The organism is Paenibacillus sp. EKM212P (assembly GCF_011066115.1).
Classification (GTDB): domain Bacteria; phylum Bacillota; class Bacilli; order Paenibacillales; family Paenibacillaceae; genus Paenibacillus; species Paenibacillus polymyxa_B.
This window is the reverse complement of sequence record NZ_JAAMNR010000009.1, coordinates 1-57671: the sequence shown is the minus strand read 5'-3', so window position 1 is coordinate 57671 and position 57671 is coordinate 1. Positions and strand designations below refer to the sequence as shown.

The following is a 57671-nucleotide window of genomic DNA, read 5'->3' as shown; positions in this document are numbered from 1 at the left end:
GCAGCTATGCGATCTATGAACGACAAGGCGACAATGCATATATAAGCAACTTTACGATTAGCGCGAGCCCTACCGTTGATGGCACATCTGTCACAGACGGTATTGATGTTCTTGGCTACGGATTAGGAAAGAATTTCCCACATGGTATCTTCGTTGCACAAGATGACGAAAATCTTCAAAACGGCAAAAAGTTAAATCAGAACTTTAAAATGGTGCCTTGGGAGCGAATCGCTACGGGAGCCCCTACCCCGCTAACGATAGACGATGGCACCAACCCGCGTGAATTGGTAAACAGAAGCACGAAGTAATGCCCCTCGGGGAAATCAACTCAACATTCCGACTCTATTCATAGAAAAAAAGAGGTGTTCCAAAAGCCATAAACCGGCTACTTGGGACACCCCTTTTTGTTTTTAAGCGAGAAAAGGTTTAAGATCCAGCACCAGCACATTTACCGAGTTGGCCGGTAAGTCTAAGAGGACAGAATCCGTCTGAAGCGTGATTTGCTGTTCGGTAGGCACTACCTTCTCATCATTCTTCTTGTTCACGTTAGGTACATGAACAAGCGAGGAATCGCCGGTTAGTGTAACCAGCTTAGCGATGGACTCAACACTCAAATCTTGTAGATTCAGCTGTATTACCTTATCCACGTTGTCGGCATTCACCAGCTTCACGTATACATGCTCAGCATCTTGGGTTACCGAGTTAAACACGTCTCTGTTGTAAGCCTCCAGTTTGTAGTCCAGCACCTTGCTGGTTGTCTCGCCGTCGGTGTATGAGCAAATCAGATTACTGCCCGTTTCACCGCCGTAGTTCACTGTTATGGTGTAGTCCGTGTTGTCAGCCAACTCTTCATAGCTAGCTGCTCTCAAGTTACCTGCCGCTGTACTGGAAGAGTAGTCACCCAATGTGTAGCCTTCTATGCCCTGCTTGTAAACCTTCACGCCGGTAGCCTTGCCGCCATAGCCGATCGCGTATTCGACAACGTCCTTTTTCTCCGCAGCAATATCCGTGAGACCCGCACCCACATAAAAACCGTCCGTGCCGGAAATGCGGGAGGCGACCACCTCTACCTTGTAATTGCTCCAGCTGTCGTTCAAGATGTACAGACCATTCAGACCGCTATCCTGAGCTTTGAGGACAAGCCCCTTGCCTTCCTCCACTGAAGAGCCCACGGAACCGGGAATGACCTGCCAGGCCGAATTCAATTCCTGGGTAAAGTCTTGATCCAGCAGCATACTGCCGTCCTGGTTGGAAGTAACGGTCACACGTTTAATGATAACTTCGGCGTTGCCTGTCGCGATTTCAATTCCACCCTGAGGAATGAGATCCGTTGGCTTGCCGTTTTTGTAAGTAGAGAAAGAAGTGCTCAATACTTTATTCCCCAAATATTTAGCATACATTTGCTGTACATAGTAGTTCGGCGTAAACCACACTGTTTCGTCATCGAACCAGATGCAGTCTGGCGTCCATCTGTAAGTTCCATCTGTCAGCACCTTGTTAAACAGCGGTGCATACGCAGCCAACCGAACGACATCGGCATTATTTTCGAAGCCCGTCATCACCGCTGCCTCTGCTACAGCACCTGCCAATGTATTTTTATCCGTTGAGGCGTATTCCCCGACAAAAACCTTTGATGTCGCTTTCCAATTGATACTACCGTCCGCGTTATAAGCTCTGTAGTAGTAGTTATAGCGGTCGACGTTATTCAGCAGGTACTCGTTAGAACGATAGTAGTGCTCGTCTGCAATGGTATCCATATAGTCCTTTTGCTTCTCATACCAGGTTACAGTCTCCTCCGTCACCTGGTTACCATCTGCAAAAGCAACCTTAGCCGAACCGGTCATATTACCGCTTAAGAACTTCCAGCCCTGTTGATATGCATCGTCGTCTGCTTGAGCGCCAACCGTGGAGATGATGTGTAGCTCATAACCTGGATAGTTTTTCTCCATGTACTCATCAATCGATGTCTTGAACACTTCAAAGTTGGCAAAAAACTCTGTACCCCAGTTCTCGTTACCTACACCCAAATAACGCAGATCGAACGGAGCTTCATGGCCCATTTTTTTACGCATAGCAGCCCATTCATTATGTTCAAAATCCACACTGATCGCAAAGTCGATCAGATCCGTAAAGTTCTTGATATAGTATTCTCTTAATGCGCCTCCAGCCGGATGAGCGTAATCGGAGCGGGCTTGGCAGAGCACGCCGCAGGCCATAACCGGAAGCGGAGCTGCATTCAGGTCTTCTGCCAACTGGAAATATTCCATATAACCAAGACCCATGGTCATCATATAGCCCCATACATTAAAGTTTTCCTTGCGCAGCTCGATATCCCCAATCGATTCCTTCCAATCGTATACGTTTTCCCATATAAATGAACCCTCGGAAATACAACCACCTGGAAACCGCAAAAACTTCGGATGCATGCCAACCAGTGCGTTCACCAAATCTTTTCTCAGTCGGTAGTTAGGATTACCCTGGAAGTTAGCATGTGCCGATGGGGATTGCTCTTCCTCTCCTGCGCCCCATACATCTTGTGGGAATAAAGAAACCATATCAACCGAAATGTCCCCTTTAAATGTAAGCGCTAGCTGCCCGAGAACCGTAGCTGAGCCTGTCAGTACAAGCTTGGAATCGATGCCGTACTTCTTCCACGTGTTGTCGCCTTCCACCTGTATCGTAACCGAATCACTAATAGCCTTTTCATTTGAGTCTTGCAGTTGCAGTGTGATCGTGCCCGCTGAATCGGCCTTCGCCCAGATGGTAAGCTCATATTTGGCACCCTCTTGGATGGACATGGCACAATTCTGGTTAGAGTCGGAAAAGCCCTTGTTCCGAATCGTTGCACCATCCGCTACCGTCACATAATAAGAGTTCACTTCTTTGTCTTTTGCGCCTAAAAACTCATTTAATCCACCGCTATGTTGTGGAGTCATCTTATCCGTATCACCAGACCAAGCGAACAACGGGTTGCGGTTCCGTCCGGTAGAGCAGCCGCATTCACCGGAAGCATGGGAATACGTATCGAACTCGAAAGATTCAAAGGAGCGATTCTGAACGAGTTCTGCATAAATCCCGCCATCTGCTGCGTTATTGATATCTTCATAGAACAAGCCGTACATCACTTCACTGACATCCACTACTTCCTTATTTCCATGAATGGTCAGCGTGTACGGAGGTAGCTGTTCAGGAAGAACGGATACCTCAAAGCTCTCTTTAATCTGGCTTAAGCCCTTCGTCAATAAGGCTGTGACGGTAACCCCTTGTGCGGAGGTAATCGCCTGAATCTGGCCATTGTCAGAGAGTATACTAGGTTGGCTGGATTTCCAGGTTACTTCTACTCTTCCGCCCATCAGAACGGTTGGCAGAGTTATGTCCTTGGTTACAATCGTCGTCGGAAAGGACAAATATTTATCTCTGGCAAGCTTCACGATCTCTTCATCTGTCAACGAATCGCACATGACCTCAATGACTTCATCTGCCGACAAGCCTGCTTTATAAATTCGAAAGTCTGAAACGGAGCCCGCAAAGTCTACATCCGCTGCATGCTGGGAGCGACCGATAAAATTGTTGCTGTAGTTGGACGAGTCTGTAAACGTTTCGAACCATTTACGCAGCTTGGCATAGTTGCCGCTGGAAGTTTGACTGATGGAACCGTCCGCTACTACCTCACCATTGACATATACCACCGGACCCGCACTGCTTAATGTGCCGCCTTCCGTGCCGATCACAGACAGGGCTATGTGCATCCACTCATCCCTGACAAAACCTCTTCCCGGGTCTACGGACAAATCTGCCTCGGTGAAAAGGGTTCCGCGCAGATTCCGTGTCATGAACATATAGGGCCCTGTATGGGCCTTACCAAAGTCAAAGACACGTTCCCACATATCTGTGAATCTGCCGAAGTTGACCCAAGCAGTAACCGTCACACCGGTGTTATCGCTTACATCTTTGAATAGATCGGAAGGAAGCTGGATATACGATGTACCGTTGGGGCCTCCCTCAAGCGTCAAAGCTGCTCTACCGGTAGCATGGGAAATCGTAGGTGTTACTGTGCCTGAAGCAACCCCATCGTTACCTTGCCCTGAGCTATCTTTGCCGACGTTCTCTGCATCATCAAACTTGTAACGTGCAATGATTTGATCTTGGAATTTGGTCATCTTCGTTGCTCCTATACCTATAGTTTATTAATGTAATAACTAATTAGTTAATATAAATATATACTATATAGCTATAGTACCTTATCCTGAGTGCTTTTTTCAATCCAATAAATCGGATTTATGAAGAAAATACTTGAATAAACTACATAAAAAAGCAGCCATCACAGAAGATACTCTGCGATAACTGCTTTTTGGCTTACAAGATTACTTGGCCTAGTCGGGACTTTTCTGAAATAAAGAAGTTTGGCCGTAGCTATGTTATCCGTTCAATTTTTGTCCACAATTCGGACAGAAGTTAGCTCCTTCGTTTTTTGTACCGCAATTCGGACAAAAATTGGGCTTATTACCGTCTCCAGATGGAGAGGGGGCAGCAGGTGTAGGCTGAGTCTCAGCCGAAGGCTTTGGGTTCGGGTTCAAATTTTTCATCATTTCATTTGCTATATTCATCCCCATCATCATACTCGCCATATCTGAGGCAGCACCACCGCCTTTTACATTACCCGATGCAATCCCGTCCGTCATCGTCACTTGTTGGTACTTTTGCAGATTACCGATCATTTCATGAGAAGCTGTCTTCGTGATCATATCTTGGATTTCTTGAGGATAATTGAAGCTCATCACATGAAAGCCAGTAATCGTCATACCATTGTCCATCACTTGCATATCCAGATCTTCTTGAATACCTTTTGAAATGTCAGAGGCATTCGCCTGCAGATTGAACATGTCCTTTCCTTCTCTGCTGATCCACTTCATCAATAACTGATCCAATACTGAAGTAATGCGTATTTTCACATCCTCAACGAGATAACTGTCCTTCACTCCAGCAATTTTATCGATGAGCGTAACATAATCGTTCACTTTAAAATTAAATGTGCCATTGGCACGGATCGGCATACCGCCTGGCAGCTGGGGGGTCGGGATCAGCACTGGATTCTGCGTCCCCCATTTGACCGTAAACTCCTTCGTATTAACGAATAAGACCTCTACCCTCATGCCACTGTTAAAACCAAATTTAAACCCTTTTAAGGTGGATAGAAATGGAATAATGTCAGAGTCCATGTTATATGACCCTTCATTCTCAAAAATACCCTCTATTTTGCCGTTATTTACAAAAATCGCGTCTTGACCGGAGCGGATGATTAATTTACTGCCTTTTTTAATTTCATGATTACTCCACTTCCAGAAAATCATATCATCTCTAAATTCTTCCCACTCTACAACATTTGCAAATTGATTTCTGAAGAATCCCATACTGTATCCATCCTTTCCGTTCAGGATTTTGCAAAATTCGATTCCAGTCGCTCCAAAGTGCAATATATAGACGAACTAGACCATTTCGATCTATATATTGTTCATTGAAAGTCGCTTATTGGATTTTTACAAAATCCTCAGTTAAAATGATCCTCTGCTGCCGCTATGCGAATGACCGCCGCTGGTAGTTCCGCCACCACCGCCTGAGCTGCTGCTACTGCTGCTCTTTTCAATCTTCCGTTTTGTTGTCGTTGTGTGAAGATACTGATCTCGATGCTCCAGAACTCCTGAGGCGTTCGCATCCTCGTAGGTCTGCCGATTTACCGTAACCCGACCGCCAGAATTGGAAACCATCTTACCCACGATCAACGCTGCCAATCCCAGCGCCACCGCCAAATGAAGCCATCCTTTAAAAAATATACTGTCTGGATTCACCCCTGGACGGATGGCCAAATATTTGTGCGCGCTTAGAATATACTTTTGAAATGCCAGCCCATAGTTGCCGTTGGTCAGATCCGGGCTAATCTCATGGCGTATTTTAGTAAGCCTGTCATCATCCAGATACCGTTCTGCCTTATAAAATCCGGCCAAGTATACCTCTCTATTTCTCATATCCATCGTTAAAATGACCGCGTTCCCATGAGATCTGTCATACCCAGGGCCATGGTCATCATAAAAGTCCTGCGTCATTTTCATAACATCCATATTGTCGAGATTGAGAGTAGTATAAATAATAATGTCCGTTTCTCTTTCCGCTCCGTATTGATTAGCCATAGCGTTCAACACATCATACTCTTCTTGATTGAGCAGACCCGCTTCATCATAAATCAATGGCTTCATTTCTGTCGTTGCTGGTTCGCCCTTCATTTCCATAGGAACTGCCAGAAAAACAGCAAAGAATAACAAGACGGCTATAATGGCTCTATGCTTTTTCAATAGAATTCCCCTCCCATCATCAGCCAAGTGATTAACCTTAATGAGAAGAGAGTAATGCCGAAAATGCCTGCAAACCAAGCCGTCACTTTGAACTTGCTAATCGGAGGCTTACCGACTACCTTGCCCGTCTGTCCGTTCATAGCAAACGTATGCTCCAATTGATTGTAGTCATAGTGTATGACCCATACCGGGAGCAGAACATAATCCGCCTGTTTTAATATAGTATCAATTTGCTTTTCCGTATAACTCACGGACGTATACTCTGACACCGTAGAATGAATATAAGCATCAATATATTCCTTCACTTTTTCTTTAACTCGCGGGAAGAGCTCTTCTTCGTTATAACTGTACTTCTCCGCAATATAACCTGCTAGATATGGCGTTTTAAAGGGTTTTAGCTGATCGTATGGAAAAGGCTCCAATTTATCCATCAGCTCGTCGTTCATTTTCTCTGCAGCATCAATCGGAACCTTTACATAATTCAAACGGATTTTCCGGTGTACATCAAAATGCTTCGTTTCCGTATATTCGTAGTCTCCGCTCGTATAGGTTCTCACTTGGGTACCTTCACCTTGAACCTCAATTTTATTATGTAATTCATATAACCAGAAGGGCACATACATCCCGGTTATTCCCTTGATTCGGTCTGCTATCATGAACCGATTCGGCGTCAGACGGCCGTTCTTACACCATTTTTTGAAAGCATCTATGGCCTCTTCCTTACTGATTGAAAAAGGAATAACCTGCGCCGGAGCCAGCTTCCCGGTCAGTCGGTCTCCAAGAACCACGGCAGAACCACAAAAGCTGCACACCGTTGCACTCGTCTCCACTTCGGTCATAATCACTGCTCCGCAGTTATTACAATGATACTCATGGGCCTCATCTTCTGAAAAAATACGATTTATCAGAGGATCAGGAATAGATTCAATATTGTCCTCTCTTCCGCAACTATGACAGGATAACATCCCTGTCTCACCGTCAAAGACCATGCCGCTGCCGCAGTTGGGGCATTTGTATTCGATAACCGGCATCTGCTCACCTCTTCATGTAGATACTGTTATGATTCCTTATAAAGCATCCAGGTCGTCCTTCGTTCCTGCCCGAAGCTCGGCTATAGCCATCGCTTCATCATACGCTCTGTTCACCTGCTCTTCCATGACCTCAAAAGCAGAATTCTTGCTGCCCATAGAGTTCAAGGCTTGCTGTGCTTTGGCAACCGCCATCTCCCCTTTAAGTTCAGCGTGCCGCGCTTCTAGTTGCCCCATATCGGACACCAACTTCTCCTGCATTTGTTTCATATTTACGGCGTTTGTCGAAGCTAAATCATAGGACGTTTGTAATTGTTCCAATTTTTCTGCCTGTAAACCTTTTCTCTCCAAAAACTTTCGAGCTTCCTCTTCATTACCAGCTTCCACAGACTTACTGGCATAATGCTGGAGCTTTTTGATTTCGGTTTTGCATTCATCCAGTGCTCTTTTTGCCCTTCTCTCATCAGCCAACACTGAGGCCGTCTCCGCTTTCACCTTGCCTAGATCACTGTTCAAATTCCGCATATAATCGTCAATGGTTGTCTCCGGGTCTCCCACCTTATCCACTAAGGCGTTAATATTCATTTTCATAATATCCCTAAACCTCGACAAAATCCCCATGATGACCTCCTTCGAAAGAACTACATTCCACCATATCATACATCAAATCCGGTAAAAAATGTTCATCATAGCTCTATATACTGGCCCACTGATCACTTTCAGATGTGTGTTCGTTTTATTATAAAAGCAAAGGGTCCAAAAACCCGCGACAGATTTTTGAACCCTTCTATTTATTGTTCCTGATTATAGTTCTTCATAGGACTTGGGGTCCTGCCCCCATATCCGTCCATCCTCACTGCTAAATGCCGAAATCACGTTCATTTCCTCTGGAGACAACTCAAAATCAAAAATATCCAGATTCTCCGTTTGGTGTTTTAAAGAAGAGGCCTTAGGGATTGGGATTGCTCCAAGTTGGATATGCCAACGTAAAATCGCTTGTGTAGTCGTTTTATCATGAGCAGCAGCAATTTTCGCAATCTCTTCATTCTCCAGCATGCTGTGACCACGCCCCAAGGGGCTCCACGATTCGGTCACAATGCCCTGTTCAGCATCTTTCGCACGCTGGTGCTCCTGATTAAATAATGGATGCAATTCAACTTGATTTAAGCTCGGCGTAACACCTGTTTCCCGAATTAAACGTTCATTATGCTCGGGCAAGAAATTGCAGACCCCAATGGAACGGATATAGCCCCTTTTCTTCGCCTCAATTAACGCCTGCCAGGCTTCAACATATCGATCAATTCGGGGATTCGGCCAATGGATCAGATAAAGATCATAATAGTCCAGGCCTCCTCTATATAATGACTCTTCGATCGTTACAATGGCTTCTTGGTAAGCATGTCGGCGACCCGGTAGTTTGGAGCAAATCAACAATTCTTCTCTGGGCACAGAGCTCTGCTGGACCGCTTTCCCAACAGCACCCTCATTTTCATAGTTGAACGCTGTGTCGATCAGACGGTAACCTGCATCAATCGCGCCGGTAATCGTCTTTACTCCATCTGCACCCTTCAATCCAGCAGTCCCAAATCCAATGACGGGCACTTTAGTCCCATCATTCAATACCTTCTCCGGAATTTGTTGGTTCATAATTACAGCCTCCTTTACTATTCTCATATACCATAACACCTCTTCAAAACTCCGGCAAAATATAGCAATCCATTCCGTTCCCTATATATGTATATACCCACTAGCTCGTAACTTCCCTACCAAGTTCTCTGTGTGCTAAATCAAAAAGCGCCTGATCCCCATTGAAATCATACTTGAAGTCAAGGGGTCAGGCACTTGTATACCACTACCAAGTCATATAATCCACTTCATGCTGAATTGCTTGGTTGTCCAACACAAAGTTGAAGTGTCTGTATTTTTATTTCAAACCTTTCCATACCCAGTTCTCTACCTCTGGCAAGTCAATGCCTTCTTCGCGGATGAATTGATGATGTTTCTTAATCGTAGCATCCATTTCATCCACAATGTTGGTGTACTTCCCAGCGTCAGGTAAGTTAAGAACGGCTTCCTTCACTAAGTCAAAACGATCCATTTGATTCAATACACGCATATCAAATGGTGTCGTAATATCGCCATTCTCACGGTAACCATGTACATGCAAGTTATGATTGTGACGATCAAAGAACAGATCTTTGATCAGACCTTCGTAACCATGGAAAGCGAAAACAACGGGCTTGTCTTTTGTGAAAAAATGATCAAACTCGGCGTCGGATAATCCACGTGGGTCTAGTTTTTGACTTCTCAGTTTCAGCAAATCTACCACGTTGATGTACCGAATCTTCAAGTCAGGCAGTTTTTCATGCAAAATGGAAATCGCAGCTAAACTTTCAATCGTTGGCTCTGTACCAGCAGAAGCAATGACAAGGTCAGGTTCTCCACCTTGATCTGTACTTGCCCAGTCGATGATCTTCAACCCTTTATCCACCAATTCTTTCGCTTCATCAGCAGTAAACCATTGTGGACGTGGGTGTTTAGACGAAACAATCAAATTGATCTTTTGACGGTCGTTTAAAATGGTGTCGAAAACAGCCAACAATGAATTGGCATCCGCTGGCAGATACTCCCGAATAAATTCTGGTTTTTTATCAGCCAAATGACCTAACAAACCTGGATCTTGGTGTGTATACCCATTATGATCCTGTTGGAACACCGTTGAAGTTGCTACGACATTCAGTGATGGGATATCTGCACGCCATCCTTGATCCGTTGCTTTACGCAGCCACTTAAAGTGCTGGGTGATCATCGAGTCAACCACACGCAGGAAGGCTTCGTAACTTGCAAAGAAACCATGGCGACCTGTTAATACATAACCTTCCAGCAATCCTTCAGCTTGGTGTTCGGATAATTGAGAATCAATTACGCGGCCATAGGATGATAAAAATTCATCATTAGGTTCAATAATTTGGTCCATCCATTGGCGTTTGGTTACTTCAAAAACAGGAGCCAAGCGATTAGACATCGTTTCATCCGGTCCGAAGATTCTGAAATTACGATTTTCTTCATTTAAAAGAACCACATCTTTAACGTATTTCCCTAAAACCGACATATCTTGCGCAATCACTTTACCAGGTACGGAATTATCCAGCGTATAGTTACGGAAATCCGGTAATTTCAAGTCTTTAATGAGGTTACCCGCATTCGCAACAGGGTTCATTCCCATGCGTTTATCGCCTGTAGGCAAAATTTCAGCAAGCTCAGGGTTTAAACGACCGTTTTCGTCGAACAATTCCTCTGGTCTATAGCTATTCAGCCATTCTAACAAAGCAGGTGCGTGCTGCATATTTTTTTGATCAACCGGAATTGGAACCTGATGGGCACGGAATGAATTTTCATTCGGCACGTTGTCCCATTCCTTCGGACCCGTCCAGCCTTTAGGTGAACGGAATACAATCATCGGCCAAGCCGGACGAGTAAGGTCATTATTTTCACGCGCATTCTTTTGAATAGCTTCAATCTTCTCGATAGCCGTATCCAACACTTTCGCCATTTCTGGATGCATGTGATCCGGATTTTCACCTTCAACAAAGAACGGCTCCCAACCCAAACCTTTAAAGTATGAGGTCAATTCTTCTTTTGATTGACGAGACATAATCGTTGGGTTACTAATCTTAAAGCCATTCAAGTGCAAGATTGGTAGCACTGCACCATCTGTGATGGGGTTGATAAATCGGTTAGAAAACCACGAAGCGGCTAATGGGCCTGTTTCAGCTTCACCATCACCAATAACAACAGCTGAAATCAGATCAGGATTATCCAGAATGGCACCTACACCATGAGAAAGGGAGTAACCTAATTCTCCACCTTCATGGATAGATCCAGGTGTTTCAGGGGCAGCATGTGAAGCAATACCGCCAGGGAAAGAGAATTGTTTGAACAATTTCTTCATACCTGAGATATCTTGTGTAATTTGCGGATAGATTTCAGTGTAGCTTCCATCCAGATAAGAATTTGAAACCATAACCTGGCCGCCGTGACCAGGACCTTCAATGTAAAGCATGCTCAAATCATATTTATTAATAACACGATTTAGATGTGCATAAATAAAGTTTTGTCCTGGAATTGTGCCCCAGTGTCCAATAGGCTTAACCTTCACATCTGAATCTTTTAAAGGCTCTCTCAACAAAGGATTATCTTTTAAATAAAGCTGACCTACCGAAATGTAGTTCGTTGCACGCCAATATGCATCAAGTTTTTCTAAATATGTTTTAGATGAATAATCTGCTAACACGGGTGATAATGACATGGTGTCCACTCCCTAAGTAGTTTTGTTTGTAATTTATTTCCGGAAATTTCATCTACAAATCCATCATAACGCTACGCCAATTTAATTCAACCTTTTTCACAAGTGATACGGTCCAATTTTGTGAAATTTTGAACATACTATGAAATATAAATTAAAAAGACAGTAAAAAAGCTCTTACATTAAAATATATAGAAGTATAAACCAATAAAATTTTTAATAAACGAGGCAATCGCAGGCTTCAATCCTTTTTTCAAAACCATAAAAAAAAGACCGGAGAATTCTCCAGTCTTATCATTAGTGAACCGATACAAAGGTATTAAATTTTAAATATTTGTAATGAAATCGCATATGAGAAAACTCAAATGGCGTACCGTTATCTAAAAAGAACACACCTTCCATAATACCTACAGGCTCATTTTCATTTAAATGTAGCAGCTTTTGATCATTCTCTTGAGACGGTTCTGCAAAAATGGATAAAAAAGATTTGGTGACAGCCAAGTTCCGCGAGTCTTCCAAATAATTAAAAATGGATCCCTCGATAATGGTCTGATTTAAATTCTGGACGATTTTAATGGGGATATAGCCTGTTTCAATCATAAAAGGATCATCATCAAATAGACGTAAGCGGACAATTTTGTAAACAAAATCATGAGTCTCCAAGAACAAATCACGCTGTAACTCTTCTGTTGGCGGAATGACCTCAAAACTTAATACTTTGATTTTTGGCTTTTTACCATGCATTTGAAAATTATCAGTGACCCCTAGATTAGAGCCTTCGTAGTTAAAGATAGATTCATTTCTTATGTATAATGGATTAATAAATGTCCCGGAACCTTGTTTTTTGAAAATAATTCCGACATTCTCCATTTTAGTCAGAGCACGTTTAATTGAACTACGACTAACCTGGTAAGTCTCACTAAGACTACGTTCATCTGGCAATCTCATATCTGCAAACTTTCCCGCAAAGATTTTCATCTTAAGATCGTCAATAATTTGCTTATAGACAAATTGTGTCATATAGTACTCCTCTTTCAGGTCTTCTATAACTCTATATAGTTTACCATAACTTGCCCATTTCATCTCATGTTTGTTTCTGTATACTGAGTGGACTTTCAGCGGATAGGAAGCGCCCTCGCTTTTACTTTACATCTCTATGCATAATACCAGGATTACACATACATAACACCACTGAACGTACCTGCAAAACAGCAGAAGATACAGAACCCCCACCTTAATATCGGTAATAAGACCAAGCCTGTTTCGAACCTGGAGGGATGTTTGACTAGACCAGGCTAAAATCCTTGAATACATTGTTATTATTTATCTTGTTCAAGCGTTTTCTAATAAGAATGGTGGGGGGGAGATCATATTGGCTATCCGCTACAGCGTCATCATTCCAACCTATAATCGAGCCCAGCAATTGTTGCTCACACTCGCTTCATTTGAGACACAAACCTATCCAAAGCAACTATTCGAAGTCATTGTAGCTGATGACGGTTCTACAGACGGAACGAAAGAAATGGTCGAAGGCTTCAAAGCATCCTATCCTCTTATCTATGTGTCACATCAGGAACAACGCGGTCGATCTGCCGTTCGAAATTTGGGACTGCACCGTGCAAAAGGGCTGTACATCATCTTCTGCGACGCTGACTTTGTAGTATTACCGGAATTCATTAGGATCGTGAGCCGTTATCACCGTAAATATCCCAAGTCCGTGCTTTCAGGCATTCCTCACTCGTGGGACGATGCCTTTACCCATTATTACCCTGACTTTTCTCCTGAAGAAAAAGAACAATGTCGCAACATACTTACGCAGTCCAACTTATGGAATGCTGACTATGAAGCAGCGAACGAAATTACTCCGATCATAACCCCAGAAGACATCCTTCACCAAACGGGTGCGTTGTCTAAAGTAGTTAGCCCCACAAGGGTTCCTCCCAATACGCAGAAACAATTTGCCTCAACAGACGTAGCCCCCTGGATGCTGCTGGTTACTCGTTGTGTAGCCATCAGACGCAGCCACTTGATTCGTATTGGAGGTTTCAATGAACGGTTTGTGCTGTATGGACTCGAAGACTGGGACCTTGGCTATAGACTACATCGCTTGAAGATTCCTTTTTATTGCATCAAAGAGGTGGTCGGATATCATCAGGAACATCCAACCTATCTTAGAGGTAACGTTTTAAATACGGAAAATTTGAGAATCATGTATGAAACCTACGGATTCAATGACTCCTCGTTAAATCTATTTGCTCTGATCCCTCCATCGGAGGATTTTGAGGCCTACAAAAATACGTTGCGGGTATTGCGCAGGGGATTCCGCTCTAAGTTAACACGCTCATCAGCACTGTTATTAAGAAGAACACTACACATTGCAGCCAAACAGTTCTACGATCAAAGCCATACTCATGCATACAAAAAATCATTACACTTGATAAAAAAGAAAGCAGAGAACCGGAAAAGTCGAGTCGCTCACGTGTTACGAGAAATGCTGGTGAAGTCTGAAAAGCTGGTGGAATAATAGTTACTCATTTACAGCGTACAAAATCGTGTGTATTGCATCCTCCTTACGGGATAAAAAAACTCCTCCATAAAGGTGCGAGCCCAACTTGGCAAGCAGCTTTATGGAGGAGGAGTCGCCATGTCCGGAGATAACGACAAGAATTGTCGTTACTAGTTTACTATTCCTCTGATAGTCCAGCATGCTTTCTGATTATTCATTACATATGAGTTTTACCAACTGCTAAGAACTCAATATTTTAATGCTATCATCGCACCAGCTAATTAAACTGCTAAACTGACTTTTACCATAGCTCATTGTGATCATCCAATATTTGTGATTATGGTCTTTATGCTCTACGTTGATAAGCCAACGTTCAAGTTCTTCAAAAATATGCAAGCTTTCCACTAGCTTTTCTTTATACTCCTGTATGTGCTTTATAATCGTTTCAGGCGAAGAATTCCCGCCAAAAAACACCCTCAACAGCAGCTCATTTTTTTTAAGCATCACCACATGCTCCATGGGCTGAGAAAGCCAGTCTGACAACGTCTGCCTTCCCTGATCGGTAATGCTGTAGAGTTTCTTGTCAGGCTTTCCTTTCTGTCGAATAACCTCGACTGCAATATCTTTTCGATCCAGTAGCTCTGCCAGGCTGGGATAGATCTGACCATAGTTCTCATTCCAAAAGTAACTAGTGCTTTGCTCCATATGTTGCTTTATATCATAACCGGTATGAGGACCCAGACTCAGAATGCCTAATACCGCAAACATTGTATTGGTTTTTCCTGACTGTCTCGCCATTATATATTGTGCCTCCTGTTACCTCTAGCAAATCTCCGTAGTATGTCATGCTTTCATTAGACTAGACATAATTATAGCCCATTTAAACTAGCTTCACATCTCTCTATATATTATTTAAATATATATTATTATAATAATTAATGTTGACAAGGGTTTATCATCGTTTTATATTAACGATATCAACAAAATACCAATGAGCTTGCCAAGCTGAAGCCTTGGATACAGATATCATAAAGAATTCCAAGACATCGCTTGGTTAAATCTTAATAAGGAGATATCAGACCATGACCATGATCAGTGTAAATTATCCCGCAGGCCGCATAACGCTTGAACAGCGCCGTCTTTTGGCAGAAGGTTTGACGGATGCAGTTCTCGTTCCAGAGGTAGGTCAATATTGTCCGCCAGCAAGAGAAGGGTTTCAGGTCCATTTCACCGAACGTCCAATAGATTACATGGCAATTGGCGGGCAATTGCTGTCGGATCAGCCAGAACGTGATGTAATTACTGTCAATGTACTAGTGATGGATGGTGACTGGCCTAACGACGTTCGCAAAAAAGTGCTTGAGAATATTCTTGGCAGTTTGACTAAAGTACTTGGTGTACCGGAACCATCCCCGACTTGGTGGGTATCCTTCCAGGTCATTGAAGAAGGCAGCTGGGGTTCTCGCGGCGGCGTGCTCTCTATTCTAGACCTGCTGGATTCAGGAGTCTTTACTGAGGAGAAAATTAAGGCTATCAAGCAAAATATTACACGGGTAACACCGGGAAATCTAACGAAAAAACACCCATAAGGGTGTTCTTCATTTGTCCAAAGTAACATCCTTCAGTTTACATAATCTTAATGGCTAGCCAAATCATACTCCAAAGCTTGAAGAGAAAGGCTATCCCTCGTACTGCCTCCCTCTCCCGGTCTCATATCAAAAATACGATCGACAAATCGATTGACATCCAGCAGCATTGCTTTTCGTTCCTCCGAGGTTACACGCGGCACCGAGTAAAGAAGCTTAATCTCAGCATCCGAAAACTTAGCGAACCCAAACAAATTATCGTTCGCCGCGTAGAGCATATCTTTCTGACGTGATATACGAATATAGTCTTCTGAAGATCCTGTTGTAAAAATCGAGTAGGCTCTCTTGCCCTCAAGCCCATATACACCATCAGAAGAGCGTATGAGTCCTGTTGTGAACACTCTATCTATATATCCTTTAATAACAGCGGGAAATCCGCCCCACCATACCGGTGAAATAATAATCAAGGCATCTGCCCACAATAAATCCTCCTGTTCTTTTACTATCTCCTCTGGCAATACGTTAGTGACCTTAGCCTCTAAATCCTTTAAGCCTACCGTCGGATTAAATGACATTTGGATTAAATCTTTTACCTTAACATTCGCCCCTCGTACGTTTAGATGAGCGATCACCTGCTCCAAAATCGCTTTGTTAAAGCTCTTAGCATAAGGGTGACCGTATAAAATATTAATGTTCATCTTCTTCGCCCCCAGAATATTTTCAGATGGCTTGTCAAAGCTTTAATGCTAATGTAATGTTAAGCCAATGGTATCGAAACAACAAGTAGGCATATTTATAGTATATACTATCAAAAATCATACTAATTGATTTCATAGGACTTTCTGGAATACAAATGATGAGGAGATGGCACAAATGAGTGAAAATCTGAATTATTTTATAGATTGCCCCTTAACAAAGGTTCAGAAAATCATTGGCGGCAAATGGAAAATAGTGATTTTATGGTTTCTGTCCCGTGGTACCCAAAGATTCGGTGAAATTAAACGCGCCTTTCCTGATATCACACAAGCGATGTTAACCAAGCAGCTAAGAGAATTAGAAGAAGACGGGTTTGTGCATCGCGAAATATTCAGAGAAATCCCTCCCCGGGTTGAATACTCGCTAACAGCTCACGGAGCAAATTTCGTCCCCATATTGCGCAGTATGTATGATTGGGGGGAGGTTCATCTGGAGCACTCGAAAAAATGAAAACCCACTATGACCAATTTTGTCAAAGTGGGTTTAATCCTGTTTCCTCTGAGGGCGAAACAGTAGCCGTTTCGTTTACTGTTGTTTCTCAGTTAATGTTCTCACTTTAATAGGATGCAGATTGGCCTCGATTTGAGCCCGCTGCGATTCATACCACTCTGGCAGCATTAATTTCTGCCCCAAAGATTCAGCAGGTTCATCGTTAGCAAATCCCGGTGGATCTGTAGCAATTTCAAATAATATGCCGCCCGCTTCTCTGAAATATATAGCATTAAAATATTGGCGGTCTATGATTGGAGTCGGCTGATAGCCATAATGCTGGACTGCGCTTCTCCATTCTTCATGTTGTTCGAAATCTTTTGCACGCCATGCAATGTGATGTACCGTGCCTGCTCCACCAAAGCCTAAACCCATTTTGGCGAGCGGAACATCCACGATGTTGCCGATTTCTCCTACGGACTGATAACGGGCATATTCGGCGTCTTCAGCGATTTTCGTAAATCCGAGTATGCTCTCCAATGCATCCATCGTTCTCTGTGGGTTGACGCTAAATAGCACGGCGCCTCCAAACCCCTTAATTGCTTTATCAGCCGAAATACCACCGTAAGACCAAGTACTATTCGCTCCCGCTTCACGTTCAACAAGCTCAAGGCGTAAGCCCTCATTATCCTCAAATTGAAGATATTTTTCAGAAAAACGGCTCTTTTTCGTAACTTGAATATCAAAGCTTTCCAAACGATGCTGCCAAAAATCAAGTGAACCTGGGGGTACCACATACGAGGTTATGCCCACCTGGCCACCTCCGATTCGTCCTTTAGGAGTTCCTGGTGCAGGAAAAAAAGTAATGATTGTTCCAGGACTTCCTGCCTCGTTGCCAAAGTACAAGTGGTAAACCTCAGGAGCATCGAAGTTAATTGTCTTCTTGACTAACCGAAGCCCCAGGACGCCGGCATAGAAGTCGACATTTTCCTGCGGATTATCAGCAAAAGCTGTAATATGATGGATACCTGTAGTTTGCAGTGACATATGAAACCCTCCTTTAATCATAGGAACCTTTATTTTTGTTGTTAATGACTTTTAATGACCTAAACATCATGTTTTATCTAAGTAATGCATCGATGGAATATGAACCTGCCCCTGTCAACGCAATACCAATTACGACTGCAATAAGAACTAGCGGATATTCATAGCCATTAGCTGTTGCCCAGATCCCGTTTTGGCCATGTACTTTGAAAATTGCCCCAAGCATAGTCACCGTAATCAACAATGCAGCCAGTGGAGTGAGTAGTCCTAAAGCAAATAGAGCTCCTCCCAGCAATTCCATCAACCCAGCAGACACTGCCATGAATACTCCGGGCTTAATGCCGATCGATTCCATCCAACTGCCAGTACCTTTTGGACCATAGCCACCAAACCAGCCAAAAAGCTTCTGTGCTCCGTGCCCCACCAATAACAATCCAACCACCAAACGTATCAGTAACAATCCACTTGCCAACATAAAAATCACCCTCCATGTTATATTTATTTAAAGATTGTTAAATTAGAGATATTAGACAAAATTAAATTCATTGTTTAACGATTTGAGCCTGTTCTTTTTTTAGTTTTTCAGGCGTAACATCATCTCCATGTGGATCATAAATCGTAGCGTTCAAGAGAATGCTTTTTACAGAACCCCGAAAGATTTGAAGGTATTCTTTGCGAAGATCCGTTTGTTCCATTTTTTCAATTTCAGTTAACCCAACTTCTTTTGCTTTTTTTGCAAGCTGATTAATTCTTTCTAAAATTGTAAGCATGTATATACCTCCCTATGCAAAATTTTCTGATTGTTTTTATCTTTAATTTATTTATCTTGATATAAAGATATAACATTTTTTTATCCGTGTCAATACTTTTTCGAAAAGAAAAGAAGATGAACGCTTGAGTTGCTTTCAAAGGTGAAAGAAAAAGCAGCCAGAACACTTAGAGATACCTTTAAGCTATAAGTTGTGTGAAGCCTCTTCAAATCAATTACTAGAGCCATAATAAAAAGCCACCAACCAGAATCACTGGCTGATGGCTTTCTTGTCTTACTCAAATGGAGGCGAGGGGAGTCGAACCCCTGTCCGAAGATAACGACACATAAGCTTCTACGGGTGTAGTGACAGTTTTGATGTCACCCTAGAAACTCCCTGTCACCGGATTCCCTTCGGGTCAGCCTGATTATCTTCTTCAGCTCACCGCAGGCGGAGATGAGACAGCGTATTCCACTATTTGTTAGCCCCTATCCCAGTCACATGGACGATGCTGGGTAGAAGCACGCACACAGTTTCTTAGGCTGCGAAAGCGTAGTTGTTTTGTTGTTTGCCGTTTAATAGGCTTTAGCGTTGATGAAGCGGACGCGTCCCCACTACCCGCTACCCATGCTCGAACTATCCCCGTCGAATCCATAAACGCCCCCTTATTATAAAAGGGCTCCACGGATAAATCCGGAAATACCGGAGCATAAGCATGCATAATATCAAAAGCTGAATTCTAAGATTCAACACTCGAACAAAGAAGCTTTAAAACTGACTACTTCGTTAGTATACCATATTACAGGTCATTACGAAACGAAATGAAGCCATTTATGCCTTATAAAATACCACCATTACAGGAACAAGTAACTTCTCCACGTAATTTGTACCATACCCAATAATACAGCAACTTATCTTGCAATTTTCTGCTTCTCACGCAAAGCGCGTTGGATATCACGTTGTGCATCGCGTTTAGCCGCAGCATCACGTTTATCATACTGCTTTTTACCTCTGCCCAATCCGAGCAAAAGCTTGGCATAACCGTTGCGAACGTAAATCTTGAGCGGCACGATCGTATAGCCTTCCTGTTTGGACAGACCAATAAGCTTGCGAATCTGCTCTTTATGCAACAGCAGCTTACGTGTACGCGTCGGATCGGTAGGATTATTACGATTACCTTGCTCAAAAGGACTGATGTGCATATTGTGAATATGAATTTCGCCATTACGGATCGTAGCAAATGCATCACTTATATTGGAGCGACCATTCCGTAGAGACTTAATTTCTGTTCCCGTAAGCACCATGCCCGCCTCGTAGGTGTCCTCAATAAAATAGTCATGGGAAGCTTTTTTGTTCTGGGCGAGCACTTTCCCGTCTGCCTTCTTACCCATGAATACCACTCCTTATGAATAACGTAATTCACTCTTGAAATTCAGGCATCAAAATCTGGCTACAAAGAGCCACCTAGAAATATATTGTAACAAATTTCAGATGGTAAAAGCAAGAAAGGTCAAGCCTTCTACATTTCTAACTGCACTTACATCACACTTAAAACAAAGCGGCTTCTATCCAATACAGCAGACAGAAACCGCCTTTATACCTAAGTCGCAGATCAGCTTCATACCCTGCAACGAAAGAAAGTTCAGCCTTCTAGCAAGCAAGTATAGCTACCTACTTCTTCTTTTTCCGCACAAAGCCCGCGGTGCTATTGCCGCCACTGCCACCCTTATTCTTCCGCTTGCGACGTGCTGCGCCTTCACCATTTGGTCTGGCATCACTACCTGGTGTAGCTGCTCCGCCGATGAAAATACCGCTGGCAGACGTCTTCTTCCGTCGCTTGCTTGCCCCGGATGCTGGCGAGTTATACCCGCCCTTGCCACTGCCAAAGCCGAAGCTGCTAGCTGATCCGGCTCCAGTTCCGTTTCCGCCGCCGCGCCCTGAGCGACCTGCGGTGCTAATACCTCCGTTACCTGCGCCAGCCTCTTTTGGCTTCCCGGTAACATCACGACTGCCTTTACGCTCTTTTCCAGTATTGTCCTTGCCGCCCTTGCGGTCACGCCCTTCTCGGCCTTTGCCTTTACCACGGCTCTCGCCACGCGCAAAGTCTCCGCCCTGTCCTGTACCGCCAGTCCGTTCACGGCGTTGCCGTTGCTTCATATCGACAAGTTCAAAGTCAATTGTGTAATCTTCCATATTCACACGCGCGACGCGAACTTTAACCTCATCCCCAATACGGAACACCTTGGAGGTGCGTTCGCCGATCAACGCCATATGCTGCTCGTCAAAATGATAATAGTCGTCCGTAAGCGCACTCAGACGCGTCAGGCCCTCCACTGTATTGTCCAGCTCAATGAACATTCCGAAGCTGGTTACACTGCTGATGATCCCCTCGAATTCCTCGCCGACCTTGTCCAGCATGTATTCAGCCTTTTTCATCTGCTCTGTATCACGCTCTGCATCCACAGCCACACGCTCACGCTCGGAAGATTGCTGCGCAATATCAGGCATACGTGCAGTCAAATATTCCTGACGTTCGGCTGTTAAAGCCCCACCATTCTCCAATACCTCACGAATGACACGGTGAATCACCAAGTCAGGGTAACGACGGATCGGCGATGTAAAATGAGAGTAATACTCCGCTGCCAAGCCAAAATGTCCTGTCGACTCCGCATCATACTTTGCCTGCTTCATCGAACGCAGCATCATCGTGCTAAGCACAGTTTGCTCCTTCGTACCCTGAATGTCCTCTAGCAACGTTTGTAGCGCACGCGGATGAATGGAATTTCCTCTACCTTTGATCTGATGCCCAAAATTAGCTGCGAAAGCCATAAAGTTTTGCAGCTTCTCTGGATCTGGGTCCTCATGAATCCGGTACAAGAAAGGTACTTTGAGCCAATGGAAATGTTCGGCTACCGTTTCATTGGCCGCCAACATAAACTCTTCAATAATTTGTTCAGCTATCGTACGATCTCTCTTTACAATATCGACAGCTTTGCCTTCATTATCCACAATCACTTTGGCTTCATCAAAATCAAAATCAACCGCGCCTCGGCGCATTCGATTAGCACGCAGCTTCAATGCTAATTCCTTCATCGTGCTGAATACATCAATGAGATCCTTGTACCGTTCCATCAGTTCAGCATCTTCCTCTTCGAGGATTTTGCGAACGTTAGTGTACGTCATCCGTTCCTTCGTTTTAATCACACTGGTGAAAATATCATGCTTTACAACCTTCATATGCTCATTGAATTCCATCTCACAGGATAAAGTCAGTCGATCCACCTGTGGATTCAAAGAACATATTCCGTTCGAAAGTCGATGTGGAAGCATAGGAATGACACGGTCAACCAAATACACGCTACAACCGCGGTTATATGCCTCCTGATCCAGTTTGGAGTTCTCACGCACATAATACCCTACGTCGGCAATATGAACGCCCAGACGGTAGTTTCCGTTCGGCAAGCGCTCTACATTGACAGCATCATCCAGGTCTTTGGCATCCTCACCATCAATGGTAACAATGATCTTATCACGCAGATCGCGCCGTCCCTGACGTACAATCTCTTCTTCCGTAATCGCGTCGGGAGCATTCTCCGCTTCCTCTGTCACTTCATCTGGAAAAGCTTCCGGAAGCTGATGCTTGCGAATAACTGACAAAATGTCGACGCCCGGATCATCCTTATGACCCAAAACCTCCAACACTTCGCCTTCCGCTGCTGCTCGTCCTTCTGGATAGCTCACAATACGCACAACGACCTTTTGACCGTTTACAGCTCCATTGAAGCTTGTTTTTGGAATGAAAATATCCCGGTTAATGCGCTTATCATCCGGCAAAACGAAACCGTATGCTTCGTGGCTCTGAAACACGCCTACTACTTGAAGCACTGCGCGCTTCACGATCCGTACAACTTCACCTTCTAGTCGACCGCCCGCAGGTCCCTTCGAGGACACTCTTACCAGTACCGTATCTCCATTCATCGCACTCTTTAAATCATTGGCATGAATATATACATCCGGGTGCTCCCGGTCCTCTGGAATCAGAAAAGCAAATCCCTTGGCATGAGCCTGCAAACGCCCACGCTGCAAATCCATTCGTTCCGGCACACCATAACGGTTTGTGCGGGTCAGCAGAATTTTCCCCTCTTCCTCCAAAGCATTCAAAAGCTTAAGAAATTCACGGAAATCTTCCGCATCCTTAATATCAAAGTGCTGCTCCAGCTCCTGGTAAGTCATGGGTTTGTATGCGGTCTCGCGCATAAAATCGAGTAGTTGTTGCTCTGTTATCATAATATTGTCCACCTCGGGTGACCTTTAATTTTCAGTAATAAATCCGCATGTCCTTGTTCCTTGTTCCTGATACAAGGCTCTTAATATACTCATACCCTAGTATACACGAATTTAATCGACGGCATCCCTGCCTGTCCAAAATCTAAAAAAAGCCCCCGTTTCCCGCGAAACGAAGGCTTAAGGTACATATTTATCTTATTTTGCAAAAAATGCAACTAAAACAGAAACGATCATGAAACCCGCACCCAAAACAGCAGTTGCGCGTTGTAAAATCAAATCCATACCGCGAGCTTTTGTCTTGCCGAACAGATGCTCAGCACCGCCAGAGATGGCACCGGACAAACCTGCGCTTTTCCCCTTTTGCAGTAAAACAACCGCAATAACAGCAATCGAGAACACAACGAGCAGCACTTTCAAAAAGATTTCCATGAAAAATCCCACCTCCTGAGCTTATACATCTGTTTTGCAAAACAACACAGCCTCTTTTATGAAAACATGTACATATCATGTTATAAATAGCCGGAAATTAACGCAAAACACTATTTTTATTCTACCACAGCTTCCAGTAGATAACAACAGCTATAGCAAGTCACTCAGCCATTAAGCCTTTGCAAAGTTATAAATTCTCATACACATCCATAATAACAAAAAAACAGACCTGCTCGCGGTGGCGAGTAGGCCTGTTTTATTCAACGAAAAAGCTTTGAGCGTTCAGACTTCATGATCATAAACCATGAGTCAAGAGACGCCATCAGCATTTTTGCGCAATATTATTTTTTCAGGTTGTAGAAAGATTTCAGGCCGTGGTATTGAGCCAGTTCACCCAGTTGATCCTCAATGCGGAGCAATTGGTTGTACTTCGCAATACGGTCAGTACGGGAAGGAGCACCTGTTTTAATTTGGCCTGCATTTGTTGCAACAGCGATATCAGCGATTGTGCTGTCTTCGGATTCACCGGAACGGTGAGAGATAACAGCTGTGTATCCTGCACGTTTAGCCAATTCGATAGCATCGAATGTTTCAGTCAGCGTACCGATTTGGTTTACTTTGATCAGGATGGAGTTACCGATGTTTTCATCGATACCTTTAGCCAGACGCTCTGTGTTTGTTACGAACAGGTCGTCACCAACCAATTGGATTTTGTTGCCCAATTTTTCAGTGAGCAATTTCCAACCTTCCCAGTCATCTTCGGAGCAACCATCTTCAATAGTGATGATTGGGTATTTATCAACCCAAGAAGCAAGCAGGTCAACGAACTCAGCAGAAGTGAAGGATTTGCCTTCGCCTTCCAAAGTGTATTTTCCATCTTTGAAGAACTCAGTGGAGGCAACGTCCATACCGAGGAATACGTCAACACCTGGTTTGTAACCAGCTTTTTCGATCGCTTCGATAATAGTGGACAGAGCTTCTTCGTTAGATTTGAAGTTAGGAGCAAAACCACCTTCATCACCAACAGCTGTGTTCAAACCTTTGGAGTTCAGTACGGATTTCAGGTTGTGGAAGATTTCTGCGCCTACACGCAGAGCTTCTTTAAATGTAGGAGCGCCTACAGGCAGAACCATGAACTCTTGTACGTCAACGTTATTGTCGGCATGAGCGCCACCGTTAACGATGTTCATCATTGGTACTGGCAATTGTTTAGCATTGAACCCGCCCAGGTAAGTGTACAGTGGCAAGCCCAGAGCTTCAGCAGCAGCGCGAGCTACAGCCATGGATACTGCCAGAATTGCGTTTGCACCCAATTTACCTTTGTTATGCGTACCATCCAATTTGATCATCAGCGTGTCGATTTCTACTTGGTTCACAGCATCCAAGCCGATTACTTCAGGAGCAATAATTTCGTTCACGTTTTTAACAGCTTGCAGAACGCCTTTACCCAGGTAACGGGATTTGTCGTTATCACGAAGCTCTACAGCTTCGTGAGCGCCTGTGGAGGCACCGGAAGGAACGATAGCACTACCGATAGCACCGGATTCCAGATATACTTCAACTTCAACCGTAGGGTTACCACGGGAGTCGAGGACTTCGCGAGCGTACACGTCAGAAATAATAGTCATTTGTACTTAATCTCCTTTGTGAATCATGATTTATTGGTCAAGCCTATACTTATTAAATCAAGCTTACTTGCGGGATGCAATCATAGATTTTCCTGTCATTTCCGCAGGTTGCGGAAGTTGCATCAAATCCAGAAGCGTTGGAGCTACGTCAGCCAGTATTCCATGCTCACGCAAAACGATATTTTCGTCAGTCAAAATGAATGGAACCGGATTAGTTGTGTGAGCTGTGAACGGACGTCCCTGCTCATCAATTTCCATATCCGCGTTACCATGGTCAGCAATGATAATAACCACGCCGCCTTTGGCTTTAACCGCATCTACAACACGTCCAACACATTCATCCGTCGTCTCTACCGCCTTAATCGTTGGCTCCAGCATACCGGAGTGTCCAACCATATCCGGATTGGCAAAGTTCAGGATAATCGCATCATGCTTGTCGGCTTCGATTTCCTTAACAGCAGCATCCGCTACTTCATACGCACTCATTTCCGGCTGCAAGTCATATGTAGCCACTTTAGGCGAGTTGATCAAAATACGAGTTTCGCCAGGAAGCTCCACATCACGTCCGCCACTGAAAAAGAAAGTAACGTGCGGATATTTTTCAGTCTCAGCAATACGCAATTGCTTTTTGTTGTTTTGAACCAACACTTCACCAAACGTGTTATCCAGGTTTTTCGGTTCGTAAGCTACAAAGCCTTCAACCGTTTCGCTGAACAATGTCAGGCAAACAAAGTGCAAATCTTTAGGCCATTTCGGGCCACGGTCAAAACCACGGAAGTCCGCGTTTGTAAATACCTGAGACAGTTGAATCGCACGGTCAGGACGGAAATTGAGGAAGATAACAGAGTCATTGCTTTCGACCAGCCCTACAGGACTTCCGTCAGCCTTCACAATAACAGTTGGCTCCACAAATTCGTCGAACACTGATTTTTCATACGATTCTTTCAATGCTTCCATTGGATCTGTGTATTGAGGGCCTTCTCCGTACACGATTGCACGGTAGGATTTCTCTACACGTTCCCAACGTTTGTCGCGGTCCATTGCATAATAGCGTCCTTGTACAGTCGCAATTTTGCCTACGCCCACTTCTTGAATTTTAGCGATCAGCTGCTGCATGAAGCTTACGCCGCTGTCAGGCATAACGTCGCGCCCATCCATGAAAGCATGAATGTACACTTCTGTTAAGCCTTCTTTTTTCGCCAAATCCAGCATAGCGAACAGATGGCTGATATGGCTATGCACGCCGCCGTCGGACAGAAGTCCGTACAGGTGAAGTTTCGTGTTGTTCTTCTTGGCATGTTGCACTGCTTTAACCAGTGTTTCATTGTCGTAGAACTCACCGTCACGAATGGACTTCGAAATACGAGTCAAGTCTTGATATACAATTCGGCCTGCGCCGATGTTCAAGTGACCTACTTCGGAGTTACCCATTTGTCCTTCAGGCAGACCCACTGCTTCGCCAGAAGCCGTCAGCGTTGTATGAGGATACTGTTGTAAATACCGGTCGTAATTCGGTTTGTTGGCCTGCGCGACCGCATTACCTTCTACGGTTTCACGCAATCCGAACCCGTCCATAATAATTAAAGCTACCGGTTTTGGTGCTGTCATCTTACTTCGCCCCCTCAACAAGCGCGATGTACGACGCCGGTTGAAGACTGGCACCGCCCACGAGCGCGCCGTCGATATCGCTTTGACCCAGGTACTCAGTAACATTTTCAGGTTTTACACTGCCACCATACTGAATACGTACAGCATTTGCTGTATTTTCATCATACAGCTCTTTAATCAGACTGCGGATATAGGAAATCACTTCATTCGCATCCTGCGAAGTGGAGGATTTGCCTGTTCCGATGGCCCAGATTGGCTCATAAGCAACAACTACTTGTGCAGCCTGATCCTTAGCCAAACCAGCAAAAGCTGCTACAGTTTGCACTTTTACAACCTCTTTGGTTTGTCCAGCTTCACGATCTTCCAGCTTTTCGCCTACACATACGATTGGAGTCAGGTCATGACGGAATGCCGCATGAACCTTTTTGTTCACCGTTTCGTCTGTTTCATTAAAATATTCACGACGCTCGGAGTGTCCGATCACAACGTAGTCTACGCCCAGATCTTTCAGCATTCCACCGCTAATTTCACCTGTAAATGCGCCATCTTCTGCAAAGTGCAGGTTTTGTGCGCCAATTTTAATAGACGTGCCTTTTACTGCATCAACCAGAGCAGGAAGATTCGTAAATGGTGCGCAAATCACGCTTTCCACTCCTGCAACCTCTGCTTTGCCTTTGATCTCTTCGATGAAAGTTTTAGCTTCTGGTACGGTTTTAAACATCTTCCAGTTACCCGCGATAATCGGTGTTCTCAATGGTTTCAACTCCTAACTATTAGGTGCCCTAAAGCTTTATTCACGCATAGTGCGTTTGATTATTTATCGTTCAGTGCAACAACACCCGGAAGTGCTTTGCCTTCCATAAATTCCAGAGATGCGCCGCCGCCAGTGGAGATATGATCCATTTTGTCAGCCAAGTGGAATTTTTCAGCCGCAGCCGCAGAATCACCGCCACCAATGATGGTGTATGCTTCTGTTGTTGCGCAAGCTTCCGCTACTTCACGAGTACCACCAGCGAAAGGTTCGATTTCAAATACACCCATTGGTCCATTCCAAACAACCAATTTAGAGTTTTTGATCACATCTGCATAGATTTTACGTGTTTTCGGTCCGATATCCACGCCTTCCCAATCTGAAGGAATGCCGTCGATATCCACAATGTTTGTGTTCGCCGTAGCGCTGAAATCGTCAGATACAACAATATCAACCGGAAGGTAGAAGTTTTTGCCGAGTTTCTTCGCTTTTTCGATAAATCCAAGAGCTACGTCCAATTTGGATTCATCCAGTAGGGATTGACCCACTTCATGACCTTGAGCTTTAAAAAATGTATAAGCCAAACCGCCGCCAATGATTACGTTATCTGCAATGTTCAGCAGGTTGTCAATCACGTCGATTTTGTCTTTTACTTTGGAACCGCCGATAATGGCTGTAAAAGGACGATCTGGGTTTGATAGAGCTTTACCGATTACAGACAATTCTTTCTCCATCAGCAGGCCGGAAACAGCCGGAAGAAGATGCGCGATACCTTCTGTGGAAGCATGAGCACGGTGTGCTGCACCAAATGCGTCATTCACGAAAACGTCGGCCAATTCAGCAAATTGCTTCGCCAATTCAGGATCATTCTTTTCTTCTCCTGCATAGAAACGTACATTTTCAAGCAACAGCACGTCGCCGTTTTGCAGTTCAGCCACTTTCGCTTTAACAGCTTCGCCTACCGATTCGTCCACTTTAACTACTGGCTTTTTCAGCAGCTCAGACAAACGTACGCCAACAGGAGTGAGACGCATGGATTCAACAACCTGACCTTTTGGACGTCCAAAGTGACTCGCCAAAATAACTTTTGCACCTTTTTCAATCAGGTAGTTAATGGTTGGCAAGGTTTCACGAATACGCTTGTCATCCGTAATTTTACCGTCCTCAACCGGAACGTTAAAATCTACACGAACAAACACCCGTTTTCCATTCAGTTCTATATCACGTACGCTCTTTTTGTTCATCTCCATATTCCTCCGCACCCTTATAATTTTACGAAACAGGAATTCAAGGCACATTTGATATATAAAGAGCGGAAACAATAACCTGTTTCCGCTCTATGTTATTGCTCAATAAGACTGTTCTTATTTAGCCAGTTTTGCGAAGTATTCCAACGTGCGGATCAATTGTGCAGTGTAGGACATTTCGTTGTCATACCAAGCTACAGTTTTCACCAGTTGTTTGTCGCCAACAGTCAGAACTTTAGTTTGAGTTGCATCAAACAAAGAACCGTAAGTGATACCTTTGATGTCGGAAGAAACGATTTGATCTTCAGTGTATCCGAAAGTATCAGCATCAGAAGCTTCTTTCATTGCTGCGTTGATTTCTTCAGCAGTTACGTTTTTCTCCAGAACTGTTACCAACTCAGTCAGGGAACCAGTTGCTACTGGAACACGTTGAGCCGCGCCATCCAGTTTACCTTTCAGTTCAGGAATTACCAGACCGATGGCTTTTGCAGCACCAGTTGTGTTAGGAATGATGTTTTCAGCTGCTGCGCGAGCACGACGGAAGTCACCTTTAGCATGTGGAGCATCCAAAGTGTTTTGGTCGCCAGTGTAAGCGTGAATTGTAGTCATCAAACCTTCGATGATACCGAATTTGTCTTGCAGTGTTTTAGCCATAGGAGCCAAGCAGTTTGTTGTGCAAGAAGCACCGGAGATTACAGTTTCAGTACCGTCCAGAATTTCATGGTTTACGTTATAAACGACAGTTTTCATGTCGCCAGTAGCTGGAGCGGAAATAACAACTTTTTTAGCGCCGCCTTTCAAATGTTTCTCAGCAGCTTCTTTAGTTGTGAAGAAACCTGTGCATTCCAGAACGATGTCTACACCCAGGTCTCCCCAAGGCAGTTCTTCAGGGTTGCGGTTAGCCAAAACTTTAACTTCTTTACCGTTTACTTTGAAGAAGCCGTCATGTACTTCTACTTCTCCTTGGAAAGTACCTTGTGTTGTATCATATTTCAACAAATGTGCCAACATTTTGGAATCTGTCAAGTCATTGATTGCTACTACTTCAATACCTTCCACATTTTGAATCCGGCGGAAAGCAAGGCGTCCAATACGTCCGAAACCGTTAATACCAACTTTAACTGTCATGAGTGAGTTCCTCCCAAAGTTCGTTTAGTTTAGTTTTATATATTCAAGACAGACCCGAAAGCCCGTCAAGACAACATTATTCGTAAATCCAATATTAATCATTTAAATAACGACTTACAATCTCAACAGCAGCGCCTTCGTCGGTGACTAGAATGTCCTCTTGCCCGAAACGCAGTACCGCATGAATAGCGGCCGCCTTGTTTTTGCCTCCAGCTACACCTAGAACCGTATCGGTACGCCTAATGTCCTCCAATCGGAGTCCAAGCGTCAGCATTCTGTGAACAACGACGCCATCTTCGTTAAAGTAATAACCAAACGATTCGGCAACGGCCCCCTCACTGCTGATCTGGGCAAAGGTTTCGGGATCAAGTTTACGTCTATGTGCCATCGCTATGGCGTTGCCTATCCCGTGAATGATGATACGACTCTCGCGAATCAGGTTCAATATATCCTGAATGTTCGTATCTTCAAGCAAGGAGTTGTAAGCATGATTGCTGAGCAAATCCGGTACATGGAGCAGACGGTATTGAGCGCCTACCTTGCGAGCCATTGTGGAAGCAATTGTGTTGGCCTGCATTTCCATGCTTTCTCCCAAACCCCCGCGTGCCGGTACAAACCACCCACCCTTAAGCGGGCCACTAGAAGGTAGTGCCAGTTGTTCCGCCACGTCAGCAATCGTCGTGCCGCCTGTTACAGCGACCACATCCTCGTCGTCCATAACACTCAGCAACGCTTTTGCTCCAGCGCGCCCCAACTCCTGCTTTGTTAACGGAGAAGCATCCGAATCCCCTGGAACGACAACCACCTTCCTCAAACCATAGGCTTGACGAATCTGGTCCTCCAATTGGGACAGGCCGAACAAGTTGTTCGCAATCGGCTCCAGCTGTTCCAGCAGATCCAGTCCTGCTTTGCTCACCTTCATGCCTACACTCTCAATCTCAATTAGCCCCTGAGCTTTAAGAAGATCGGTTTCGGCGCGCAACACGCGCTCAGTCATGTTCAGTGAAGCTGCCAGTGTTCTGCGTCCAACAACATCGGACAGCATAATCTGATGCAGGATCGTGTACCTTTTTTTCAAAACATCCATGAGGTCGGGCAGAAGCTGCTTCTGTATTTCTAATATCTTTCGCATGCTTTCCACTCCCGCACACTTCTAAGTTCTGTCTCTAATGCTCTATCTTTAATTGGTCTTAAAACGTCCCGGGATAACTTTTTAAGTCCCACGTATATCTTAACCAATATCTGCTTCACATGCAAGTCTATCTGAACCTATATTTCTCAACCATTTGTCTGAATATGCGCATTTAATAAAAGCTTGCAATTCACTGCTGTATATCATATAATCATCTTTGTTTCCAATTAGCTGTTTAATTAGTTAGTTGTTTGCATTGATTGAACTATGCGCCCGTGGTCCAACGGATATGACGTAGGCCTCCGGAGCCTGAGATCGAGGTTCGATTCCTCGCGGGCGCGCCATTTTAAATGAACGTTTAAATACTTCTACATAATGTTTTAACCAATAAGAGCGCTGAGGGCTCTTTTTTTTAATCATTAGTTTGACTTTCTTTGACTTTTTGTTTGAAATTGTTTATCATGTGGTTAATACGGTAACAGTTTATAAATAAGGGACGTGTAATCGGCATGTCCACCAAATCCACTAACGATATTTAAGGGAGGTTTTTTGACGTGAGCTATGTTCCTATGGTAGTAGAACAAAGTAACCGCGGCGAACGCGCCTATGACATTTATTCCAGACTGTTGAAGGATCGCATTATTTTGTTAGGCTCGGACGTCAATGACGTTGTAGCCAACTCTATTATTGCGCAAATGCTGTTTTTGGCTGCCGAAGATCCTGAAAAAGATATTCACTTGTATATTAACAGTCCTGGCGGTTCCATTACAGCTGGTATGGCCATTTTTGATACGATGCAATACATTAAACCTGACGTATCTACGATTTGCGTAGGTATGGCGGCTTCCATGGGCGCGTTCTTGCTAAATGCAGGCGCCAAAGGTAAACGTTTCGCTTTGCCAAACAGTGAAATTATGATTCACCAACCACTCGGTGGTGCACAAGGCCAGGCAACGGATATTGAAATCCGTGCACGCCGCATTCTGAAAATGCGTGACAAATTGAACCGCATTCTCGCAGATCGCACAGGCCAACCACTGGAGCGCATTGAAAAAGACACAGACCGTGACTACTTCATGTCCGCTGATGATGCCAAGGAATACGGTATTATTGATAAAGTGCTAACTAGCTCCTCTCCAGAAGGTGTATAAGAGAAGAAATTCGCCTCTCGATAGCTGGTAAATGAAAAAGCTGCCCCGGATGTTCTTATCCGGTAGGCAGCTTTTTTTGCTTTATTGTTTTTTAGGTTATAGACAATTGGAATTGTTTATTTCTACTATTCATTCTGCCCAGCAAAAGGCTTTCCGCCTTGAGGCAGCAATTGACCGAACGAATAGGTAAACTCCGGAATTCCATACGCGTATGGCGCATAATCATACAAATCAAACACGATTGTTACTCCACTGCTCGTCACATAAAAATTCTGATCTGCCGCCAGCTCTTTAAATTTGCCGAATCCTTCGCCAGCCTGAAGCGCATCGATTTTTTTCTTCAAATCAGCATTGAGGAACTTTTTGTAGTTCGGATTTGCCTTCAAAACGTCAGACAATTGCAGCAGTTTACCATCAGCGAGGGAGAACGTATATCCTTTACGTGCCGTCATGCCATGTGCGCCACCCGTATACGAGTAATCCTGCATAATCACACTCAGAATACCATTTTTGTTATAGGCAATCGCAAAATCATTTCCGAACTCATACGGTCTTTCTGTTGTAGCCTCTCCCTCAGCCATCATCTTTTTACCTGCTGCCAATATGCCCTCTGCATGCTTTTTAAGCACATTGTTAATGGCCTGTTGAGCCTCAGGATTCAGTTGGCTGCCGCTGATTTGCGGATACTTAATCTTGTAGGACACCTTCGCATTACTCGAAGCTGGAAGTGTTTGAGACGCAATGGTGATCGGATTTAGCTGGCTTTTACTCAGCGTTACTGTTTTCTGAGCAGCATTCCATTGAGCATCTATGCCTAGATAGTCTTTCAGCAGACTCATAGGAATGTATAGCTTCCCAGCGATCTGTTTGGCATCCATGCTACGTGTATTGATTCCATTGACGTTGACGTAGGCATCCGAGGAAGAAGCCATAATGTAAAGTTTATTGTACCCGCTACCTACGGTATATGTCGCTGTTTTCGCATCATAGCTTACTGGAATCCCCAGGCTGTCACGCAGTGCGGCCACCGGAATCATTGTACTCCCGTTCACTTGAACACCTTTAGCGGGCAACGTTTTACCATTCCATTGGATGGTGATTCCTGGTTGCTGTGTTGTCGCTTGTTTGGTCGATGCTGCCTGGATATAGGAAACGGGAACAGCTGCGACTCCTGCTAAAATCCCTGCTGCCAGCAGTGCTGAACCCCATTTTTTCGCATGCTTACTCATATTAAGTATTCCTCCTGTTATTGATCTGTATTGTCTATGTGTGATAATTACTTTTCTTATTATATCTATACCCTATTGTATGTAGTTTACAATCTGTACACTCTCCGATTTCAATATGTACACCTAATAACCCTTAGCTATGACAGACTCATTACAAAAAGGTTTCGATATACAAAAAGAGCCAGCAAGCCAGCCTCTACGCATGATGCAGGCCGCTTGTGGCTTCGTTTGATGATCTGTATTAGTTCATTTCGTACTGAGCCGACACCTGAACTTTCACTGTTACTTGTCCCGATTGGATCTCTGTCCCGCCACCTGCTACGTCCAAGAGCGATTTTGACATGGCATTTTCACGTTGTGTAAAGACTTGTGCTTCTCCGCCATCTACCGTCACACTCACAAGGGCACCTAACCCGCGTTTGGCTGCTTTAGCTACAGCACTGGCTTTAGATTGTGCGCTTCCCAATGCCTTAGTAATGGCTTCCTCTTCATAAGTCGAAGGGTCTTCCACGGAAAAACGTACATTATCCACGTTATTGGCTCCGGACTTGGTCGCCTCATCCAATAACTGACCGATTTTATCCAAATTGCGGTATTTGACGGAAAGTGTATGGTTGGCAGTGTACCCTTTGAGCTTTTGCCCTTCTTTTTCGTTATAGGTGTAGTCAGGCTGTACATAGAATTGGCTGGTCTGAATGTCATCTGCGCTGATGCTCCACTTTTCTTTCAGCAGTTGTGTAACCTTGTTCAATTTTGTAGCATTGGCTTTTTGAGCAGCCGCTGCCGTATTCCCTTCTGATTGTACACCGATAGAGAGATAAGCAATATTGGGCTTCGCCAATACTTCCCCGCTTCCAGTCACATTAATTACACCGTTTACCGTCGAAGCTGTTGACGCAGCATAGGCACGATCTGCCCCTGTCCATAATCCTCCTGCTACTCCCCCTGCCATTAATGCTCCTGCGAGAACTGCCGTGGCTACTGTTTTTGTCCAAAGTCTCATTGAATTCAACCTCTTTCTTGTAAATGTTTGTACCTTCCAGACGGAAATGACGGAAAAAGGTTGCAGCCAAGCATACATATTTCCGAAACAGAGCATGACCATGGAAATTTTAATTATTTATAACTTGAACTTAATACAGTCTCTATATTCAACAAATCCACACATAGAACAGTTAACGGAGGAGCGTTCGAAGACTTTTTTCTGGATACAAAAAAAGCCCCAAAGGGGGCTTTTCACTAAGAGCATACACCATATTACAAAGCAAATCTTTGTTTATTGATTTTCCAGCTCTACCTTACTAACCAGACTTACTAAAGCGTTTACAGCCTGTTCGGCGTCCGCACCTTCAGCACTAATATTGATTTCTGTACCTGTACTGATCGCAAGACTCATAATACCCATGATACTCTTGGCATTAACTTTTTTGTCTTCTTTTTCCACAAAAATCTCAGATGAATATTTATTCGCTTCCTGTACGAACAACGCAGCAGGTCTGGCGTGCAGTCCTGTTTTCAAGCGTACGACTACCGGATGTTTTGACATGTCAGCTTACCCCCTCATCAAATAAATCTGGACACTACTTACTCCATTTTATTTATCACATTATAACATTAACCCGGGACAGACACTAGAAAAAAAACTAAAAAAACCGGGGCTAAAAGCCCCATGGACACTCTTTTTACGGAATCAGGCCATTTTCGCCCCTAATTTTGTCAGCCATCTCATCAATTTTGCGCAGCCGATGATTTACACCCGATTTACTCACGACCCCTTTGAGCATTTCCCCTACTTCTTTCAAATTCAAATCGGGATGAGCGAGCCGAATTTCTGCCACTTCACGCAGTTTATCCGGCAAGGTCTCCAAACCAACTTCCCTCTCCAGCAACTTAATATTCTCAATTTGCCGGACAGCAGCTCCGATCGTCTTGTTCAAATTAGCCGTTTCACAATTGACAATCCGATTTACGGAATTGCGCATATCGCGCATAATGCGTACATCTTCAAATTTGAACAAGGCTTGATGCGCCCCAATGATGCTGAGCAGTTCGATGATCTTCTCGCCTTCCTTGATGTAGAGAATAAACCCTTTTTTTCGCTCAATACAGCGAGCATTTAGATGAAATTCATTCGCAAGATCAACGAGTGCCTGACAATGCTCCTCATACATCGAAGAAATTTCAAGGTGGTAAGACGATCCTTCAGGATTGTTGACAGAGCCACCTGCCATAAAGGCGCCCCGCAAATAAGCCCTCTTACAACAGTTTTTCCGAACGATATCCCGATTAATCCCGTCAGTGAATAAGAAACCTTCTGTGACGATATAAAGATCCTTTAGCAGTTGCTGCACACCATTGGGAATACGGACAATGTACACATTATTTTTTTTCAAGCGCATTTTTTTCCGTACAAGCAGTTCGATATGAAGTTGAAAATGCTTCTTGATCAAGGAGTAAATCCGCCTTGCAATCGCGGCATTTTCTGTGGACACGTCCAATATCACCCTTTTATTCGACAGTTGTACGGATCCGAGCATACGTATAAGTGCAGATAGTTCCGCTTTCTCACAGCAGGACTGGCTTTCAATCATCGTAAGCTCTTTTTTCGTTTGTGCCGCAAAGGACAAGGGACTCACCTCCTTCTTAATATCCAGTTTTGTACCAATTGGTAAATATGCTGGCTCAATTTGTCGGCATCATGCCGTAAATACGTGCGGAACAGAACTAATGTATCTGCCACCACTTTATATCCCCGGTCGGTCAGCTCGCCCATGTCTACTTGAACTGGCTTGGCTCCCTGCTCGGCATACATTTCCTGTACTTGGGGTGGAATTTCTCCGTTATTTACAATGACATAGTCGAAGAGATGATGCCCTACATGCTCAAAAATAGCTTGCAGGTGATCTCCTACCGTATAACCATCAGTTTCCCCAGGCTGGGTCATGACGTTACAGACAAATATTTTGATAGCGTCTGATTTTACTACAGCTTCAGCGAGTTTAGGTACAAGCAAATTTGGTAATATGCTGGTATATAGACTGCCGGGGCCAATCAAAATCGCATCGGCTTCATTAATGGCCTCTACAGCCTCAGGCAACGGCTCCACGTGAGTCGGTTCAAGAAAGACGCGTTTGATGCGTCCGCCCGCTTCCGGGATCTTGGACTCCCCGGTAATCACCGTGCCATCCTCCATCTCGGCGCTTAGCACAACGCCTTCCTCGGCTGCCGGTAGCACACGTCCCCGGACAGCAAATACACGGCTAAGCTCACGCACCGCCGTTACGAAATCTCCCGATATATCGGTCATCGCTGCTAAAATCAGATTACCCAGGCTATGGCCTGACAATCCTGATCCCGCACCGAAACGGTATTTCAGCATATCTGACATCACTGGTTCCACGTCAGCCAAGGCAGTCAGCACATTGCGAATATCCCCTGGAGGGGGCATCTGCAGCTCACTGCGCAAAATCCCGGAACTTCCGCCATCGTCAGCGACTGTAACAATAGCCGTAATATCTAGCGGCTTTTGCTTTAAGCCCCGCAGCATGACGGACAAGCCGGTTCCGCCGCCCATAACAACAATACGTGGGCGCTCCCGTTGTGATCCGGTCTCTTTCATGATTTCACCTCATTAATGCCGGTCCCGATCAGCATCCCGATGCGAAACAGAAACAGATTCTGTCTCGCTGGCACCCAGCATTTTTCCTAAATACTCCGATATTGCAACAGAACGATGCTTACCGCCAGTACAGCCAATGCCGATAATGACCTGGCTTTTGCCTTCTTTGCGATATTGCGGAATCAAAAAGTGTAACATATCCAGCAACTTGGTCAAGAATGCCTGAGTCTCGGGCCATTTCATGACATAATCATATACATCGCTATCCTGTCCCGTGTGGGGACGTAGTTGGTCCACATAATGGGGATTAGGCAGGAAGCGCACATCGAATATAAGATCGGCATCAATGGGAATACCATACTTGAAGCCAAAAGAAGTAATGTTCACGGAAAGCATACTACTCTCCAGATGAGAAAATCGTGAAATAATCCTCGCCTTTAAGGTTGCAGGCTTCATCACACTTGTATCAATAACCTGTGTAGCTGAGCTTTTTAGTTCTTCCAACATCTTGCGCTCCAAACGAATCCCATCCAAAGGCATGCCGTCTGGAGCCAGCGGATGACGTCTACGGCTTTCCTTATACCGCTGTACGAGAACGCCATCATTCGCATTTAAGAATAAAATTTCACAATGAATCGTAAAATGATCTTTAATATAATTCAAAGATTCCGACAAGGCAGTAAAAAATTCTCGTCCGCGTAAATCAATTACGAGTGCCACCTTGCCTATTTTACCGTTCGACTGCTCAATCAACTCGGCAAATTTGGGAATCAGTACAGGGGGCAAATTATCAACGCAGAAGAAGCCCAAGTCTTCCAGGCTCTGAACCGCAATGGTCTTCCCTGCGCCTGACATCCCCGTAATAATAATGAGCGTTGCCCACGGCGCAGCATTTTTTAGGTTGTCTGTCATATGGACTTCCCTCTCCTTTTGCTTCTTCGCTCTATGCCAGTACCCGTATTATCAATACCTGTGGATCAGGAGCGTAGCAGCAACCCTGCAGCCCCTACGATACCTGCGTCATTGCCTAACACCGCTGGTACGATATATACACCCTTTTGAAGCGGTTCAGGTGCCAGCTTGGCGTATACGCGACGCATCTCTTCAAATAAAAAGTCGCCTGCTTTAGAAACACCGCCGCCTATAATAAACAACTCTGGATTAAGCACAGCGGCAACCGCTGCCATGGATTTCCCCAAATAAAAGGCAGCCCGGTTCACGATACGCAGCGCAACCTCATCTCCAGCTTTAGCAGCATCAAATACTTCCTTGGCAGCAATTTGATCTTCCAGCGCCAGAGAGGTCCGGTCGCCACGTTCCACAGCGTCCTTGGCCATACGAATGATGCCTGTTGCGGAAGATACAGTTTCCAAGCAACCCATTTTGCCACACCCACACTGAATAGCCTCCAGATCAGGTACGACACTGATATGGCCAATTTCTCCGGCCATGCCTGAAGAACCTTGGTATATTTTACCGTTTATAATAATACCGCCACCTACTCCTGTTCCCAGGGTATAGCATACGCAGTTTTCTATGCTTTTGCCTGCACCAGCCCAAGCCTCACCCAGCGCAGCAACATTCGCATCGTTGTCTATTTTCACAGGCTTGCCAATCCGGTTCTCTAGGAGCGCACGGATCGGTACGTCACGAAAGCCAATATTAGGAGCGAGGACAATAATACCATCACGAACATTCGTAAAACCTGCAACGCCTGCACCGACACCCTTTAGTTGATCCCACTCATAAGGAGATTGCTCAACAATATGCCGCACATATTTTTCGATATTACCGATGACAACGTCTACACCTTTATCGGTTTCGGTTGGTCCCTCATATGTGTGCAAAAGCTGTCCGTTTTCATTACAAATGCCGACTTTAATCGCGGTACCGCCCAAATCGACACCTACATAGATACTTTCAGACATGTTCCAAGCCACCTTTATGTTTACTTAAAAACCTGGTATGAAATATATGCTTACAATTCCTACTTCATAATAGTAATCCTACGTTCCAACTATAATTGAAGCCCCCGTTACGGTCAAGGACACTTCCTTGTTGAAAAGTGTACGATTAGCGGAACTTTTACCTCATGCACCCATAAAAAGGAGAAAGCCTGTGCAAACGCAGCAGGCTTTCTCTTCCTGAACAAAGGATACGGCATAACAGAGGCTTCCTTCGCTCTCCCGTTAGCCTCTTTATCTACTATAGACACTCTTTTATTGATCCAGTGTTTCGCTCCAGTCGTGAACAGCACTGCCTTCGAGATACTTCTCGCAGTCCATAGCCGCCATACAGCCCGTTCCCGCAGCCGTAATAGCTTGCCGGTAACGGTTATCCTGTACATCCCCACAGGCAAAAACTCCGGGGATATTCGTTTCTGTTGTGCCTGGCTTCACTACAATATAGCCGTGTTCATCGGTATGGATTTGTCCGTTCAGGAAACCTGTGTTCGGTGTATGCCCGATGGCTACGAACACGCCATCTACCTCAATCAGCTCATCCTGATTGGTTTCATTATTGTGTACCTTCAAACCCTTTAAGCCAGCTTCTCCCGTCACAACTTCCAGAGGAGTCCGGTTTAATGCCCAATGTACTTTTTTGTTCTCACGCGCGCGATCTTGCATAATTTTGGACGCCCGCAACTCATCGCGACGATGGACCAAGGTTACACTGGAAGCAAAACGGGTCAAGAAGCTCGCTTCCTCCATGGCTGAATCGCCACCGCCAACCACGACAATCTTTTTCCCGCGGAAAAAGAAGCCATCGCAAGTTGCGCACGTGCTGACTCCGCGACCTACATTGTCTTGCTCGCCCGGAATGCCTAGATATTTGGCGGACGCACCTGTAGCAATAATGACCGACTCCGCCTCAATGATGCCTTTACCCTCTACCTTCACTTTAAAAGGACGTTTGCTGAAATCCACTTCCTCAACCCAACCGGAAGTAAATTCAGCGCCAAAACGTTCAGCCTGCTTGCGCATATTATCCATCAGTTCAGGCCCGAGGATACCTTGCTCAAAACCCGGGAAATTTTCAATTTTGGTCGTTGTAGTAAGCTGCCCACCGGGCTGCATCCCTTCAATGATCAGCGGATTCATGTTAGCGCGTGCCAAATAAATAGCGGCTGTGTAGCCTGCAGGACCTGTACCAATAATTATGGATTTATACATACGTTTGTTGCCTCCTTTAAGTGATGTTTGGAGCAGGTCTCAGACCTGCTTTTTAAACGTGGAGAGCGGTTGCTTCAGCTTCTGTTTGATACCACACACGCTGTCAATCTGGCGTGCATAGCGGCTTACGGTCGATACGGAAATACCATAACGATCGGCTACTTCCTGATAGGTGACTGAATGATGATGCATTTTAGCTGTCAAATATTCCAGCGCCGCTGCCCATCCCTCAGTGTGCTGAACCATCGGAACTTCCGGGGCAAGCCGATCCAAATACTCCAGCCAAAGCGATCTCAAATCGCGCTGCATGGCCGGATCTGATGGCTTGCTCATGACGGTCAGTACCTTATCCAGCACTGCCTGCCATTGTGGATCGACCGGGGAAGCAGATACACCACCTTCAATTGTATGCGGATCGTTCTCAACCTCCAACTGATCAGAATGTTCCGTTTCCGGGTACATTTTCTGCTCACCCTGCTCCGCCAGTTCTTGCAATACTTGCAAGGCACGGCGTTTCAGCTCATCCTCCTGGTCCGGGTCTTCTACGAAGGACTCCAGTGCCTGACGCACCTCATCATCACCGATCAAGCTTAACGCCTGAATGACCTGAAGCTGAGTCGCCCGATCCCCGTGGCGCAAGGCCCAGAAGAAGGATGACCGGATTAGCGGGTCCTTCTTCATACTGTCAGGCACCTGGTCAGCACCAAACTTCTCCCACATGCGGAATTGCTCCTCAAACGGGAGATGATAATGATAGCTGAGCACTTGCAGCGGTGTACCCTCCTGCTGGAGTTCCTCCAGTCGGGACAGGAAAAACCGCGGAACTTCCGAGGAAGCATCCTGTTTTTGCAAATGACTCCACAACCGACGAGCTTCCGCATATCTTCCGGTATTGCTAGCAGCTACCGCCGTGTAATGGTACAAAGAAGCATCCGCATTGTTCTCTCCATCGCCATGAAGCAACCTGCGGAAATGTCTGTAGGCCTCCTCATGGCGTCCGAGAATCCCCATAGTGGTCGCCAGCTTGAATACCTGCTCCTCCTGAAACGGTATAGTAACCGCCAAAGTCTGCACCAGACGATCCAATTCCGGGCCCCCGCCCTCGTGCTGATAAAAGATCGCCAAGTTGCACAATGCGTGTAAATTACCCGGCTCATCTTCCAGCACTTGAATAATGGTAGCCTTAGCATTTTGGAACAATCCCATGTAGTAATACGCCAGCGCCAGATTATTCCGCGCAGCGAACATATCCGGTTGTTCCTCTGAAATTTGCTTGAGCAACTGGGCTGCCTGAGCAAATTTCCCCTCCTCCAGCAGGACACGAGCCTGATCATGCTCTACTACTCCCTGCCGGGCCTTAATGCGGTTCAGCTTCGTTGGACGGTCCAGCTCATAATAGAGCAGTTCCATCATTTCCTCCGCCTCATCAAGAAACTGGCCTTCTTCGTCCTCCTCCAGGTACGTGACCAATGCTTTCTCCGCTTCTTCAAACTGCTCCATATTAGCGTAATTATTCGCCATATAGAAATAACACTCTGTCATCGACGAGTCTACGTCACTCAGAACAGAGGACAGGATCTCATTCGAACCTGCATAATCCCCCATCTCTGATAATATACCCGCCATATTGCAATGATTCACCGGATTATCCGGTTCATATTCAACGGCTTTGCGAAAATATTTCAATGCCTTGTCATAATGATTGCGATCAAGCGAGCGCACAGCTTTCTCAAAAAAGAAAGATGCGTCGAAACGCAAAGCAATAATTTTAGGGCTAGGTTCCGATACTCGCAGATGTTTCCCTTTCATAAATAACCAAGGCACCTCCTTTAAAAGTAACTGGCATGTTCATACCCTTCAGTATACCACAACTTCAAAACGACTTGACAGTCGATCCTGCCTCATTCCAAAAAACGGATACACTCTTGTATACCTATAGATATGTATAAAAGAATACGCTAAATAGCCGAGCGCTTTTTCCCTGTAGAAATAGGGAGCGTTCGGCTAACCACTGGATATGATACTTAGACCCAATAAACGTAATAATTAAAGCTTCAGCGGCACCAGCGAGCGCTCGCGATGCTGAAATACGGCAAGCTCGCGATAACCGACTTCATATAGAAGCGCGCGTGCCTTCTCCAAGTGCTCGGACAGCTTCACTGGATCATGAGCATCCGATCCTACGGTCAGCGGGATGCCTAGCGAAAAAGCTTCTTCCAGCATGCGGCGGCTCGGGAACATCTCGGCACAGGGCTTCGAAAGCCCGGATGCATTCAGTTCCATCGCCCGACCGCTACGGGCAACGGCTGAAATTGCGGCGCGCTCCAGTTCACGCAGCTCCTCCATTTCCTCCGGCCTCGGATGATAGCCGAAGCGCTTAATGACATCCAAATGACCCATGATGTCATACAAACCGGTAGCTGCCGCCTTGGAAACCGCATCATAATACGTGCGGTACACCTCAAGCACATTTTTGCCTTCCCAATGGTGTACCTGACGGAAGTCCGTGACATCCCATTCACCGAGAAAGTGGACGGAACCAATCACATAATCCCAGGGATACGCGGTGATGATGTCTTCGATTTCTCGTTCCCAGCCCTCGATGTAGTCGCCTTCCAAGCCAACACGAATATCAATTTGCCCTTTAAAACGTTCCTTCAGTTCCAAACATTCTTCCACGTACCGGGGCAGTTCCTCCATAGGCATTGCCATTTCCGGGTAATAGTCAGCCGGTTTTACATGCAGTAGTGGCATGTGATCGGACAAGCCGAGCTGATCCAGCCCTAGCCGAATTCCCTGCTGTACATACTCTTCCAGACTCCCTATGGCATGCCCGCAGCGGGCGTGATGCGTATGATAGTCAATTTTCATGCGGCCCTCCCCCTTTCAACACTACAACAAACCGTACTAATCACGACGAGGACGTTCATGGCGGCGATTCAGCTCAGCCAGCACGTCATCGAGCGGTAGCTTGCGCTCCTGCAACAGCACCAGCAGGTGATAAATCAAATCGCTGACCTCCAGGCGCAGTTCGTCATTATCTTTATTTTTGGCGGCAATGATTGTCTCGGATGCTTCTTCGCCAACCTTTTTCAAGATTTTATCTACACCTTTATCAAAAAGATAAGTCGTGTAGGCCCCTTCAGGACGTGTCTCTTCGCGCTCCTTAATAATCGCCTCCAGCTGGGCAAGTACCTCAAAGCGGTCTGCTGAAGCACTGGAAACATCATTTACCAACGTGTGGTCTCCTACATTACCTGCAATAGGTGCTACAGCCGTTCCTGGCGCGGAAATATTACGAAAAAAACAGCTCGTTGCTCCTGTATGACAGGCAGGACCGCTCGGAATGACACGTACCAACAGGGCATCACCGTCACAATCCAGCTGGATGGAGGTGATTTTTTGTGTGTTCCCCGAAGTAGCCCCCTTGTGCCACAGCTCCTGTCTGGAACGTGACCAGAACCAGGTCTCTCCCGACTCCAAAGATAGTTTCAGCGACTCGCGGTTCATGTAGGCCAGCGTAAGCACCTGAAGCGTAGCATCATCCTGCACAATCGCCGAGACAAGTCCTGCCTCATTCCAGCGTACATTATCCAGTATCTGCTCCAGAGATAGCTGTTGGTTCAATTCGTTGCTCATCGTATCTCCACTCCTCTGCGCTTCAAATCCCGTTTTAGCTCAGGGATTCCTATTTCTTTATAGTGAAAAATCGTTGCTGCTAATCCAGCATCCGCTTTGCCCGCCGTAAACACGTCATAGAAATGCTCCTGTTTGCCTGCTCCACCAGAAGCGATAACTGGAATCCCGACGGTATCCGATACCGCGGAAGTCAGTGGCAGGTCAAAGCCGTCCTTGGTTCCGTCCGCATTCATGCTGGTCAGCAGAATCTCACCGGCTCCCAACTGTTCAGCTTCCTTGGCCCAAGCCAAGGCTCGGATACCAGATGGCGTGCGGCCTCCGTGCGTATACACTTCCCACTCGCCCCACGCCTCGTTGTACTTGGCATCAATGGCAACAACGATACATTGTGAGCCAAAGCTGCGCGCACCCTCCGCAATCAGCTGAGGGTTACGGACAGCTGCCGTATTTACGCCAATTTTATCAGCTCCGGAACGCAAAATGCGTTTCATATCATCGACATGAGATATCCCGCCACCTACGGTGAAAGGAATGGCAATTTCCCCGGCTGTCTGACGAACTACTTCTTCCATGGTGGCACGCCCTTCAACTGAAGCAGAAATATCCAGAAATACGATTTCGTCCGCGCCTTCCCGATCATAAAGTGCCGCCAATTCCACCGGATCGCCTGCATCGCGTAAGTTCACAAAATTAACGCCCTTAACCACCCTGCCATCCTTTACATCCAAGCAGGGAATAATACGTTTAGCCAGCATGCCTACTCCCCCTATGCCTTTGCTACAGCTTGTACCGCGACCTGTAAATCAATGCTGCCCGTATACAATGCCTTACCCACAATAGCACCGCCTACACCCTCTTTCGCATAGGTGCTCAGCGTGATTAGATCGTCCATCTTGCTGACACCGCCGGAAGCGATCACGGTTCGTCGACTGCTTTTCGCAAGCGCTACAATCGCCTCCACATTCGGGCCTTGCATCATTCCGTCGCGGGAAATGTCTGTAAAAATGAACGTTTCCGCTCCCTTGGAGGCCAACTCAGCAGCCAATTCGTCCGCTCGAACCTCCGAGGTTTCAAGCCATCCGCGGGTGGCCACATAGCCATTCCGTGCATCCAGACCAATGGCGATCCGATCACCGTAGGTACCCAATACCGCTTCCGTAAAAGCACGGTCCTCAATCGCTGCCGTACCCAAGATCACACGGCTCACGCCCAGCGACAACAGTCGCTCTACATGTTCACGTGTACGCAAGCCGCCACCCACTTGTACAGGCACTTGCACCGCAGAAGCAATGCGCCCAATGAGCTCATCGTTCACCGGTTGACCTGCTTTAGCACCGTCCAAATCAACCAAATGAATGTAAGAGCCGCCCAAACGCTCCCATTCTTGGGCAACCTCCACCGGGTTTTCGTTGTATATCGTCTCCTGGTTATAATCTCCTTGTACCAGTCGTACACATTTGCCATCGCGAATATCAATCGCCGGGTATATCGTGAACAAAGTATGACCCCCTTGTGAGCTATTCAACATCTATATGCCTTTACATCCATCAACGACCAAAGTTGGCGTACCACCAATTGCAGCCCACGAATCGTTACGCTCGCTTTTCCACTTCCGCTAGTTCCAAAAACTGACGAAGCAGTCGCATCCCCATTTCCCCGCTTTTCTCTGGGTGGAACTGCATGCCATATACATGGCCTCTGCCCACGATAGCTGTTACGGGCCCGCCATAATCGGTCACCGCCAGCAGGTCACTTTCGACCTCCGGCTTCGCATGATAGGAATGTACAAAATACACATGTCCTTCCTCCAAGCCCTGTAACAACGGGTGGTCCGGCTGAATCATACACAGACGATTCCAGCCCATATGCGGCACTTTAACCCCCAGATCAGGAGCAAATCGAACGACCTCGCCTGGTAAAATATTAAGCCCTTCGTGACTGCCGTATTCTTCACCACGAGTGAACAACAGTTGCATTCCTAGACAAACACCGAGCAGTGGTTGTCCAGCGCTGGCAACCTCCTGAATTACCCGATCCAATCCGCTGGAACGCAAATGCTCCATAGCGTCCCCGAATGCTCCTACACCCGGCAAAATCACACCGCTGGAGGAACGAATCACTTGGGCATCTCCTGTTACTACAGCCTCATAGCCAAGACGCTCAACGGCCTTGCTCACACTATGCAGATTGCCTCTGCCGTAATCCACAATAGCAATGGACATGGACTACAGCACTCCCTTCGTTGAAGGCACTCCCGTCACCCGTGGATCAATGGATGTCGCTTCATCCAGTGCACGTCCCAGCGCTTTGAACACCGCTTCAATCATATGGTGGGTATTTTGCCCGTAGTGAACGATGACGTGTAGCGTCATGCGAGCCTCCAACGCAAATTTCCACAGAAATTCATGCACCAGCTCCGTCGAAAAGCTCCCTACCTGCTGTGACGGATACTCCGCACGATACTCAAAGTGAGGGCGGTTACTCAGATCAATGACAACCTGCGCGAGCGCCTCATCCATCGGTACAAAGACGCTGGCATAGCGCCTGATTCCTTTTTTATCACCCAACGCTTCCAGCAAGGTTTGCCCCAGACAAATACCAATATCCTCTACGGTATGATGATCGTCGATATCAACATCCCCTCTGGCCTGTACATTCAGGTCAAAGTGTCCGTGCTTGGTGAACAAATCCAGCATGTGATTCAGAAACGGAACATCCGTTTCAATCTCAGCTTGCCCTGTGCCGTCTACTGCAAAAGATAGCTGAATATCCGTTTCGTTCGTCTTTCGGCTGATGCTGCCTGTACGTTCTGTTACGTTATTTTCGTTCCCCATCGCCATCCACCGCCTTCTTTTCATTGTCCAATCGAACTTGTATCGCCCGTGCGTGTCCTTCCAGTCCTTCATGGCGGGCAAGCTGCATAATCGTCTCTCCATTGCGCAGCAGTGCTTCCTTGCTGTAATAGATCATACTCGACTTCTTGATAAAATCATCAATATCCACTGGCGAAGAAAACCGCGCCGTTCCATTCGTCGGGATAATGTGGTTAGGTCCGGCAAAATAATCGCCTACTGGCTCCGAGCTGTATGCTCCTAGGAAAATAGCTCCCGCGTTTTCAATCAGACCCACATGCTCCATCGGCTGCTCTGTCATAATTTCCAAATGTTCCGGCGCCAGTCGGTTTACAATATGGATGCCCTCTTCCAAAGTGTCGACGACAATGATAGCCCCATATGCCTCCACCGATGCAGCAGCAATATCTCTGCGCGGCAGCTCCGCCAATTGGCGCTGTACTTCAGCTGATACTTCTTCGGCCAAGCGTTGCGAAGGCGTAACCAGCATGGCTGAGGCCATTTCGTCATGTTCTGCCTGTGAAAGCAGGTCAGCTGCTACATAAGAGGCATTTGCTGTATCGTCAGCCAACACAACAATTTCACTTGGTCCCGCTATACTGTCGATATCCACCGCGCCATATACCTCGCGCTTCGCCAGCGCTACATAAATGTTGCCGGGACCGCAAATTTTATCGACTGGCTCAATGCTATGTGTTCCGTAAGCGAGAGAGGCGATCGCCTGCGCTCCGCCAACCCTATATATTTCCGTTACACCAGCCTCTGCCGCAGCTACCAGTGTATATGGATCTATCCCTGCTTTGCCGCCTGTCGCCGGGGGTGTCACCATGACAATCTCCGGTACACCAGCCACCTGAGCGGGAATGACATTCATCAGCACTGAGGATGGATAGGCTGCTTTACCGCCCGGAACATACACGCCTACACGTTTCAACGGTCGGATAATTTGACCGAGCAAGCTACCATCTGACTGTAAGTCCATCCACGAATTACGTTTTTGCTTCACGTGAAAAGCACGGATATTATCCGCCGCCTCTCGAATCGCCTGTAAAAAAGAAGGCTCTACCTTATCATATGCCGCCTTCAATTCTTCCTCCGTCACACGAAGTTGCTCTGCTGTCAGCGATACACCATCAAACGATCGCGTATACCGCAGGACAGCCTCATCCCCCTCTTGGCGTACCGACTGAATAATGGTACGCACAGCCTCATTTTGCTCAGGTGTGCCGTAATCCACCTCCCGTTGGAGACTGAAATCACGGGCTGATACGATCTTCATTTGTCCATTCCCCCTTACTTGCAGCTTGCAGAATGCCCCTTTAACCCTTGGCTTATTCCTCTAGTCCATTTACTCCCGGGGTGCCACCGCATTTGGAATCACCTGATGCAATCGATCACACAATGCCTGAATCGAGCTGTTTTTCATCCGGTAGCTGACCCGATTGGCAATCAGACGACTGGTAATATCCAGTATGCTGATCTGCTCGACCAATCCATTCTCCCGCAAGGTCTGCCCCGTTTCTACCATATCAACAATGCGGTCTGCCAGACCAATTAACGGCGCCAGCTCAATGGAGCCATTCAGCTTAATAACCTCCACCTGCTGGCCTTGCTCCCGAAAATACTGGGAAGCCACATTCGGATATTTTGTAGCGACCCGCTGACGAATACCTGGCTGCCAATCTGGTAAAGCAATCACCGACATCCGACAACGGGCAATCCCCAGATCCAGCAGTTCATACACATCCTTGTTTTCTTCCAGCAAAACATCCTTGCCCACAATGCCAATGTCCGCCGCCCCGTACTCCACATACGTAGGAACATCAACGGGCTTCGCCATTATAAATTCCATGCCCAGCTCGGGCAGTGGGATGACCAGCTTGCGCGTCTCGTCCACATCCAGCGGAATGGGAACCCCCGCTCGGCGAAATAGCTCAGAAGCCTGCTTATAAATCCGTCCCTTTGGCATGGCTACCTTCAATGTTTCCGTCACGGCAATTCCCTCCTTTGTACTGGCTGTCTTCCTTCAGCTGTATAGCTGTATACCTCTGCATACAGGCCCTGCTGCTCACGACGTCGATCTTCCGGTCCGTCCGTGAGCCCTGTCACCACAGTAAGACCTGTTGCGCGTAGCTGTGCCGCTACGGATAACGCCTCTTGGCGTCCCTGCTCGTCATAACGTATAAGTACAGGACGCTTCGTCTCCATTTGGATACCATCCACACCATCGACGATCCGGTTCGTTTTCAATGCAAATCCTGTTGCAGGTACGGATCGACCAAACTGCTGAAGCAGATTGTCATAGCGGCCTCCGTTGCATACCGGGAACCCAATCTCCGCCGCATAGCCCTCAAAAGTCATTCCTGTATAATATGAAAAATCCCCGATCATGGTAAGGTCGATTAACACATGCTCAGATACGCCGTAAGCCTCCAGCACTTCCCACACCTCGCACAAATGTGCAATGGATTGAATCGTCTGCTGCTCCACACTAAGACGGGTAGCCTGGTCACAAATTTCTTTTCCACCGCGCAACCGAAGAATAGCTTCCAACTTATCCCCATGTTCGGGAGCCAAGCCCAAAGCTTCAATCGCTGTTCGGTAGCCCACTACATCACGACTGAGCAACAGTTCCTTTAGCGCTTGTTGTTCAGCCTGGCGGCCTGGAATGATTTCCTCAAACAAACCGTTTAGGAATCCCACATGCCCCATCGCAATTTTAAAAGAGGCCACCCCTGCTGCCTGTAATGATGCAATTGCCAATGCTACAACTTCTGCATCAGCCTCAGGTGAATCATCACCCACCAGTTCCAAACCCGTCTGAAAAAACTCTGCTTCTCTTCCTGCCTCTTCCTCAATCGCCCGAAATACATTTGCGTGATAGGAAAGTCGGAGTGGTACTTCCTCTTCCTTTAGCAACGAAGATACCACCCGTGCAATTGGAGCGGTCATATCCGATCGCAGCACCAACGTGGTCCCCCGGTTATTGAGTAATTTAAACAGCTTCCGATCGGAGGTAGAACTAGCCACTCCCACCGTATCGTAGTATTCCATTGTAGGCGTCATAATCTGGCGGTAGCCCCAACGCTCCATGCATTCGAGTACATTCAGTTCAATGGCCCGCAGCTTCGACACTGCACGCGGAAGATAATCTCGAACCCCTACAGGGATCTCGAATCCTTTTGGCTTAGACATCTCTATCACCTCATGATTTCACAATATCTTTATCATGGTAAAGTGCTAACAAACTAAAGTATATTCGATATATTATCATGCTCTACTTGTGAACGTCAACCGAACGGCGCAGCCCTTTTTTACGGATTCGCCAAGTGGCTGCCCCTCCCTATATTTTATCCAATGCAAAATACATGAATCCTATATGAAAAACATCTATCAACGTATTCTCCGGAGCAAGACCGCGCCTACGTTAATTTTTTTGTGCATATAGAGTTGTTCAGCTCCACTGAAAATTTTTATAAATTCTATACTCTAAAAAAAAGACTGCCAGCTTTAAGCTAACAGTCCAAATCAAAATATTTAGCTATTCACCTGTTCATCTTTACTCCCGAAAGGAAACTTCGGAACCGTGCCCAAACCGATCCATGCAAATGGAACATATCGAAAACACAACGTCACAATCAGCCATGAGCCAAACAGCGCCAACAACCATCCACCGGCAACGGAGAAGATATATTCTATCGGTGTTCCATGCAAATCTAACTTGCGATACACCCGCAGTAACGCCGGGTGAAGTAAATAAATACCGAAAGAACATGCCCCCAACCAACTGATTAACATTCGCAGCCTATCATTAGTATGACGATATAATAAAACCGAGCACTGAAACAACACTAATGCAGATACGAGGGCATGTGCATTACGGAGTAGTTCATAGATCAGTGAGTCTGCATAGATGCCTTTGCGATATGCTACAAACCATATTTGTACATAAGCTATACCCACGAGTAGCCAAGCCGCCCACAACCCCCACCAACTGATCAACTGACCACGTCTAATTACTGTACCTGACACTGGAAAAAGCCACTTTTTAAACCCTTCATATCCAATCGCTACAGCTGCGCCCAAGGCAAAATAACTGATATACGTAATCGCAAGACTTCCTCTTTCCTCTTGCCAAACGTATTTGTTCAGCAATACAAATCCCCATTGAATGACTAACCCTACTGCCAAAATGATACAGGCTGCTCTCCGTGGACTCGATATCCAATGACATAAGCGCTGCACTCCCCACAACAACAGCGGGAAGACCAAATAAAATTGGATGATGATGATGACATAATACAAATGCGTATACGCCTTACCCGTTAACAGCACGAGTGGAAGATCACTGAGCGGCATTAACCCGCGTGTTACCAAGGTCAAATAATACACAAGAGAAAACAAAACGTACGGTAACACAATAAACATCAGTCTTTTTCGGAAAAACGCTAGCATATTCTTACCACGAAGCGGCCTATCGACATAATTGTAAAATAAAACAAACCCGCTCACAAAAATAAATACTGGCACCGCAAAGCTACTAAACATATTTAAAAATAGAAAAGGATAAAACAATAGAGAATGACGCGCATCAATTAAAGCCATTGAAGTCGCATGAATGGTAACAACGGCTGCAATTAATATTCCCCGGTAAATATCAAGCTCTGGTATACGTTCTTTTTTGACCAAATCAACACGCTCCCATATCGCCTTGCAAATATGTCTTTTAACAATTTTTAAACATAATTAACATGCATTACCCCACTTATTATACAGAAAAACAACACAAGAAAGACCCCTTAATACATAAGGGGCCTTCCTTATAGTGCTATTTACTACTCATCCATACCAGAACGTCTTAAATCACGCAACGGATTGCCACCCACAAATGCACCTGCGGGTACGTCTTTATGCACGACCGCTCCAGCCGCTACGATAGCTCCGTCACCGATGGTGACACCCGGCAAAATGGTTGTGTTGGCGCCGATCAGCACATGATCACCAATCACCACTTTACCGATACGATACTCCTCAATGAGGTATTCATGAGCCAGTATCGTCGTGTTATATCCAATGACCGAATTGTTCCCTATCGTAATATGCTCTGGAAAAAAAACATCCACCATCACCATCAGGCCGAAGGCCGCATGTTGCCCCACCTTCATTCCCAGCATTCTGCGGTAAATGACGTTTTTCAGAGAAAGCACAGGACAATACCGGGCAATCTGTATAAAAATAAAGTTCTTAATGCCTTTCCAGCGGCTCACCGTCCGATAAATCTGCCACAACGCATTGGGACCCTCTACAGGATAGCGGTTCACCTTTCTCACGATACATTGACACCTTGAAGCTCCAGCTTCAGCAAATCCCGCATATCATGCAACATGTAGTCAGGCCCATATCCGCGCAGAGTTTCCTCGCCCTTGAGCGACCAAGCTACACCAGCCGATTTCACACCTGCAGCCTGAGCTGACAAAATATCAAAAGAACTGTCTCCGACCATCAATGTGTGCTCTGCTTCAGCATTCAAGCCTGCTAAGGCCTTAAGGACTGGCTCAGCGTGTGGCTTAGGATGCTCCACATCGTCTACTGTCACAATATAGTCCATATAGGAAGTCAGATTGAACAGATTAAGTACACGTATCGTGGATGGTCGTATTTTGGTTGTCACAACCCCCAGCTTAATTCCTCTCGTACGCAACTCCTGAATAACCTCAATGACATATGGAAATGGCTTCACCATTTGATCATGATGAATCTGATTATAAGCACGGTAGTCCTTAACCAACCCAGATACATCCGTTAGTCCCGAAAAAGTGCGGAGTTGATCGTCCAGTGTTCCACCCATATGAGGAATAATATGCTCCCGCGTCAGCGGATCAGCATCCGGATGATTCAAAATGTGTAGAAATGTGCTGATAATCAACTCATTCGTATCCATGATGGTGCCGTCTAAATCAAACAAAATCGTATTTATCATAGATGCTCCTTCTTGTCCTCGTCCGTGTCTTCCTTAGGTAGCTTATCCGCCGTAGCTGTTGGAGGAACCGCACCTTGTCCTGGACGGGATACCTGTTCTGGCGTCACGTCAGGTACCTGATCAATCCCCGCTTTGCTAGAGATAATCGAATCGCTATACCGAGCAACAGATGTGCCCTTCCGGCGACGAACCAAAATGAAAATCACGGCAGCCACCACAATGAAAATAGGCAGCAATTGTGATATCCGTACGTTACCGTAACTTGGGTCCAGATGCCCTGGTTCAAACCCTAACCATACCATAGGAGACCACAGGGCATTTACAAAGGAAGCGAGCCAATCCGGTCCCTGAAAAGCCAAACTGTCCGTCCGTACACGCTCGATGAAAAAACGACCAATCGAGTACCAAATGAAGTAAAACGCAAACATTTCGCCTGCACGTACAAATTTCATACGACGAATGACGAGCAGCAAAATCACACCTACAATACTCCACAGTGATTCATATAAAAATGTAGGATGATGAAACACCCCGTTAACGTTCATCTGATTCACAATGAAATCCGGCAAATGCAGTTGATTTCGCAAAAAAGTCTCTTCCGTCGGTCCACCGTAGGCTTCCTGATTGACAAAATTACCCCAGCGTCCAATCGCTTGACCGATTAGTAGACCTGGTGCACAAATATCAGCGATACGCCAGAAGTTATACCCTTTATACCGGAAATAAATGACCGCACATATAATGGCCCCGATCAAGGCACCGTATATCGCAATACCGCCATTCCAAATTTTAAAAACATCCCATAGATTATCTCGGTAGTCTTCCCATTTGAAGGCTACATAATAAATACGCGCTCCAATAATAGCTGATGGAACACCCAGAAGCAGCATATCCATAAAAAAGTCCTGCGGAATACCGAATCTTTTTCCTTCACGGATGGCAAGATATAGACCCACAAGCGCCGCCAGCCCCAAAATAAGTCCATACCAGTGGACCTTGATTGCCCCGATTGAAAAAGCGATCGGATTCAGCAGTAATGTTGCCGTTGACATATGTTTCTCTCACTCCTCGTTCTTCCTTGCAAACGAACAAATCAACCTTAATCCATCTCTTCCATATCTTCAGAAATCGTAGCAGTCAGCTTGTTTGTAAATTGCAGGGCAGCATTAACGCCCATTTGTTTCAAACGATAGTTCATCGCCGCCACCTCGATAATAACAGCCAAGTTTCGGCCCGGACGAACTGGGATCGTAACCAGTGGAACATCTGTATCAATAATGCGTGTCGTTTCCTCATCAAGACCAAGACGGTCATACTGCTTGTCCTGCTGCCATGCCTCCAGACGGACAACCAATGTAATCCGTTTGTTGTTACGAACTGCACCAGCACCAAACAGCGTCATCACATTAATAATGCCCACGCCACGAATTTCCAACAGGTGACGGATCAGCTCAGGTGCTGTACCATGCAGTTGAAAATCGGACGTTTGCCGAATTTCTACCGCATCATCTGCTACCAAGCGATGTCCACGCTTAACCAGCTCCAGCGCCGTTTCACTTTTACCAATTCCACTACTTCCTGTGATAAGCATTCCCACGCCATACACGTCACATAGTACACCATGAATAGTCGCCGTAGGAGCCAGCTTTCTTTCGAGAAAGCCTGTGATGCGGCTTGATAAAATCGTCGTCGCCATATTAGTGCGCAGTACAGGAATATCCCGCTCTGCACTCGCCTCCACTAACTCAGCTGGTACCTCCAGACCACGTGTGATGATAATACATGGAGTCAGCTCTGTACACAGACGCTCCATCCGATCCCGTCGCTCCTCAGGAGGAAGCATCCCCAGAAAAGCCAACTCAGACCTTCCCAGAAGCTGTACCCGCTCCTGTGTATGATATTCAAAATACCCGGCCATCTCCAGACCTGGGCGATTCAAATCATCCACTGTGATCAGTCTTCGCAGACCTTTTTCACCAGAAATAACTTCCATTTGAAACTGCTGTACAAGCTCGGATACCTTTACCTGTTTAGCCATTGTATTCTCCCCTTCATCTGCAACACCGGATTCTATACGTTATTTGATTTATGTAGCTTTACCCTATTAACCATACAGCCCAACGCCAGTCTATGCTGCACTGCATCAATCCACACTCCACTTGATTTAACACTATGGTTCCAGGCTAACTCTATTCCGACAGCTGGATTGATCCCATCTAGGACCCTTGCCAACGAACCTTGCCTGCATCTAGACCTGTACCATTGTACCCATCGTATCGGAATTTTCCAATGAATGCAATGCCGAAGCTAGTAGCCGTATGCGATATACAAAAAGAGTCGCAGTTCTCCGCTTGGGGAAAACTGCGACTCTCTTCCAGAGGCAAATTTTATTCGCCAACCAGAATACTCAATTCCGATTCCTTATCAAAAATATGAACCTTGTTCATATCAACAGCCAACTTCGCTTTAACACCATCACGAGTATTGGAACGTCCGTCTACACGGGCAATAATCGTATCATTTCCGGCACCGCTCAAGTACAACAGCATTTCATGACCGAGATTTTCCGTTACATCCACAGTGGATGTAAAGATCGTATTCGGGGAAGCCTCCAAGAATACAGGCTCTTCATGAATGTCCTCAGGACGGATACCCAAGATCACTTCTTTGCCGATATAGCCCTTCGCTTTTAAAATCTGTCCTTTACCTTCTGGTACGAACAGATCCAGACCTGGCGCAGTAAAATGCAATGCACCTTCTTTTTCAACCAGCTTACCTGTGATAAAGTTCATCGTAGGAGAGCCGATAAAACCAGCAACGAACAGATTCACTGGACGGTTGTACAGTTCATCTGGGGATGCAGCTTGTTGGATAATACCATCCTTCATAACTACAATCCGATCACCCATCGTCATGGCTTCAATCTGGTCATGTGTTACATAGATACAAGTGGTTTCAAGGCGTTTAACCAGTTTAGTGATTTCAGCACGCATTTGACCACGAAGTTTAGCATCCAAGTTGGAGAGCGGCTCATCCATCAGGAAGACTTGAGGATCGCGGACGATCGCACGGCCCAGAGCGACACGTTGGCGTTGACCACCGGACAGCGCCTTAGGTTTACGTTCCAGCAAGTGCTCGATATCGAGGATTTTGGCAGCTTCGCGTACTTTCTTGTCGATTTCTTCTTTCTTAACTTTGCGCAGTTTCAGACCGAACGCCATGTTCTGGTACACGCTCATGTGCGGATACAGGGCGTAGGATTGGAATACCATCGCGATATCGCGGTCCTTTGGAGCCACGTCGTTCACAACACGATCCCCAATGTACAATTTACCATCTGAAATTTCCTCCAGACCAGCAATCATACGAAGTGTAGTAGACTTCCCGCAACCGGAGGGACCAACCAATACGAGGAATTCTTTATCTCGAATGTCCAAATTGACATCAACAACCGTAGCTTTATCTGCACCCGGATATTTTTTGAAAATATGCTCTAAACGTACACCAGCCATAGCTTTTGCCTCCCTAAGATCAAGTTATGAAATCGAATACATTTCTTACTTGTATCTTACCCTAGTCCTTGTAGCGTGGCTATTCGCAAACTGCACAAAGATGCTATTTCCTTTTTGTCACTTTGTACAATAGCAGATAGAGCTTGACCAAAACCGCATCATTAAACGTCCGCACGTCCAATCCGGTCTCCTGTTTGATCTTGTCCAAACGGTAAATTAACGTATTTCGATGCACATAGAGACGCTTAGCTGTCTCACTCACATTACAATCCAATTGAAAAAAGATATCTAATGTAGCCATCGTTTCTGAGTCTTCCAGTATGACAGATGATTTCATTACCTGTTCTAAAAATAGTACGCGTTGTTCCTTGGGAATGCGGTTTAACAGCCTTTCTAAATGAAGCTCCCATGAAAAGTGGATGTGCTCTGTTACATGAAAAATCTTGCCCAGATGTATCGTCTCCCATAACAAATTCAGCTCTTGGGGAAGACTTTGCAAAGGGATCGAAGGCTTAGAAACCGCCAAATGGAATACACCCACCCACTCATTCGCAATAAGCTCATATAGGCCCAAGCTAAAAGCTGTAAGAACCTCCTCCAGCGATTCCGTAAAATCTGCATCCCTGGACTCAGTGTCTTTATCCCGTTCATCGTCCGCACCTAATAAAAGCTCCTTTTTAGCCATAATCAGCCAAGACTGTTCGTCCAATGGAGTAAGCAGCACTTCCCCTCCAAAATAGCTCGCGAACAATCGATGGAGCTGCGTATAGGTAATAGCCCCCTCCTGTGTTCCCTCGCCATTCAGTAAAATCGGAACCATACACGCTGATAGCGAATCACGAAGCTGCAATTCATCAGGAACCTCTTCTTCTCTGTTTAGATTGGCAGCCTGCTGTATGAGCCATTGTCCAAAACGATTCATCCGCTCTTCCTCGCTATAAACTGGGTTATCCGACAATTGTGGACCGTTCTGCCAGACCTGCTCCATGTTCCCCAATAGCGCTTCTACCAGTTTCCGTTCTCGATCCGTCAAATACCTGGCCTCTACCACAAAGGCAGCCAGTTCACCTGCCGACGCACGAAACGGAAAATATAGCTTGTTGTCATGGACAAACGATCTATCCGGTATAACTGAATCGGCTGTCTCTCCCTCTGCCATCATTTCCGGGCACCAAGGCACTATGGTAAAAGGCGCTTGAATAATATTCTGAAGCTGTTGTTGAATCCATTCTGTATCCAGAGTCACGCGATCACCACTTCACTTTTTTAGAATATAGAATAAGCACTAAGCGAACATAATGAACTCATTATAACCTGTCGATACCGTAAAATAAAAAAACTATATAAAAACATAACTTAAAACAATACAAAAAAAGCCATCAACTATAGGTTGATGACTTCTGATGAGCCATGAAGGACTCGAACCTTCGACACCCTGATTAAAAGTCAGGTGCTCTACCAACTGAGCTAATGGCTCGTAAAACTGGTGGAGGATGATGGATTCGAACCACCGAACCCGTAAGGGAGCAGATTTACAGTCTGATGCGTTTGGCCA

Annotated in this window: 52 protein-coding genes, 2 tRNA genes and 1 other RNA gene (1 of these 55 running past the window's edge); 6 read left to right on the top strand and 49 right to left on the bottom strand. The window is 45.7% G+C overall.

Going from position 1 to position 57671, the window contains the following annotated elements; all coding sequences use genetic code 11:
- Positions 1–308: the final stretch of a phytase gene (locus G9G54_RS21595; protein WP_165179557.1), read on the top strand. 1090 nt of this gene lie to the left of the window's left edge; only the last 308 of its 1398 coding nucleotides appear in the window; the start codon falls outside the window, past its left edge; the stop codon is at positions 306–308.
- Positions 309–410: 102 nt separating this feature from the next.
- Here the strand turns inward: G9G54_RS21595 and G9G54_RS21590 are convergent, their stop codons facing one another.
- From G9G54_RS21590 to G9G54_RS21555, 8 genes are all read right to left on the bottom strand, one after another.
- Positions 411–4160: an alpha-L-arabinofuranosidase C-terminal domain-containing protein gene (locus tag G9G54_RS21590; RefSeq protein ID WP_165179556.1), complete on the bottom strand. Its 3750-nt coding sequence runs from the start codon at positions 4158–4160 to the stop codon at positions 411–413.
- Positions 4161–4418: 258 nt separating this feature from the next.
- Complete coding sequence (locus tag G9G54_RS21585; protein WP_165179555.1) at positions 4419–5411, bottom strand: SPFH domain-containing protein; 993 nt, start codon at positions 5409–5411, stop codon at positions 4419–4421.
- Positions 5412–5552: 141 nt separating this feature from the next.
- A complete protein-coding gene (locus G9G54_RS21580) occupies positions 5553–6347 on the bottom strand; it encodes a TPM domain-containing protein (protein WP_165179554.1) in 795 nt (264 codons plus the stop codon).
- Positions 6344–7378, bottom strand: coding sequence for a TFIIB-type zinc ribbon-containing protein (locus tag G9G54_RS21575; protein ID WP_165179553.1), 1035 nt, complete (start codon positions 7376–7378; stop codon positions 6344–6346). The genes G9G54_RS21580 and G9G54_RS21575 overlap by 4 nt, the downstream gene beginning before the upstream one ends.
- 36 nt (positions 7379–7414) lie before the next feature.
- Complete coding sequence (locus G9G54_RS21570) at positions 7415–7996, bottom strand: PspA/IM30 family protein (RefSeq protein ID WP_165179552.1); 582 nt, start codon at positions 7994–7996, stop codon at positions 7415–7417.
- Between the two features lie 183 nt (positions 7997–8179).
- Complete coding sequence (locus G9G54_RS21565) at positions 8180–9022, bottom strand: aldo/keto reductase (RefSeq protein ID WP_165179551.1); 843 nt, start codon at positions 9020–9022, stop codon at positions 8180–8182.
- Between the two features lie 277 nt (positions 9023–9299).
- Entirely contained in the window at positions 9300–11684 is a 2385-nt protein-coding gene (locus G9G54_RS21560) for a phosphoketolase family protein (protein ID WP_185156322.1), read from the bottom strand.
- 294 nt (positions 11685–11978) lie between these two features.
- Positions 11979–12701: a GntR family transcriptional regulator gene (locus G9G54_RS21555; protein WP_023986502.1), complete on the bottom strand. Its 723-nt coding sequence runs from the start codon at positions 12699–12701 to the stop codon at positions 11979–11981.
- A gap of 352 nt (positions 12702–13053) precedes the next feature.
- Between G9G54_RS21555 and G9G54_RS21550 the strand changes: the two genes are divergently transcribed.
- On the top strand, positions 13054–14205 hold the full coding sequence (locus G9G54_RS21550) for a glycosyltransferase family 2 protein (protein WP_165179550.1): 1152 nt from the start codon (positions 13054–13056) through the stop codon (positions 14203–14205).
- A gap of 222 nt (positions 14206–14427) precedes the next feature.
- On the opposite strand, the gene G9G54_RS21545 is transcribed toward G9G54_RS21550, so the two are convergent.
- Positions 14428–14985, bottom strand: coding sequence for a PadR family transcriptional regulator (locus G9G54_RS21545; protein ID WP_023986500.1), 558 nt, complete (start codon positions 14983–14985; stop codon positions 14428–14430).
- A 284-nt stretch (positions 14986–15269) separates the two neighbouring features.
- On the opposite strand from G9G54_RS21545, the gene G9G54_RS21540 reads away from it, so the two are divergent.
- Complete coding sequence (locus G9G54_RS21540) at positions 15270–15776, top strand: tautomerase family protein (RefSeq protein WP_165179549.1); 507 nt, start codon at positions 15270–15272, stop codon at positions 15774–15776.
- A 47-nt stretch (positions 15777–15823) separates the two neighbouring features.
- Here G9G54_RS21540 and G9G54_RS21535 read toward each other — a convergent pair whose 3' ends face one another.
- A complete protein-coding gene (locus G9G54_RS21535) occupies positions 15824–16471 on the bottom strand; it encodes an NAD(P)H-dependent oxidoreductase (protein ID WP_165179548.1) in 648 nt (215 codons plus the stop codon).
- Positions 16472–16646: 175 nt separating this feature from the next.
- Here G9G54_RS21535 and G9G54_RS21530 point away from each other — a divergent pair, with 175 nt between their 5' ends.
- Positions 16647–16979 carry a winged helix-turn-helix transcriptional regulator gene (locus G9G54_RS21530; protein WP_165179547.1) on the top strand — a complete coding sequence of 111 codons (333 nt, stop codon included), beginning with the start codon at positions 16647–16649 and terminating at the stop codon, positions 16977–16979.
- 75 nt (positions 16980–17054) lie between these two features.
- Here G9G54_RS21530 and G9G54_RS21525 read toward each other — a convergent pair whose 3' ends face one another.
- The 13 genes from G9G54_RS21525 to G9G54_RS21465 all read right to left on the bottom strand — a co-directional run bounded on the left by G9G54_RS21525 (position 17055) and on the right by G9G54_RS21465 (position 30961).
- On the bottom strand, positions 17055–18005 hold the full coding sequence (locus G9G54_RS21525; protein ID WP_165179546.1) for a ring-cleaving dioxygenase: 951 nt from the start codon (positions 18003–18005) through the stop codon (positions 17055–17057).
- A 73-nt stretch (positions 18006–18078) separates the two neighbouring features.
- A complete protein-coding gene (locus G9G54_RS21520; protein ID WP_165179545.1) occupies positions 18079–18477 on the bottom strand; it encodes a DoxX family protein in 399 nt (132 codons plus the stop codon).
- Positions 18478–18544: 67 nt separating this feature from the next.
- Positions 18545–18772, bottom strand: coding sequence for a DUF896 domain-containing protein (locus tag G9G54_RS21515; RefSeq protein ID WP_165179544.1), 228 nt, complete (start codon positions 18770–18772; stop codon positions 18545–18547).
- A gap of 279 nt (positions 18773–19051) precedes the next feature.
- Positions 19052–19416: a transfer-messenger RNA gene (gene ssrA / locus G9G54_RS21510) on the bottom strand.
- Positions 19417–19662: 246 nt separating this feature from the next.
- Positions 19663–20142, bottom strand: coding sequence for an SsrA-binding protein SmpB (smpB, locus tag G9G54_RS21505; RefSeq protein WP_013308270.1), 480 nt, complete (start codon positions 20140–20142; stop codon positions 19663–19665).
- Positions 20143–20422: 280 nt separating this feature from the next.
- Positions 20423–23038, bottom strand: coding sequence for a ribonuclease R (gene rnr / locus G9G54_RS21500; protein WP_165179543.1), 2616 nt, complete (start codon positions 23036–23038; stop codon positions 20423–20425).
- Positions 23039–23233: 195 nt separating this feature from the next.
- Entirely contained in the window at positions 23234–23467 is a 234-nt protein-coding gene (gene secG, locus G9G54_RS21495) for a preprotein translocase subunit SecG (protein WP_013308268.1), read from the bottom strand.
- Between the two features lie 341 nt (positions 23468–23808).
- Entirely contained in the window at positions 23809–25095 is a 1287-nt protein-coding gene (gene eno / locus G9G54_RS21490; RefSeq protein ID WP_013308266.1) for a phosphopyruvate hydratase, read from the bottom strand.
- Positions 25096–25158: 63 nt separating this feature from the next.
- Entirely contained in the window at positions 25159–26703 is a 1545-nt protein-coding gene (gene gpmI / locus G9G54_RS21485) for a 2,3-bisphosphoglycerate-independent phosphoglycerate mutase (RefSeq protein WP_165179542.1), read from the bottom strand.
- A gap of 1 nt (position 26704) precedes the next feature.
- Positions 26705–27457 carry a triose-phosphate isomerase gene (gene tpiA / locus G9G54_RS21480; protein ID WP_165179541.1) on the bottom strand — a complete coding sequence of 251 codons (753 nt, stop codon included), beginning with the start codon at positions 27455–27457 and terminating at the stop codon, positions 26705–26707.
- A 59-nt stretch (positions 27458–27516) separates the two neighbouring features.
- Positions 27517–28698, bottom strand: coding sequence for a phosphoglycerate kinase (locus G9G54_RS21475; protein WP_023986489.1), 1182 nt, complete (start codon positions 28696–28698; stop codon positions 27517–27519).
- Positions 28699–28818: 120 nt separating this feature from the next.
- Complete coding sequence (gene gap, locus G9G54_RS21470) at positions 28819–29829, bottom strand: type I glyceraldehyde-3-phosphate dehydrogenase (protein ID WP_165179540.1); 1011 nt, start codon at positions 29827–29829, stop codon at positions 28819–28821.
- Between the two features lie 94 nt (positions 29830–29923).
- A complete protein-coding gene (locus G9G54_RS21465) occupies positions 29924–30961 on the bottom strand; it encodes a sugar-binding transcriptional regulator (protein WP_165179539.1) in 1038 nt (345 codons plus the stop codon).
- A 269-nt stretch (positions 30962–31230) separates the two neighbouring features.
- Here G9G54_RS21465 and G9G54_RS21460 point away from each other — a divergent pair.
- Together G9G54_RS21460 and clpP are read left to right on the top strand one after the other, a co-directional pair.
- Positions 31231–31305, top strand: a tRNA-Arg gene (locus G9G54_RS21460).
- 210 nt (positions 31306–31515) lie between these two features.
- Positions 31516–32112, top strand: a complete 597-nt coding sequence (gene clpP, locus G9G54_RS21455) for an ATP-dependent Clp endopeptidase proteolytic subunit ClpP (protein WP_013368815.1) — start codon at positions 31516–31518, stop codon at positions 32110–32112.
- Positions 32113–32237: 125 nt separating this feature from the next.
- Here clpP and G9G54_RS21450 read toward each other — a convergent pair whose 3' ends face one another.
- The 26 genes from G9G54_RS21450 to G9G54_RS21325 all read right to left on the bottom strand — a co-directional run bounded on the left by G9G54_RS21450 (position 32238) and on the right by G9G54_RS21325 (position 57593).
- The gene (locus G9G54_RS21450) at positions 32238–33341 is read right to left on the bottom strand and encodes a PdaC/SigV domain-containing protein (protein WP_165179538.1); all 1104 of its coding nucleotides are present in this window, start codon (positions 33339–33341) and stop codon (positions 32238–32240) included.
- A 241-nt stretch (positions 33342–33582) separates the two neighbouring features.
- Complete coding sequence (locus tag G9G54_RS21445; RefSeq protein ID WP_165179537.1) at positions 33583–34344, bottom strand: SIMPL domain-containing protein; 762 nt, start codon at positions 34342–34344, stop codon at positions 33583–33585.
- Between the two features lie 273 nt (positions 34345–34617).
- Positions 34618–34887: an HPr family phosphocarrier protein gene (locus G9G54_RS21440; RefSeq protein ID WP_013368811.1), complete on the bottom strand. Its 270-nt coding sequence runs from the start codon at positions 34885–34887 to the stop codon at positions 34618–34620.
- Positions 34888–35023: 136 nt separating this feature from the next.
- Complete coding sequence (gene whiA, locus G9G54_RS21435; protein WP_061830212.1) at positions 35024–35968, bottom strand: DNA-binding protein WhiA; 945 nt, start codon at positions 35966–35968, stop codon at positions 35024–35026.
- A gap of 5 nt (positions 35969–35973) precedes the next feature.
- A complete protein-coding gene (locus G9G54_RS21430; protein ID WP_023986485.1) occupies positions 35974–36960 on the bottom strand; it encodes a gluconeogenesis factor YvcK family protein in 987 nt (328 codons plus the stop codon).
- 12 nt (positions 36961–36972) lie between these two features.
- Positions 36973–37872 carry an RNase adapter RapZ gene (rapZ, locus tag G9G54_RS21425; protein ID WP_013308254.1) on the bottom strand — a complete coding sequence of 300 codons (900 nt, stop codon included), beginning with the start codon at positions 37870–37872 and terminating at the stop codon, positions 36973–36975.
- A gap of 65 nt (positions 37873–37937) precedes the next feature.
- Positions 37938–38888 (bottom strand): ROK family glucokinase, encoded by a 951-nt coding sequence (locus tag G9G54_RS21420; protein ID WP_165179536.1) that lies wholly within the window; start codon positions 38886–38888, stop codon positions 37938–37940.
- Between the two features lie 291 nt (positions 38889–39179).
- Complete coding sequence (gene trxB, locus G9G54_RS21415) at positions 39180–40133, bottom strand: thioredoxin-disulfide reductase (protein ID WP_165179535.1); 954 nt, start codon at positions 40131–40133, stop codon at positions 39180–39182.
- A gap of 39 nt (positions 40134–40172) precedes the next feature.
- On the bottom strand, positions 40173–41942 hold the full coding sequence (locus tag G9G54_RS21410; protein WP_165179534.1) for a tetratricopeptide repeat protein: 1770 nt from the start codon (positions 41940–41942) through the stop codon (positions 40173–40175).
- A 237-nt stretch (positions 41943–42179) separates the two neighbouring features.
- Positions 42180–43004 carry a histidinol-phosphatase HisJ gene (gene hisJ / locus G9G54_RS21405; RefSeq protein WP_165179533.1) on the bottom strand — a complete coding sequence of 275 codons (825 nt, stop codon included), beginning with the start codon at positions 43002–43004 and terminating at the stop codon, positions 42180–42182.
- A gap of 36 nt (positions 43005–43040) precedes the next feature.
- Positions 43041–43772: a bifunctional phosphoribosyl-AMP cyclohydrolase/phosphoribosyl-ATP diphosphatase HisIE gene (gene hisIE / locus G9G54_RS21400; protein ID WP_165179532.1), complete on the bottom strand. Its 732-nt coding sequence runs from the start codon at positions 43770–43772 to the stop codon at positions 43041–43043.
- On the bottom strand, positions 43769–44527 hold the full coding sequence (gene hisF, locus G9G54_RS21395) for an imidazole glycerol phosphate synthase subunit HisF (protein ID WP_165179531.1): 759 nt from the start codon (positions 44525–44527) through the stop codon (positions 43769–43771). Before hisF ends, hisIE begins: the two co-directional genes overlap by 4 nt.
- Positions 44528–44538: 11 nt before the next feature.
- Complete coding sequence (gene hisA / locus G9G54_RS21390; RefSeq protein WP_165179530.1) at positions 44539–45270, bottom strand: 1-(5-phosphoribosyl)-5-[(5-phosphoribosylamino)methylideneamino]imidazole-4-carboxamide isomerase; 732 nt, start codon at positions 45268–45270, stop codon at positions 44539–44541.
- A 94-nt stretch (positions 45271–45364) separates the two neighbouring features.
- The gene (gene hisH, locus G9G54_RS21385) at positions 45365–45994 is read right to left on the bottom strand and encodes an imidazole glycerol phosphate synthase subunit HisH (RefSeq protein ID WP_165179529.1); all 630 of its coding nucleotides are present in this window, start codon (positions 45992–45994) and stop codon (positions 45365–45367) included.
- A 3-nt stretch (positions 45995–45997) separates the two neighbouring features.
- A complete protein-coding gene (gene hisB, locus G9G54_RS21380; protein WP_165179640.1) occupies positions 45998–46606 on the bottom strand; it encodes an imidazoleglycerol-phosphate dehydratase HisB in 609 nt (202 codons plus the stop codon).
- Complete coding sequence (gene hisD, locus G9G54_RS21375; protein WP_165179528.1) at positions 46590–47903, bottom strand: histidinol dehydrogenase; 1314 nt, start codon at positions 47901–47903, stop codon at positions 46590–46592. The genes hisB and hisD overlap by 17 nt, the downstream gene beginning before the upstream one ends.
- Positions 47904–47972: 69 nt before the next feature.
- Positions 47973–48617 (bottom strand): ATP phosphoribosyltransferase, encoded by a 645-nt coding sequence (hisG, locus tag G9G54_RS21370; RefSeq protein WP_061830205.1) that lies wholly within the window; start codon positions 48615–48617, stop codon positions 47973–47975.
- On the bottom strand, positions 48614–49819 hold the full coding sequence (locus tag G9G54_RS21365) for an ATP phosphoribosyltransferase regulatory subunit (RefSeq protein ID WP_165179527.1): 1206 nt from the start codon (positions 49817–49819) through the stop codon (positions 48614–48616). Before G9G54_RS21365 ends, hisG begins: the two co-directional genes overlap by 4 nt.
- Positions 49820–50161: 342 nt before the next feature.
- Entirely contained in the window at positions 50162–51313 is a 1152-nt protein-coding gene (locus G9G54_RS21360; RefSeq protein ID WP_165179526.1) for an acyltransferase, read from the bottom strand.
- 146 nt (positions 51314–51459) lie between these two features.
- Positions 51460–51954, bottom strand: coding sequence for an acyltransferase (locus tag G9G54_RS21355; protein ID WP_165179525.1), 495 nt, complete (start codon positions 51952–51954; stop codon positions 51460–51462).
- A complete protein-coding gene (gene ppaX / locus G9G54_RS21350) occupies positions 51951–52604 on the bottom strand; it encodes a pyrophosphatase PpaX (RefSeq protein WP_165179524.1) in 654 nt (217 codons plus the stop codon). Before ppaX ends, G9G54_RS21355 begins: the two co-directional genes overlap by 4 nt.
- Positions 52601–53656: a prolipoprotein diacylglyceryl transferase gene (lgt, locus tag G9G54_RS21345; RefSeq protein WP_165179523.1), complete on the bottom strand. Its 1056-nt coding sequence runs from the start codon at positions 53654–53656 to the stop codon at positions 52601–52603. The genes ppaX and lgt overlap by 4 nt, the downstream gene beginning before the upstream one ends.
- Before the next feature lie 47 nt (positions 53657–53703).
- Positions 53704–54642, bottom strand: coding sequence for an HPr(Ser) kinase/phosphatase (hprK, locus tag G9G54_RS21340; RefSeq protein WP_013308232.1), 939 nt, complete (start codon positions 54640–54642; stop codon positions 53704–53706).
- A 349-nt stretch (positions 54643–54991) separates the two neighbouring features.
- Positions 54992–56116, bottom strand: coding sequence for an ABC transporter ATP-binding protein (locus G9G54_RS21335; RefSeq protein WP_165179522.1), 1125 nt, complete (start codon positions 56114–56116; stop codon positions 54992–54994).
- A gap of 103 nt (positions 56117–56219) precedes the next feature.
- Positions 56220–57362 carry a PucR family transcriptional regulator gene (locus G9G54_RS21330; protein ID WP_165179521.1) on the bottom strand — a complete coding sequence of 381 codons (1143 nt, stop codon included), beginning with the start codon at positions 57360–57362 and terminating at the stop codon, positions 56220–56222.
- Positions 57363–57520: 158 nt separating this feature from the next.
- Positions 57521–57593 (bottom strand) — tRNA-Lys (locus tag G9G54_RS21325).
- Positions 57594–57671: the final 78 nt, after the last annotated feature.

Excerpts from the sequence above, each read along its gene's own strand:
- G9G54_RS21520 (WP_165179545.1), bottom strand. The coding sequence starts at position 18,477 with ATGTTGGCAAGTGGATTGTTACTGATACGTTTGGTGGTTGGATTGTTA.
- G9G54_RS21335 (WP_165179522.1), bottom strand. The coding sequence starts at position 56,116 with ATGGCTGGTGTACGTTTAGAGCATATTTTCAAAAAATATCCGGGTGCA.
- rnr (WP_165179543.1), bottom strand. The coding sequence starts at position 23,038 with ATGATAACAGAGCAACAACTACTCGATTTTATGCGCGAGACCGCATAC.
- hprK (WP_013308232.1), bottom strand. The coding sequence starts at position 54,642 with ATGGCTAAACAGGTAAAGGTATCCGAGCTTGTACAGCAGTTTCAAATG.
- hisH (WP_165179529.1), bottom strand. The coding sequence starts at position 45,994 with ATGTCCATTGCTATTGTGGATTACGGCAGAGGCAATCTGCATAGTGTG.
- G9G54_RS21410 (WP_165179534.1), bottom strand. The coding sequence starts at position 41,942 with ATGAAAGGGAAACATCTGCGAGTATCGGAACCTAGCCCTAAAATTATT.
- G9G54_RS21420 (WP_165179536.1), bottom strand. The coding sequence starts at position 38,888 with ATGTCTGAAAGTATCTATGTAGGTGTCGATTTGGGCGGTACCGCGATT.
- G9G54_RS21575 (WP_165179553.1), bottom strand. The coding sequence starts at position 7,378 with ATGCCGGTTATCGAATACAAATGCCCCAACTGCGGCAGCGGCATGGTC.
- G9G54_RS21560 (WP_185156322.1), bottom strand. The coding sequence starts at position 11,684 with ATGTCATTATCACCCGTGTTAGCAGATTATTCATCTAAAACATATTTA.
- G9G54_RS21515 (WP_165179544.1), bottom strand. The coding sequence starts at position 18,772 with ATGCTTACAATTTTAGAAAGAATTAATCAGCTTGCAAAAAAAGCAAAA.
- hisF (WP_165179531.1), bottom strand. The coding sequence starts at position 44,527 with ATGCTGGCTAAACGTATTATTCCCTGCTTGGATGTAAAGGATGGCAGG.
- lgt (WP_165179523.1), bottom strand. The coding sequence starts at position 53,656 with ATGTCAACGGCAACATTACTGCTGAATCCGATCGCTTTTTCAATCGGG.
- ppaX (WP_165179524.1), bottom strand. The coding sequence starts at position 52,604 with ATGATAAATACGATTTTGTTTGATTTAGACGGCACCATCATGGATACG.
- G9G54_RS21545 (WP_023986500.1), bottom strand. The coding sequence starts at position 14,985 with ATGGCGAGACAGTCAGGAAAAACCAATACAATGTTTGCGGTATTAGGC.
- G9G54_RS21585 (WP_165179555.1), bottom strand. The coding sequence starts at position 5,411 with ATGGGATTCTTCAGAAATCAATTTGCAAATGTTGTAGAGTGGGAAGAA.
- G9G54_RS21475 (WP_023986489.1), bottom strand. The coding sequence starts at position 28,698 with ATGAACAAAAAGAGCGTACGTGATATAGAACTGAATGGAAAACGGGTG.
- G9G54_RS21590 (WP_165179556.1), bottom strand. The coding sequence starts at position 4,160 with ATGACCAAATTCCAAGATCAAATCATTGCACGTTACAAGTTTGATGAT.
- G9G54_RS21570 (WP_165179552.1), bottom strand. The coding sequence starts at position 7,996 with ATGGGGATTTTGTCGAGGTTTAGGGATATTATGAAAATGAATATTAAC.
- hisIE (WP_165179532.1), bottom strand. The coding sequence starts at position 43,772 with ATGAGCAACGAATTGAACCAACAGCTATCTCTGGAGCAGATACTGGAT.
- rapZ (WP_013308254.1), bottom strand. The coding sequence starts at position 37,872 with ATGACAGACAACCTAAAAAATGCTGCGCCGTGGGCAACGCTCATTATT.
- G9G54_RS21450 (WP_165179538.1), bottom strand. The coding sequence starts at position 33,341 with ATGAGTAAGCATGCGAAAAAATGGGGTTCAGCACTGCTGGCAGCAGGG.
- G9G54_RS21445 (WP_165179537.1), bottom strand. The coding sequence starts at position 34,344 with ATGAGACTTTGGACAAAAACAGTAGCCACGGCAGTTCTCGCAGGAGCA.
- smpB (WP_013308270.1), bottom strand. The coding sequence starts at position 20,142 with ATGGGTAAGAAGGCAGACGGGAAAGTGCTCGCCCAGAACAAAAAAGCT.
- G9G54_RS21465 (WP_165179539.1), bottom strand. The coding sequence starts at position 30,961 with ATGCGAAAGATATTAGAAATACAGAAGCAGCTTCTGCCCGACCTCATG.
- secG (WP_013308268.1), bottom strand. The coding sequence starts at position 23,467 with ATGGAAATCTTTTTGAAAGTGCTGCTCGTTGTGTTCTCGATTGCTGTT.
- hisJ (WP_165179533.1), bottom strand. The coding sequence starts at position 43,004 with ATGAAAATTGACTATCATACGCATCACGCCCGCTGCGGGCATGCCATA.
- hisB (WP_165179640.1), bottom strand. The coding sequence starts at position 46,606 with ATGGGGAACGAAAATAACGTAACAGAACGTACAGGCAGCATCAGCCGA.
- G9G54_RS21565 (WP_165179551.1), bottom strand. The coding sequence starts at position 9,022 with ATGAACCAACAAATTCCGGAGAAGGTATTGAATGATGGGACTAAAGTG.
- G9G54_RS21540 (WP_165179549.1), top strand. The coding sequence starts at position 15,270 with ATGACCATGATCAGTGTAAATTATCCCGCAGGCCGCATAACGCTTGAA.
- G9G54_RS21535 (WP_165179548.1), bottom strand. The coding sequence starts at position 16,471 with ATGAACATTAATATTTTATACGGTCACCCTTATGCTAAGAGCTTTAAC.
- G9G54_RS21525 (WP_165179546.1), bottom strand. The coding sequence starts at position 18,005 with ATGTCACTGCAAACTACAGGTATCCATCATATTACAGCTTTTGCTGAT.
- hisD (WP_165179528.1), bottom strand. The coding sequence starts at position 47,903 with ATGAAGATCGTATCAGCCCGTGATTTCAGTCTCCAACGGGAGGTGGAT.
- G9G54_RS21365 (WP_165179527.1), bottom strand. The coding sequence starts at position 49,819 with ATGTCTAAGCCAAAAGGATTCGAGATCCCTGTAGGGGTTCGAGATTAT.
- gpmI (WP_165179542.1), bottom strand. The coding sequence starts at position 26,703 with ATGACAGCACCAAAACCGGTAGCTTTAATTATTATGGACGGGTTCGGA.
- G9G54_RS21555 (WP_023986502.1), bottom strand. The coding sequence starts at position 12,701 with ATGACACAATTTGTCTATAAGCAAATTATTGACGATCTTAAGATGAAA.
- G9G54_RS21530 (WP_165179547.1), top strand. The coding sequence starts at position 16,647 with ATGAGTGAAAATCTGAATTATTTTATAGATTGCCCCTTAACAAAGGTT.
- G9G54_RS21440 (WP_013368811.1), bottom strand. The coding sequence starts at position 34,887 with ATGTCAAAACATCCGGTAGTCGTACGCTTGAAAACAGGACTGCACGCC.
- eno (WP_013308266.1), bottom strand. The coding sequence starts at position 25,095 with ATGACTATTATTTCTGACGTGTACGCTCGCGAAGTCCTCGACTCCCGT.
- trxB (WP_165179535.1), bottom strand. The coding sequence starts at position 40,133 with ATGTATAAATCCATAATTATTGGTACAGGTCCTGCAGGCTACACAGCC.
- G9G54_RS21430 (WP_023986485.1), bottom strand. The coding sequence starts at position 36,960 with ATGAAAGAGACCGGATCACAACGGGAGCGCCCACGTATTGTTGTTATG.
- gap (WP_165179540.1), bottom strand. The coding sequence starts at position 29,829 with ATGACAGTTAAAGTTGGTATTAACGGTTTCGGACGTATTGGACGCCTT.